The following is a 57,671-nucleotide window of genomic DNA, read 5'->3' as shown; positions in this document are numbered from 1 at the left end:
AATGGTCGTCATGCCACTTGTGTTGGTCTCTATGATTTCTGCTGTCGTTAAGTTAGAAAAAGGAGGCTCACTGGGTAAAATTTCTGGCTTAACCATCTCAATCCTGTTAGCGACGACTGCGATTTCGGCTCTGATAGGTATTATTGTCACTCAAGCGTTCGGGCTTACCGCACAGGGATTAATTGAGGGCACAAGGGAAACAGCCCGAATTGCCATTTTGGAGAATAAAGCAGGTGCTGTTAGCGACCTCACCATACCCCAAATGCTAATCAGCTTTATTCCTACTAACCCGTTTGCAGACCTCACAGGAGCACGCTCAACATCCATTATCGCTGTGGTCATTTTTGGTGTACTCACTGGAATCGCCGCACGTAAAGTCATGATCGAAAAGCAAGAATTGGAAGGCCCAATAAGCTTATTTGTCGATGCTACCCAATCTATCATCATGCGCCTTGTAAAAATGATTATGGCCCTGACACCCTATGGCATCGCAGCGCTTATGGCAAAAGTTGTCGCGACTTCGAGTGCCAATGATATTCTCAATCTACTAGGCTTTATTGTCGCTTCTTACGTCGCTATTGCTCTGATGTTCGTCGTGCATGGGGTGCTAATGTCGTTTGTTGGTGTGAGCCCAAAGAGTTATTTTCAAAAAATTTGGCCTGTTCTAACTTTTGCGTTCACCTCTCGAAGTTCAGCGGCAACCATCCCTCTCAATGTGGAGGCACAGATCAATAAACTAAACGTGCCGCCTGCCATTGCCAACCTATCAGCCTCATTTGGAGCCACTATTGGCCAAAATGGTTGTGCTGGTATCTACCCAGCAATGCTTGCTGTGATGGTCGCACCTACCGTGGGTATTGACCCAACAGATATACACTTTATTTTATCTCTTATTGCGATCATAGTAGTCAGTTCATTTGGTATTGCGGGCGTGGGAGGCGGTGCTACCTTTGCCGCATTAATTGTCCTTCCGGCCATGGGGCTCCCTGTTACTATCGCAGCTTTACTCATATCGATTGAACCTTTAATTGATATGGCACGCACCGCTTTAAATGTCTCTGGCGCTATGACCGCGGGCACAATTACTAGTCGATTGATCGGCAAAAATTTTAGCGATAAAGAGCTCGAGACTCGACAAGCCTAACATCCAATACTTAGCCTCAAGTGTTCGCTTGAGGCTCTTCTAAACTCATTTTAATCAATAATACATACCTGTTTCATCTTAATATAATGCTGTTCACATAAATATGACCTATTCTCGATATATAAACCCTAACTGTGCGCCAAACGATACCGTGTATGATGCGTCGAACAATTTATATAACAGCATTAGTTGTACTGTCTTTTGTTTCGAGAGCAGCCCTTCCTCTGTCTGATCCATGGGCAGACCTTAAATTTATGACCGAAGAATACCCTCCACTGAATTTTGTCGATACCGATGGGACTTTGACTGGGCTTTCTGTTGAAGTGCTGCTCGGGATAGCCAGACATGCTAAATCAGGTCTTAGCCGAGAGGATATTGCGGTATTGCCTTGGGCAAGAGCCTATAAGGACACACTTAACCGAAAAGGCAGCGTGTTGTTTGCCACGTCGAGAAAGCCAGAGCGAGAGTCTTTGTTTTTGTGGGTAGGGCCAATATCACAAGGTACGCCATCCTTCCTAATTGCGAGAAAGACCAGCAAAGTGAACATTATCTCAAGCCAAGATTTGGCTCAATATCGTATCGGAGTTATACGAGGAGACAGCTTAGAAAAACGCGTCGAGAAACTGGGGGTACCGGACGAAAACATCATACGCTCACATGACGCAGCGCTACTCGCACAGCAACTTGTCAAAGGCCGTATCGACCTTTGGGCGACCAACTGGAAAGGCGCTGAAGCACAGTTAAAAGTACTGAATGTATCCACTAGACTTGTTGAGCGGGTGTATCAATTTCAGTTCAATGACAACTACTTCGCGGTCAACAAAAGTACGCCTATCGAGGTTGTCAACCAAATGCAAGCCGCGCTGGATACGTTTAAAAAAACGCCTGAATATCGTTCTCTGGTGAAAAAGTTTAAGTAAACAGCATCAATAGCTAGATCTCAACCAATGCCGATGTCCTTTCCGCCTCCAAAGTCTGCCGTTTCATTGCATCTCCTAATCACTATCACCAGTAATATAGTTGTTAACAGATACCAGTCACGTCAGAAAACTGCGGTCTTCACTAACCATCTGATATACAATACTCATGGTGAAATATCTCAAATAGAGCAATCAACGAATGAATAACAAAGAACAACCAACATTTTTCTTCTTCGATTATGAGACTTGGGGGACAAGCCCAGCGCTTGATAGACCATGTCAGTTTGCAGGCGTGCGCACTGATATGGACTTTAATATTGTTGGTGAACCTCTGGTTATTTATTGTAAGCCCCCTTCTGATTATCTTCCTTCACCAGAAGCCGCCTTAATCACTGGAATTACCCCACAAACTGCATTAAAACAGGGACTACCAGAACCCGAGTTTATCGCTCAGATACACCAACAGTTATCGGTACCTCATACGACTAGCTTGGGCTACAACAATATCCGATTTGATGACGAAGTCACTCGCTATACCTGTTATCGTAATTTTATCGATCCATATGCTTGGAGCTGGCAAAACGGGAACTCGCGTTGGGACTTGCTTGATGTTATGCGTGCATGCCACGCACTTCGACCTGAAGGTATCCATTGGCCTGAAAATGAGGAAGGTTTTACCAGTTTTAAACTCGAACATCTCTCAGTTGCTAATGGTATTGAACATGAAAATGCGCATGATGCTATGGCTGATGTTATCGCGACCATTGAGATGGCAAAAAAAATCAAATCCGCTCAACCTAAGCTGTTTGATTACTTCTTGAACATGCGTCATAAGCGGAAACTTAATGAACTTATTGATATCATCAACATGACGCCACTTATGCACGTATCAGGCATGTTAGGTAGAGAGTGCCAGTACACCAGTTGGGTTGTACCACTAGCTTGGCATCCAACCAATCAAAATGCCGTAATTGTGATAGATTTAGCCAAAGATCCCCAACCACTTCTCGATCTGAATGTTGAACAGCTCAATCAACGGTTATACACAAGGCACACTGAACTAGGGCCACACGAGCTTCCAGTCCCCATTAAGCTTATTCATTTAAATAAATGCCCAATTTTGGCCCCTGCAAAAACACTCACCGCTGAAAATGCAGCAACTATTGGTATCAATCGTGAGCTTTGCTTACAACATCTAGATATCATCAAAAAACATCCAGAGATCCGTGAAAAACTTGTCTCACTTTATGCATTGGAACGAGAATATGGTGATAATAAGGACGTTGATTCACAGCTGTACGACGGTTTTTTTTCACCGGCAGACCGAACTTCAATGAACATTATTAGAGAAACAGCCCCTGAATGTTTAGGTTCATTAGATATTTCCTATAATGATCAACGTATTAAGCCACTTTTGTTTCGATACCGAGCTAGAAACTTCCCTTCAACATTAAGCGAAACTGAACAACACCAATGGGCTGCACATTGTCAAGACTACTTTGGTTGTCGTATCGAAGACTATATGCTCAATTTGGAAAACTTAGTTCATGAATATGAGAGTGACGAAAGTAAAATTACTATTTTAAAATCCGTGTACCAATACGTCGAGAAGTTGGTCTCTTAGACAAATCACTACCTGTGTCCTAACTAAACAAAGCTTGCTTAACAACTCAAAATAATAATTCGGTCATAGCAGGTTAATCATTACACTAGGCAAGAGCGTCTGGTGTATTTGTGTTTATAGTTAAGTTGTAATTGTTGATCAGGACGTATCATGACAAAAACGCTACTCAAGTATGCCATCTCCATGGGGCTAATCTTTGCATGCTTAATTGTAGGCAGTGAGATTCAATCTTTACTGGGTACTTCTATACCAAGCAGTATTATCGGCATGCTAATCTTATTTGGCCTCCTCGCCACAGGAATCATACCTTCTGAGTGGGTGCGTCCAAGTGCAACAATTTTCATCCGCTACATGGTATTGCTATTTGTTCCCGTGAGTGTCGGTCTAATGGAACATTTCGATATGCTCTATGCCAACGCTTTACCTGTGCTAGCAAGTGTTATCGGAGGCAGTTTTGTTGTCCTAGTTACACTGGCGTTGATGCTCGATCGGCTACTTCGAGAAGGAAACAAATAATGTGGTTAATTTTTACTGTGGTGGTTTTTTTCTCCGCTCGATGGCTTTGTCAAAAAGTAAGAAACCCTTTAATGAATCCGCTTCTTGTCAGTCTAATTGTCATCATTCCTTGTCTAATTTATCTTGAGATACCTTTTGATGCCTATTATGAAGATAACCAGTGGATAAACTATCTACTTCAACCAGCTGTAGTTGCACTTGCTTATCCTTTGTATGAACAACTGCCACAAATACGTTCAAACTGGCGTATTATCATGTTGTCATGTAGCGTCGGAAGCGCCATGTCAATGTTTACAACAACGCTTATTGCTTCATATTTGCACGCTGATCTAACCCTAGTAGCCAGTTTACTCGGAAAATCTGTGACGACGCCGATTGCTATGGAAATATCAAGCCATCTCGGTGGCGAGCCATCAATTGCAGCCATTTTAGTTATGCTTGCAGGGTTATTTGGCGCAATAGGTGCCTACCCTATATACAATCTACTAAAAATTTCCCATCCAATTGCGAGAGGTTTGACCATGGGCACGGTTTCCCACGCTCTTGGTACTGCGACATGCGCAGAAAAAAATGGCCAAGATGCCGCATTTAGCTCTCTTGCACTGGTTCTATGTGGTGTCATCACGTCTATTATTTCTCCAATGTTCTTTGCTTTTGCGCTTTGGGTAGCCACATAGCGAGACACCAAACAAATAAGTTTTAATAATTAGGTAGAGTTCACTCTTTATAGATATGCAATCGATAACATGTGTGAAGTCACCCATACCATGAAATATACATTTTTGTTACACCAATAATAGTGATTTAGATCACTGTATTTTTTCCAATGTCACATAAAATAAACTGCCGCATCTGACTCCGTTAAGATGATACGTAACATTTCGGCTTGTAGATGCTCAATAATGTTAAAACAAGGATTCATTATGAGAAACCGCCTCGAGCATGCACTCGCTGAAGCTCCTACCAATATTGCAGGCTTTCTATCTCCTCTCGTACTTGCCGATGACTTTGGTGCCACATTATCAAAAGACCAATATTCCAAGCTATTACAAATATCTGGCCTGAACGATAGTGAACTTAAAGTTGCCCTACTTCCATTTGCAGCAGCCTATGCTCATGCGAGTATTTCAAATTTTTATGTTGGTGCTATAGCCGAAGGACTATCAGGAAAGCTTTATTTTGGAGCAAACATGGAAATTGCTGGCACCCAGCTTGGTCAGACTGTACATGCCGAGCAATCTGCAATAAGTCATGCATGGATGAAAGGTGAGCAAGGCATTGTTGACATCACCATCAATTTCAGTCCTTGTGGTCATTGCCGCCAGTTTATGAATGAATTGGCAACGGCAGAACAACTCTTAGTCCAGCTCCCCAGCATAGGCAAACGATCACTTCAAAGTTACCTTCCTGACTCTTTTGGTCCTTCGGATCTTGGCATCAAATCGGGTCTAATGGCACCTATTGATCACGGTAATGTCTCCGAAGAAAAAGATGAGATGATCACCCTAGCACTCAGTGCTCTGAATAAAAGTTATGCGCCCTATACCAAAAACTACAGTGGTGTCTGCATTAAGATGAAAAGCGGTAAAATCTATCAGGGCTCTTATGCTGAAAACGCTGCATTTAATCCCAGCTTGCCACCACTACAAGTGGCACTGAGTCAGATTCTTCTCGCTGGGCATTCTTTTGAGCAAATAGAATCCGCAACATTGGTAGAAATGCTTGAAGGTAGCTGTAGTCACTTAGAAACGACCCAATCAACATTAGAAGCGATTAACCCCGACATTCCTCTCACCTATTTAGCTATTTGATATGTTTGTCCATCTCATAGGTGCCTTTAGGGCACCTTTCGAGTTAAATATCAAAAAATGGCGTAGGATCAATTTCCAAGTCACATGGCGCTATGGCCTTATCAATCGTGTAGCGCTTGTCCTTTAGGTCAACAAACTTTACATCCATGAACCGTTTATATTTACGCGAGTAAAAGCACTTAACTTCCGGTTTAAGCGGCTCATTCACATTTGACGTCCAAACGATACCGATTCTACCATCATTCAACTCAACAATCGCGCCAACTGGATATACACCTACACAATTAATAAATTTATAGACTAAGTCTTTATCAAGATGAAAAGGTGTCAGTGTAAGAAGAACTTTAAATGCATCAGCAGAGCTCATCCCTTCCTTGTAACAACGATCTGCAGTCAGCGCATCATATATATCAACAATACAACTCATGCGACCATGTAGAGGAATCTCATCTCCTTTTAGGCCATTAGGGTACCCATTGCCATCAAGTTTCTCATGATGCATCAGGCACACATCTCGGCTAACTTGACTGATACCAGACACCTCGGAAATGATTTGTTCTGCGTAAACTTGGTGTAACTTCATATGCTCAAACTCTTCAGGCGTAAGTTTACCTTGCTTTTGTAACACCTTGTTATCCACTTTAATTTTGCCAACATCATGAATGATACCCCCTATTGCCATTTGCTTTAGCATCTCACTCGACAAACCAATGAATTTGCCAAATGTGACGAGCAACGTTGCCACATTGACCGAATGTTCGAGCAAATATTCATCTTTGTTTCGCAAAGCAGAGACACAGTGAAGAGCATCTGTATCATCCAAAGCTTCAGTAATAAGATCTTCAGCCCACCGCTCTAAATCGGGAATAATAAGAGAGGTATTGTCAAAGGTTTCATTTAGCAATTTATTTGCCAATTCGCGAGCATCACGAATTATCTTCACGGCTGTCGATTGACGAACTTTTCGATTGGGTAGCTGACGTTTTGCTGCTGTCGATAGTTGAGTGATCGTATCCGATGCATTATCGACAACCGGCTTAAACACGCTGCCTTTAGTCGAAAGGCTCTGATCTACCCAAGCAAATTTAATTCCATTGCTTTGCAACTGCTTAATCGCTTTGCTAGAAGACACCCTACCAGCATGTGCAAGATGAACCCGTTCACTGTCTTCAATGGCCGTCACAAACATCCCAACAGTGAGCGTAGTTATAGGAATCTTAATCGAGTTATCAGGATCAAATTTCATCTAATCACGTCGCCAATCAACAATAATGACATAAATGTAATTTAAATTATAAACTCAATTTATTTAGCTCACTGGAAAGTTATCCTCGTTGCTTTGAAGCAGATGTCAAAAGAGAGATTCGCACTCGTTTTTGAGTGTCTAAATAGTGCATGTTTACCAGAGATAAAAGCTCAGCAAATGCCTCTTCTGCTGAGCTAAACGTGATGCTATCAAGATATCTTCCAAAGTACATCATTCATTACTACTGCACAAGCAGGTGGCAGTACCAAAGTCTGCAAAGCGACTGGTAAACTGCGTTCCATTTGGTTTGGGGTCATCGTAGTTTACTTTGATAACCTTCGGTAACCCAGAAGAAGCATCGATTAAATTTATTGATTGATCTGAGTTAATGGTCAGTAACACATCATTTGTAAAACGATTTGGCTCTTCCCAGTACCAAACTTGCGTATTAGGTGCGTAGTCATCACTGCATTGATCACTAAGTCTCAATTGGTCACCTGCAGTATCTAAACATAGGTCCAAATTTGCTACACTGCGATAACGCTTTTCTTGATCGTAGACGAAAGCTTGGGATTTACTCCCCTCTACACACTTTTTGAATGACAGTTGGTAGTTGGATTCAGCTGTCAAACACATTGCGTCATTTTGGCTCAAATAGACCGATTTTATTGTTACAGCGTCACTACCCAAAAACCACGGGCTATCCCAATCAACCAAAATAGAAAACTCATCGGTATAAGCTCGTTTCTCGTAATTTCGGTCTTCTCGCCAATTAGGATTCGGACCAGATGAAAAGAGCTTGTTGGAGATGATGTATCTTCTGCCTAAGAACATTCGATTTTGTCCAAATAGGGCCAAGGTATTTACTTGTGAACGAATACTTATTGTTGAAAAGCCACTCACCTGAGGCTTTGCTGCTATTTTGGCAACAAAATCGGGTCTAAGACCCTGCAACGAGAGTGGATTTCTATCTCTTAGCTTGCTAAAGTCCCACGGAAAGTCTTTTGAGTTAGCCCAGTCCCAACACCAGCCGTCTGCTGTACCCAAACTGCAAAAACCTTCTTCTGGCTCTAAATGAGATCCATAAGTGTTATTGAGATAGTTAAGCTGATACCCATCTCTGTATGCATGAGTTTTTAATCCAAATTGCTTACTACTATTTATGCTGTACTTATTGGTTAACTGATATTCAATATCTTGAATGGGAAGTTTTGGAGCAAGCCCCAGGCCTAGCTTAATGGAAGAGGTGGTCTCTTTCTCAATCCTAGTGTCTGTTTGGTCCTGCATCCTAGGCTCGAGATCGTTTAGGTAAATATCACCATTATCAAGACGATCACTCTCATTAACTTTTATATCTATGCTAGTTGAGTCTATATACTCCCGATAAACATAGCTAGTGTGGATATTATATTTCCAAGATGCATAAATGTCTTCTTCGTCACCCATATTTACGCCTGCGCCTTCATCTAAGGTAATTTCTACGAACTTATCTTTATCACCAAACTTATAAAAATAAGGTGACTTTCGATAATATCTAACCTTAAACTTTAGGTTTGTATTTCCCTTTTCTTGTCTACCGATAGGAAACCTTCTATGGAAAGCAAACTCAATGACTTGAGAATTACTAACATTGGCAGTGGATCTTTGGATCTTTGACGTCTTCTGAGGTATTGCATAAATAATGCTCGAGATATAATCTAACTCTTTTTCTTCCATTATATATATTTGACGAGCTTTGATATCTTTAGGACTTGTGATAAGTGTGTAAGGAGAACTAAATCCAATGCCTAAAATAGTGCTGGTAAATGCTTGTCTTTCATGAATGGAAATGCTTGCCAAGTCCAAGAAATAATAATTACATTTGTCAGGATATTGTTTTTCATAACCAAACAATGTGCACCTATCAATATCAAGGAGAGTATGATTGAGATCTGCATTTGCTTGGTTGGTAAATAATAATACAGAAAAAAGACCAATAAGCCGATTAAGATAATTTTTTGTCATAATTTACTCTTATACAACTGACTATACAGTATCGAATATAATGACAAAAACAAATCTAGCAACAATTATTTAACATTGCAGATCACATCCAAACAAAGTGATTTTATTACAACATTATAATTAGATATGATTGTACTTAGCTAGAATAAATAACAACATTAATTATATATGAATTAATAATTTTGAATTATACTGCATAACAATTCATTAATTCTTGATAAAGAAATGCCATTCTATTCATTATTGGCTATCCTTAACTTTATACATCATCAATCCCAAAATGGGTCACTATATTCAGTGACCCACATAAATTAAGTTGTAATCGTTAACTTTCTAGCAAATAGACTTCTTCTGCAAACTTAGAGAGGCCATATTTTATAACTCGAGGATGAGATTGATCAGCCTCATCACGATGTAGCTTCGATATTTTATATTCAGGGAACAGCCTATTGACTTCGTTTTCTGTTACCGAAAACGGAGGACCAGCCATCTCTTCTTGGTGATATTCTGTAGTGATAAGCAAAATGCGCCCTCCAGAATTTAGTAACTCTTTGATTCGTCGTGCATAATCACACCTCATGGGCTCAGGCAATGCCACCAAAGCCGCCCGATCATAAACTAAATCGACAGACTCCAAAGGTGCGGTAAAAATATCCCCAGTATAAATGGATATCTCATCAAACTGGTGCAAGTCATGTTGACCCGTTACCGAAGTCACCATAGGAGTGTAAAAGTGCTCGGCAAAAAAAGAGCGAACGGCAATCTCACTTAATTCAACGCCTTGTACATGTTCATGCTTTGATGCAAGCCAAATCAGGTCCTCAGTTTTCCCACATAAGGGAACAAAGACCTTATCTTCGCGATCGGGATTGGTCTCAGACCAAAACTCTATCAGTAATGGATTGACATCATCAAGGTGAAAACCAATTTTATTTGCCGCCCAGCGACTATGCCAAAACTCGGGATCTTTCATCTTGTTACTCTTTTTCATTTTGGAGATCTCTAGCGTATCTGAATCGCTGATTGAGTGGTATCTCTTTAGCTGCAAAATTCGTTCAGATTAGGTTCAGGTTAGAAGCTTATAATTGTCGCTAGTGAATAAGAAACATGTGTGTAAGTAAATCATATTTAATGAGATTTACTTCAAATAATGGCATTGATCTTTTTGTATAGGTTGTTTTTGTTTCAATCCCACCACATGTAAAGAGATGAGATAAGTACTTCTTGGTGACTGAGCTTTTACCCCACCCTTTAAATCCCAAGAAGCGATAAATCTAAGGAGAGTAAATGAGCTTATTTTTGCGAACCACTGCACTTATGCTTTTGCTGCTCGGCCGCGCGCCCGCTTTCGCTGCGATACAAACGTCACCCAATGGCGAAGGAAACTGCCCTACAGACCAAAATCAAGTTTGCTCTAAAGCGTTCAAACATAATCTCAGTGGTTTATATAGTGTTCAAACAACCTCAGCCAATCCCATCCAACCCTATTCTGATTTCGATGTGCTTTATAGCAAAGCCCACCAAGCTCAAGCAGAGCTTGAATTGATCTGCAAAAGTACGGCTATGCTGACATCAACTCAAGCGTATTTTTCAGGTATAAAATCTTCTCAACGCGCAAGTGAAAAAATAGCTCATGAGCTTGATGGTCAAGTGGAGCGGATAACAGACCTTGCCAGAGCGACACTGGTAGCAAACGATATCGAAGGCTTAATGTCTATTTATGAAGTACTTAATCGCGAAACAACCATAGTCAAAGTAAAAAACCGCTTTAAAAAACCAACGGCTTCAGGCTATCGCGATCTCAATCTGCTTGTGCAGCTACCTAAAACCAATTTAGTGGCAGAGGTACAGCTACATCTTAAAGCCATTGCTGATGTAAAAAATGGTCCCGAGCATGACTTATATGAACGAATCCAAACTATTGAACGTCAAGCAGCAGCGCAACGTCGCAGCCTAAGCGAGTTTGAATTGGCTCAAGTTCGTTCTATGCGTATGGAATCAAAAGCACTCTATCAAGACGCATGGCAGCCATACATCACGACACATCTAAGTGCAGCCTAACTTCATCGTTCTCCAGCCCCAGAGGCTGGAGATAAGGAAAAAGATATGACACCACCACAACTCGCATTTTTGAATCAATACCTAGACTCTTTACCTTTGGAGCAACGTCAGGACATCACAAACCCAATTGCTGAACATTTTTGCAGCGATGAATTTAATGCGAATCGATGTGCCAAGCTTATAAACCAAGGCATAAAACAAGCCTCTTGCAGTCTCAAAGAGGCTTATGACATCGAAAACGAACCTCTGCCCGAAGTGGGCCGGTTAAGTGTCGTCCTAAATTGGAATCAAGAGCCAGTATGTATTATCAGGCTCAACAAGGTGTGCATTTGTCCATTCAATAAAGTGACCGAAGAATTTGCCCGTTTGGAAGGAGAAGGCGACTTAAGTTACCAATGGTGGCGCGATGCGCATATAAAATTTTTCACCAACTATGCCAATGAAGTCGGTGCGACATTTAATTTGGATTCAGAACTCGTGTTAGAGCACTTTGAAAAAGTCTATCCTTTATAAGATGTTTACTTTTCCACATCTCCAAAATTTTGCTCATATTTGGAGATTTTGGAACCTTACTGGTTAATGACAAGAAACCCAAGAAGGAAAACACTGGAAACCTAAACTAACCTTATATCAGTATTATAAGAATTAGAATAGGCACTATGAATGGCATAAAAACACTTTGCTTTTTTATTTTTGCATTACCTACATTTTTGGTGTGTGCCGCGAAGCTTAACGATTATGGGCCGGCACAAAGTTACACCCAATCACCCTTTCATACCAACAGTTTATCACCGCAACTTCGTTCTGGTTTCTCAATGGATGAAAACCAGTTAGAAGCGTTTGGAACAGGAACCATTTCTAGTATCTGGGCGGTTACCCCAGATTATGAGCTTGATTACTATCAAAACCAAATAGCCGTGGGGAGTCGATGGCAATTGCACCAAGACTGGCAACTCGAATTAAACTATCGGTGGAACTATGCTGGTAACAACCATTTAGACCAACTCACTATCTCATTTCATGACTGGTTCAATATCGACCAGAATGGACGAGAGGATGTAGCCAAAAACCGATTTATTATTGATATCCCAGAATATGGTATTGATCTCGAAAATTTCCGTGGTGAAAGTCTTAGCCATGCACTAACCAGTTATTTACAGTATCAAGTCGTCACCAAAGAGCATCATGGTTTATCGATTGGGTTATCCGTGTATTACAATAATACGAACAGCGGTATTTTCGCCTCTTCTGAATTTGAGCAAGGTATTCAAATCAACTACGGATATCGCCGGAATAAGCATTCACTGGATGCAATTGTGGCATTAACTTTCCGAAATACGCCAACGGTGTTTAAAGATATGCCCTATCGTTCGAGCACTTGGACGGTTGGAAGCAGTTACCGCTATCAGCTTTTTGAAAGACATCACTTGATAGGACAACTTGCTGTGCACGAGGGGGTATCAAGTGGTGAGGATGAGTTTTCTAAACCTTCGACTGAATTTACCTTTGGCTATCGTTACCTGCTTGACAGCTCAGCAATAGAGCTGACAATAATCGAAAATATGTTTAATGCAGATAACAGTACCGATATAGCATTTGGTATTGGCTATCGATACCGTTTTGGCTCACAAAGCGAGAGAGATTCTCAACAACCCTAGACCGACAAAATTTGAGTTAATGCTGAGCGTATTTCTGCATCATTTGCATCCTTGTGTAATGAGAAAGAGATGTATTGATCCCCTCTAAAACTCATGGCTCTATCTACCTCGGCCAAACAGTGAACGGTATCAGCATCCAAGATAAAGGACAACTCGATTTCTTTTTTATTAAGTAGGCTATTATTTATAAACTCAATCTCTTGATAACACCCAGACTTTGATGAAAAGCTACCACCGTTCAAGTAACCTTTTTCAACGTCCGCTTTAGTCATAGTAAAGCCAGAACTTTCAATGGCTGAAATAAGCTTTGCAACGACAGGTAGAGGCTTTATTTCAACGAAATCTCGATCTTTAGGGTCAATAGCAAAGTCAATATCAAGACTTGTTTCTAGCCATACATGACATTGATTTTTCCGTGCTTTTAGAGCTGTAATTGGCGTTTCTGGGTCGAGTTTGAATTGAAACGGCACTTGTTTTATTGCACCAGCCTCAATCGTAAAAGGCTGTACAGCTTCCAATGTACCTAGAACAAATGGCTGGTAACGAGTACCGCTGTCCCCTTCTATTTTCACTTCTGTACAAAGCTTCAAGTTAATTGCATCAACTTGTTGGGCAACATCACCCCCTTGAATGTTTACACTACCTTGCAGTGTGTCCCCTTGTATATACGAAACGCTATCGAGTACCGTATCCACTTGTGCAGCCCCAATACCTAATGATGCTTTCAACTGACCAAACATAGTTTTACCTTCTTATAATCTTGATATTGCTTGATTATCCTGCTTCAAAACTCATCCGCAAGTGATTTATTTAACTAAAACATCAGCAAGCTGGCAATAATCCAGTGTTGCAATTTAGTCAAAAATAAATCAACATTTGTATAGTCAAATAATCATTCAATAAGCAACCATGAGCCAATCCCCTTTATATCTGCAAATAAAGCGTTATATTATTGATAATATCGAGTCTGCTAAGTGGCCTATCGGACATCGTATTCCAACAGAATTAGAACTGACCGAACAGTTCAAAGTAAGCCGTATGACGGTCAATAAAGCGGTGAGAGATCTTGTTGCTGAAGGAAAACTTTCCAGAAAACCGAGGCTTGGTACTTTCGTCTGTATCGCCGACGACAAAGCAGAATCCCCGTTACTCGATATTCAGAATATTGCTGAAGAGGTGAGACTTCGTGGCAAAACTTACTCGAGTAAAGTGATCAAACAAATCGCCTTACGAGCAGATGATTCAATCGCAACTAAACTTGGAATAATGTTGGGAAGCCCAATTTTTTATAGCGAAATCATTCATTTGGAAGACAACTTCCCGATTCAATATGAACTACGTTGGGTCAATAGTCTTTACATACCGGGCTATCTCGATCAAGATTTTAGCCAAATCACCCCCAACCAATATCTTTCTGATAATTGCCCGTTAAGTGCAATAGAACACACTGTCGAAGCGGTTGCCGCAGATGATACCGTTCGCAGCGCCTTAAAAATGGGACTTAATGAGCCTTGTTTGTTACTCAATCGTAGAACTTGGAGTGAGGATAAACTCGTAAGCTCCGCACTTTTATATCATCCAGGTACACGCTATAAATTGAGCTCTAAAATCTTACTTACATAACAAAATAAAACTCTTCTGATCACAATTTATCAACAATGTTCTTGATCAAATTCTCGGTCTGAATGAATATTTGTATATACATTTGTGATTATGGACAACAGCATGATAGATGGTAACGGTAATTCAACTTCTTACAGTCAAAAACAAGAGTTGCTACTGACCAACGCCAGAATCGTTACCATGGTTTCCGGCAGTCAAGGATACTTAGTTTCCCAGCCGACAGATTTGTATGTTAAAGCAGGAAAACTTCACGCTTTGCCAAATCAACTTCCCGCAGATACACCGATTTACGACTGTAAGTACAAACTCGTTACGCCCGGATTTATTGATTGCCACACACATCTCGTCTATGCAGGCAATCGAGCCAATGAGTTTGAGATGCGTCTAAATGGTATGCCCTACTCGGAAATTGCTAGACAAGGGGGCGGTATTCTCGCTACCGTTAAGGCAACAAGAGCGGCCACCCAAAATGAATTGGTGGAATACGCACTACCTCGCCTTGATGGACTGATTCGCTCTGGCGTCACCACGGTTGAAATCAAGTCAGGCTATGGACTGACCTTAAAAGACGAAATTAAAATGTTGCGCGCGGCTAAAGCGTTGCAAGACAGAAGAAAAGTTAACGTTGTTACGACATTGCTTGCCGCACATGCAGTCCCTCCTGAATATCAAGGCAAATCAGATGACTACATTCGACTGATATGCGAGGAAATAATTCCGATGGTTGCTGAAGAAAGGCTTGCGTCTAGTGTTGATGTCTTTTGTGAGTCGATTGGCTTTAACTTGCAGCAAACAGAAAAAGTTTTCATCACCGCCAAACAATACGGCCTAAATGTTAAGGGCCATACTGAGCAGCTATCAAATTTAGGCGGGACAGCCCTAACCGCTAAGTACAAAGGACTTTCAGCGGATCATATTGAATATTTAGATGGGGAAGGCGTTAGCGCCTTAGCAAACTCTGATACTGTGGCGACCTTACTACCTGGTGCCTTTTACTTTCTAAAAGAAACTCAGCTCCCTCCAATCAAACTGCTGCGTCAACGTAAGATACCCATGGCAATCGCAACGGATGTGAACCCAGGCACCTCACCTTTCTCAGATTTGACTATGATGATGAATATGAGCTGCACACTTTTTGGACTGACACCTGAAGAAGCACTACGTGGCGTTACCTGTCATGCAGCAAAAGCGCTTGGACTGGCAAAAGTTAAAGGCCAAATCCAACATGGCTTTGACGCAGATCTCGCTATTTGGGACGTAGAACATCCGGCAGACTTTAGCTATCAGCAGGGCATCGCGAGACTAACAGCTCGAGTAGTAAATGGAGAAGTTGAACATGTCTAAACTACCGACAACGAATCAAGATTTTCATTGGCAAGGGCGTCACGACCAAGAAGATGGTGCCTTGGGTAAACGTGTTCATCACATCATTAAACAACTTCAAGTCAAAGATCTTGAACCGTATCATAATGCAGTCAGTATATTGGGCTTTGCTTGTGACGCTGGTGTTGCACGTAATAAAGGACGAATAGGTGCGAGGAAAGCGCCTGATTTAATTCGGCGTGCATTGGCGAATATGGCGTGGCATAAGGAAAGTGTCGTCATTGATCTGGGCAACATAGTCTGTGAAGACGATTTGCTTGAACAACATCAATCTCACTGCGCTGACGTTATTGCAGCAGCTCTGCATTCCACTCCAGTCATCACTTTGGGTGGTGGCCATGAAGTAGCCTGGGCATCTTTTCTAGGGCTAGCACGCTATTTTGAATATCTCAACCCCGCTAAAGCACCCAAAATTGGCATTATTAACTTCGATGCGCACTTCGATTTACGCGCATTTGAAAGCAGCAATGCGGATGTCAAACCGAGCTCTGGAACGCCTTTTAATCAAATACATGATTATTGCCTCAAACACGATTGGCCATTTCACTATGCCTGCTTGGGGGTCAGTCGTGCAAGCAACACCCAAGCGTTATTTGAACGCGCTAAAGACCTCAACGTGTGGTTTGTCGAAGATAAAGACTTAGCGCATCTAAATCATATCTATCATCTCACACAACTACAGCATTTTATTGATAAATGCGACTACATCTATCTTACCATAGATCTCGACGTATTCCCCGCCTCAACAGCACCTGGCGTTAGTGCTCCAGCAGCAAGAGGGGTCAGCATGGATACGATAGCGTTATTTTTGGACAGGATTTTACATTACAAACAAAAGTTGGTCATTGCAGATATTGCCGAATACAACCCAACTTACGACGTCGACAGCCAAACTGCACGACTTGCTGCCAGACTCTGTTGGGACATAGCGAACGCTTTCTCAGAAAAATAACCTACAACGATACCGCGGCATCACTAACGCAGAAGCATTGCTTTTGCGTCAACCGCATTCACCTTGATAACGTGAAAACAAGGAGTTAACTCATGACGGAACGTCAAGCAGAAAATATTCGCCTCGATACTAGCCGTACGATCCACGCCCCTCAAGGGACAAAATTAAGAGCGAAGTCATGGCTAACAGAGGCGCCACTTCGTATGTTAATGAACAACTTAGATCCTGATGTTGCTGAACATCCTCATGCACTGGTTGTATACGGCGGAATTGGACGTGCCGCTCGAAATTGGGAATGTTTCGACAAAATCGTAGAAGTTCTTGAAAGACTGGAAGACGATCAGACATTACTTGTTCAATCAGGCAAGCCTGTCGGGGTTTTTCCAACCCACAAGAATGCGCCAAGAGTATTAATTGCCAACTCAAATATCGTCCCTCACTGGGCCAACTGGGAGCATTTTAACGAATTGGATAAACAAGGTCTTATGATGTACGGGCAAATGACCGCAGGGAGCTGGATCTATATCGGCTCACAAGGCATTGTCCAAGGTACTTACGAAACCTTTGTCTCGGTTGCGAAAAAAAATTTTGCTGGTGAGACCAAAAACCGCTGGGTTCTAACAGGTGGCCTTGGAGGGATGGGAGGCGCACAGCCTTTGGCAGCAACTATGGCTGGATTCTCGATGATTGCAGTTGAATGCGATGAATCGCGTATAGATTATCGCTTACGTACTGGCTACGTCGATAAAAAAGCCACAAGCCTAGATGAAGCCCTCGCAATGATTTATGAATCAGATGAGCCTATTTCTGTAGGTCTGCACGCTAATGCTGCTGACGTATTCCCAGAGCTTGTAGAACGAAACATAACCCCTGACGTCGTCACCGATCAAACATCTGCCCACGACCCACTCAATGGATATTTGCCCATTGGTTGGTCGATGAAGCATGCTGAAGAAATGCGGCAACAAGATCCCGCGGCTGTGGTGAAAGCGGCAAAAGAGTCCATGGCCATCCAAGTTAGAGCAATGCTCGAACTTCAGACACGTGGCGCCGCGACTCTTGATTATGGTAACAATATTCGTCAAATGGCTCTTGAAGAAGGCGTTGAGAATGCCTTTGACTTTCCGGGTTTTGTTCCCGCCTACATTCGCCCTTTATTCTGCCAAGGTATTGGGCCATTTCGCTGGGCTGCCCTATCAGGAGATCCCGAAGACATCTATAAAACCGATCAAAAAGTCAAAGAGCTGATTCCAGATAATCCCCACCTTCACAACTGGTTAGATATGGCCCGTGAACGTATCCAGTTCCAAGGTTTACCCGCCCGCATTTGTTGGGTTGGTCTTAAAGATCGTGAGCGCTTGGGTCAAGCCTTCAATGAAATGGTAAAAAATGGCGAACTCAAGGCTCCGATCGTCATTGGAAGAGATCATTTAGACTCCGGCTCCGTTGCCAGCCCGAATAGAGAAACTGAGGGAATGCTGGATGGCTCTGATGCAGTATCAGACTGGCCATTGCTCAACGCGCTGCTCAATACTGCTGGTGGCGCAACATGGGTATCCCTACATCATGGTGGAGGTGTTGGTATGGGCTTTTCGCAACACTCTGGAATGGTCATCTGCTGCGATGGTACCGATGACGCGTCACAACGTATAGCTCGGGTTCTGCATAACGATCCCGCCACAGGTGTGATGCGTCACGCCGATGCTGGTTATGACATTGCCAAACAATGCGCTGCAGAGCAAGGCTTAGACCTTCCGATGCTCAATGAAGAACTCAGCAAAATTAAGTAATCAAGGTTGATGCAAGGAAAAATAAAGATGTTCACTTTAACGCTAAAACCAGGAAATGTTAGTTTAAAACAACTGCGTGAGGTAAGTCGCTCCGCCGTCGAACTTTCACTTGATCCAGAGGCAATTCCTGCGATTAACGAAAGCACAAAAATTGTTCAGCAAGTCATTGCAGAAAATCGCACCGTCTATGGTATTAATACAGGATTTGGGCTACTTGCAAATACTCGCATTGCACCAGAAGATCTTGAAACACTTCAAAAAAGCATTGTTCTCTCGCACGCTGCTGGTATCGGTGAATTGATGTCGGATGAAACCGTAAGACTTATGATGTTACTTAAAGTAAACAGTCTCGCGAGAGGGTTTTCAGGGATACGCCTATCTGTCATACAGGCCTTGATAGATCTCATCAATGCTGAGGTTTATCCGTGTGTACCTAAAAAAGGGTCAGTCGGTGCTTCTGGAGACTTAGCACCTTTAGCCCATATGAGCACCGTACTATTGGGAGAAGGACAAGCGCGGCACAAAGGCAAAATAATCTCAGGTTTGGAGGCAATGAAAGTAGCCGGTCTTACGCCCATCACTCTGGCTCCCAAGGAAGGTCTGGCATTATTAAACGGCACCCAAGCTTCAACGGCTTTTGCTCTAGAGGGACTGTTTGCGGCTGAAGATTTATTTGCATCTGCAATCACATGCGGTGCTATGTCAGTTGAAGCTGCGCTAGGAAGTCGCCGTCCGTTTGACCCACGTATTCATCGAGTACGAGGACACCGTGGACAAATGGATGCGGCACTTGCATACCGTGAACTGCTCGATGCAAAAAGCGAAATTGGTGACTCTCATACTGGCTGTGAAAAAGTACAAGACCCCTATTCACTTCGTTGTCAACCACAGGTTATGGGCGCTTGCTTGCAACAGATCCGAAATGCAGCAGATATTCTAGAGGTTGAAGCAAATTCAGTCTCTGATAATCCATTGGTTTTTGCCGATGATGGCGACATCATATCGGGTGGAAATTTTCATGCTGAGCCAGTTGCCATGGCAGCAGACAATCTCGCTCTTGCCATTGCCGAAATTGGCAGCTTGTCTGAACGACGCATGGCCTTGCTCATTGATAGCGCGCTCAGTAAGTTACCTCCTTTCCTTGTCGACAACGGAGGTGTCAACTCAGGTTTTATGATCGCGCAGGTCACTTCAGCTGCATTAGCCAGTGAAAACAAAACGTTAGCTCATCCTGCGTCTGTTGACAGCTTGCCCACGTCAGCAAACCAAGAAGATCATGTTTCTATGGCAACCTTTGCAGGTCGACGCCTAGGTGATATGGCAGAAAACACACGAGGCATATTAGCCGTTGAATATCTTGCAGCAGCTCAAGGACTTGATTTCAGAGCACCGCATAAATCATCAGAGAAAGTTGAACAAGCGAAACACATCTTACGCGAAAAAGTGTCTTTTTATGATAAGGACCGCTACTTTGCGCCAGATATTGAGCAAGCAAACCACCTTCTGAAACTTGCTGTTCACAATCACTTACTGCCCGACAGTATTTTGCCTAGCGTATAATAATTCACCGATAAATGGCCATCGGCTGAGCAATTTGCTCAGCCGATTATTATTACAAACAGCGCAATGCTGAACGAGAACGAACCGCTACCTCTTCACCACTATAACTATCATAAACATGAATATCTGGATCTGCACTTACATATTTAGCCGGGTTTTTCACCTCTCTAAGCTTGATAAAGTTCTGGTTGGCTGAAACACGCTCAATAGCCTCTACTCGAAAATAAGTATTGGGCTTGGCCATCACTTCCGCTTCATAGTCTTTAAATGTGTAGGCATTGATAGCACGACCTGACGATTTGAGTTCGATTTTAAATTGAGCAGCCGAGCGACCTTCAATGGCTCCTGCAGAAGAAAAGTTAAACGCAACATTTGGTATGGTTGAGGTCGACAAAAATGCTCTTTCATAGAGAATATCTCCAATATTCAGTCTATCTAACAAGCTATTCTTAATTGACGAACCACGGTAAACCGTACCTTTGTAGTTTGGCAATTTATTGAGTGCGCTACGGATATTGGACACACTCGACTTGATGGAGTCATCAAACATAGGTCCCAAATAACGCTCAGGCTCTCCCTTTCTCATATACTCATTAATCACATCGTAATCAACTCGGCCATAACGCTTGATTGAACTGTATTCGGCAGGCAGCATTTTCCTTTCTGCTTTAGCGTTGTGAGCAATCGACCACTGCATTAAGTCTTGAGCTTGTTGCCGCACTTCTACCTCGGTTAACTTACGGCCTTTAAACTCGGTAAAATCTTCTGCAGCCACAGCGCTTTGCCATGAAAATGAGAATAACAAAGCAAATAGGAGTGTTTTTAAATTGGATGCTAGCCTATTTAGATATAAACGTGTAAATGTAGAAGGTATGTTGAAATCCTTAATTGTATCCATAACTTTATTCATCCTCTTCTAGCGCCAATATTCGGGGTTGGTTGAGCTAAGTTCACAACCGATATTGAGTTCATTTTGTTTCATTACGGAAAAGCGAATCGTGCTAAATAATTTGAACTGTTGACGAGTAAGGCTATCGAACCACTCATAAAAAGGAGTAAGCCAGTACAAGCCTTCGTCTGCCGAGACTTGCATTAAAGCATCTTTAAGTGGTGGATAAACAATCAAACAACTCCGGCCCGGCATATCAGTAAACTTGGTATTAACTTGCATTAACCTGTCAATTTTATTTCCTAGCTCTGAATTTGAGTCAAACAAAGCATCAATAGAAAAATGCAAACGAGTGTCATAACTCATCTCATCATAATCGCTGGTAGTGTAGTAATAACTTTGACTCTCATTATCCATATTCTGATGCGTATCCAACGTCATGTAACGTAGAAGGTGAGCCGGAAGTGGTTCAGAGAAGAGACCCGTTACGCCCAGTTCTTGGGGTGAATAGTGACCAGATGACGTATTCTGTGCGTGAACAATAGCAATATAGCGCTGGAAGTCACCAATCTGACTATTTAGCCATTCCTCATCGTGCAGTTTGGCTGTATTGGTCGCCTCAGCAATTTGTGCTTTGACTATTCCTTTCGCAAGAGGAAGTGCCGATGCTAAATTGGTGATATCGAGATTCGAGTTCCTAAGCGCAGAAGCAATCAACGGTGCGTGTTTATCTAGATCAAAACTATCAGGATAAATATAGCTATAAAATCCCTTGAGATGATTGGCTTGCCACTCACTTTCCAAAGCTGCTGGAATGAGGCTTTTAAGCTTGTTCATTCGCTTATTGTGCACATAGTAACCATCGTCTTTGTTTTTTGCATACCAGCTTGCTATCTGGTGTAAAGAGGAGTCTCTTGAAAGGTGTTCTTTGTTCAAATACTCTTCAGACCATCCTGCACACCCATTTCCTCCCCCACACTCAGGCTCTATTGCTGATGATGAGTCAAACAACCAGCGTAACACTTGCGCTTTATCTTGGTGAGCTTTCTGAACAATTCGTTGTTTCTGCGAAAAATTCAGGATTTGCCGTTCAAGCCAGTTTTCTTCGCGCTGTGCATTCCAACCGTTTTCAATCAAGTTATCTAATGTGCTTTCAAAGACACGTGTTATCTCATCTTTATCTGGCATCAACATTGTCGATATCACGGCATCTTTTGATGAATCATATCTCTCAATTTCAGCAGGAATCCATGTGTATTGAGTGCAGCCTCTAAAGTTAGGGTCTCCTCCCAAAATACCTATCTTGGTACACTTTTGATAACCTTCCTGAAGCACAAAGTATTTTTGCCGACGCTCAGTTGTGGTCACAGGACGGCCAAAAATACTGCGAGACATCTCATCCATAGCCAAATAGTCTGCTTGCTCAATAAAGTAGTTATGAGCCGCCTCAACGGAACCTGACTCAAACACACTCTCTATCGCCTTTCGACCTTCAGAGCGCATTTGTTCAATTAAGCCTGCTTTTAGCTGTTCTAAGTTAACAGCTGCGGTCTCAACAATACTAATTTTGGCATTAAGAACTTGCTGATATAGGCGATGCAAAGATTGTCGAACCAATCCTTCGACGCTTTCACTACGTAGGCGATTGAGCAGACCAAGCGCAGAATCTAACTGACTTTGCTGGCAATGCTGTAGATTGGCAAGAGCACGACTGGCTTGCTGCGCGGACGGTATCAATGGTAGCGGCGCATTCATACCGTCTTGCTCTGGATAAAGGGCAAGCAATGTCTCGACTTCAGTGTGACATGATGATGCAAAATCCGCGGCAAAAAGCTTTTTCCCCGCTCTTTCCAGTGAGATCTTACTATATATCGACTTGTGCGTTTCCTCTTCTAATCCATCAATCAATGTTTCAGCCAACTTAGCTTGAGCTAACACTGACTCTTGGTAATATTGTTGGTATTTCAACGCTAGGTCTGTTGCGAAGCCTTTTGCTATTCCCTCAAGCATCGCTTGCTGGCCTCGAGACAAATCCGCCCAATGTTGTTTGTCCTTTTTGTCTTGTTGCGTAACAATATCGTTATGTACCTTGAAACTATAGTGTTCTCCAGCTGCGACCCTGTTCCAACGTGAGACCAGTATTTGACGATCGATTTCTCGTTCTGGCAGCTTGAGTACACCAAACCAATCAATGAGACTCATAACGGTTGTAAAGCGGTCATAGCTGGTATTCGTTTCGTCTTTAAACGACTGTGCAACATCGTTAGCCCATAAGCCAACCATAACGGCGTCACCCACTGGTCCCAGAACCTCGAGTGCTCCTTTTGCCGCACCTATAGTTGAACGACCTATTGTCTTTAACAAACCAGTTGCCTCTTCGGCTTCAAGAGTGATAGCACTGGATGGACCAGTTTCAAGCAATGATGAGGTCCGTGGGAATATATCTTCTGCTTCTGATAACGAAGGTTTAACATCCGATTTATGTAATGGGCTGGACGTAAATAATTCTTCTGGTGTTAAGTCCTCACTGAACCTTTGATAGTTCGATTTACGTATTTGATGCAGCTCATCACCTTCAAGTACCCCATATTCCTCTCCTATGGTGCAGACCTGAAAGGCGGTTGCATAGGAAGACGCGAAAGCACACAACAGTGCCAGTTGTCTCAACTTCATTTGATTTTCCTAACTAGATTTGAATAGATTTCTTCGCTCGCGCTAACAAATCAATCAGCTTCCTTACTGAAACTTCCCATAACAGACGAACTTATTGCGTTTGTATTAATTTCAAAAAAACAACAGAGTGCTTGAGAAGTAAAAAGGATCACGATGGGATATTGAGACACAAAAATGCCTAGAAAATTTTAATATTACAATGTGATACCTATTCAAAAATTTGTTATTTTGGCTAAGCTAAAGATGGTTTAAATAGTTGTTATGATTTATTTGATCCTCAAAATTTAATATCAAAGAAATATGAGATTTTCTTCAATTAATATTTATAGTCTTAGTATGTAGGTTTTATAAAATTCAGCTTAACTGAACTAATTTGGTAAGTTTATGATTTTCATACAGACGTACCGCCTCAAACAATCATCCGCAAATGCCTGTTATAAATAGCTTTTTCAAATGACCAATATATCAGCGCCATCACAAATCCAATTGAATTTAGCGAAATAAACGTTGAGAAAGTCTATACTTCTGTCTATATAAATTTGTGACTCATATGAACAACATTTGATTTATTAACTATCGAATTGCCCTCACATTTCATAAACTATTTAAATCAATTAACTTATAACACATTAATCAAAGGTATAATAAGTCACAAGTAATAATTATGTTTGATATTCTGCACATTTTTGAGAAAGTTTTTTCATAAGATTGGCAAAGAGCAACTTTTGTGCGGGTTGCTCCCTGTATCCCCAGATAGTGGTGTCACCAATGCAACCTGTCACTGGATGGACCATTGAACTGAAAACCTCATATATAATTCAACTCAGTTTTGGCTAATTAGCGTAAGTTATGTTTTTAGAACCCTATTTTTCTAGCAATGGCAATCAGTTCGAGTTTACCCGCCAACAGGCAAGTCATTTTGCCAAGGTAGTCGCTGGTGACTTCAATCCAATTCATGATGAAGATAACAAGCGCTTCTGTGTACCGGGAGATCTTCTATTCGCTGTACTGCTGAAAAAACAAGGTGTCAGCCAGAAAATGCGTTTTGATTTTTCAGGAATGGTCAGTGATGGCATCGCTCTGCATATCGAAAAAAAATGCGACAGGCAGGCAAGCGTGGTTGATGCTAATGGTAAAGAGTACTTGCAAATGGATCGTGAGGGGGAGATAAATCAAGACCCCGCTTTTGTTGAGCATGTGGTCACCAACTATGTTCAGTTTTCAGGAATGAACTTTCCCCATATCATGGTTCCACTCATGCAAGAACAACAAATGATGATCAATTGCCAACGACCATTAGTTATCTATGAAAGCATGGAAGTGGAATTCTCGCGTTTAGACATCTGCAACCCAGAAGTTGAATTTAATAGCGCAACTTTTGATGTTGACGGTAAGCGAGGTGTAGTTACGCTAAACTTTGACTTTAAACAAGGCGTTGACATTGTTGGGAAAGGGATAAAGAGAATGGTCGCTAGCGGCCTAAAAGAATACAGTCAAGACGATATCGATGGGCTAGTATCTCGTTTCAACGAACGTAAAAAAACCTTTCTAGCACAGCTCAACCAAGCAGCTTAAACGAGCAAAAGAAAAGTTCCACAAACATGTGGGACTTATCTTTTATATCCAACGCCTAACACGCTGCTTATAATCCACATAGGTTGCTCCAAATAACTCCTCTAAAGCCTCTTCCTCCGGCAAAATTTGAAATCGATTAATGTAGAATATAAAAGTAGATGTAATCAGCATACTTAAAATATTTTGCTGCCAATAAGCAAAACCAAACAGCAAAACGAACATACTTAAGTACATTGGATTTCTAGTAAACGAAAATACACCTGTATCAACAACCTTTGACGCTTGCTTTACCTGAATAGGATGAATAGTTGTCTTCGCTTTTCTAAACTCATAAACACCCGCAAAACCAATAAGTGCCGATACTACAAGGCACGCTATCAATACGATGTGAGCAAACGGCAAATGAACAGACAAGGTTTTAAATTCATTGCTGGTAAATTTAACCGCTAAACACAAAATGATAAAAACAAGTGGTGGAGGAAGCTTTCGTTCAAGACTTTTCATATTCCATACCGACCTGACTGCCTTATATAAAAAAATAGCCCAGCACAGTGTGCTGGGCCAGATCATTCACACAATCTTTAGTAATGCTTGCAGTGGGTGCTGCATTTTGGTGCTATCAAACCGCTTAACCTGACTTCGACAAGAATAACCCGTAACAAGGCATCGATCTTTAGGCAACTGCTCTATCTGGGGTTTCCAACTTAAACCATAGATATCTCGAGACATGTCAAGTTTATCGACCTCATGGCCAAATGTACCCGCCATACCGCAGCAGCCAACCGGTACGGTATTGAGAGTTGCCCCAAAATGAGTGAATATCCTGCCCCATTCTTTTTCAGCATTGGGCATTTTTGTCTTTTCAGTACAATGAGAAAACAAATACCAAGGTTCCGCTGGTTTCGAAGCAGTAGCTTCAAACTCTTCGAGTCTCGGTTCTAGCCACTCGTGAACATTGAGAACTTTGAAATCCCCTCGTTTTTCTCCCAAGACTTCGTTGTATTCATCTCTGTAACAAAGGACAAGTGCAGGGTCAACACCAACCATGGGTAGGTTGCAGTTAGCGACTTGACGCAAAAAGTCCGCTGTAGTTTCGGCTGTATGCGCAAATCGCTTCAAAAAACCCTTAACGTGTTGAGCTTTGCCATTAGGCTTAAATGGCAGTAAAACGGGCGTTTTTCCAAGTTTAATAAGCAGTTTTGCAAAGTCTTCTACGACATCCGCATCGTAATAGCTGGTGAACGGATCTTGCACAATAACCACATGATTAGCCTTATCATCAGCAGATAGGCGTGTCAGTTCGTCCAAATTAAATCTTTTATAGATGCTCATTCTTGCGTCAAGCGTCGGTACTGACATCAAAGGAAGATCAGTATAGCCAACCACAGAAGTGGTCAATTTCTGCACCCAATTCTGACTCAAAACCCCGTTAACAAAATGTGGTGTTTTCGCCATGAGTGGCAGCAATGATTCGATATTCGCAACAAGATAATCTTTCACTGGACGTTGATAGCGAGAATAATAAATATTTAAAAAACGAGAACGAAAGCTTGGTACATCAACTTTAATAGGACACTGAGTCGCACAGGCTTTGCATGCCAAACAGCCATTCATTGCTTCCAATACTTCATGAGAAAAGTCATAGTCTTTATGTCTAGAGAGCGTATTACGTACTCGTCCAATCATTGACTTTACTGATACTGTACCTGACAGTATTTGTTTCTCCATATCAAGAATATCTACGCCCTGTTCGGTGAGCTGCCTTAACCACTCCCTGACTAAACCCGCCCGACCTTTTGGTGAGTGGCGTCTATCTGCTGTAACCTTCATTGAAGGGCACATTGGTGATGCTTTGTCGTAGTTAAAACATAAACCGTTGCCGTTACACTCCATCGCTTGCTTGAAGCTGTCTCGGACTTCCACATCGATTTGGCGATCGTAATACCCTCGTTTAACTGCTGCGACCTTAACCAGCTCCGCTTGGCTATCAAGTGGTGTACAGATTTTTCCCGGATTCATTTTATTATGAGGATCAAAAGCAGCTTTAACACGCCTCAATTCGGTAAATAATTCATCGCCAAAAAACTCAGGACCATATTCAGAGCGAAACCCCTTACCGTGCTCTCCCCACATCAAACCACCGTATTTGGACACCAGTTTCACCACTTGATCCGAGATTTCATGCATGAGGGTTTCTTGTTTAGGATCGCATAAATCAAGAGCAGGACGCACATGTAATACGCCGGCATCAACATGACCGAACATACCGTAGGAGAGAGAATGAGCATCGAGTAGTTGTCGAAATTCAGCAATAAAATCGGCTAGGTTTTCTGGAGGAACGCAGGTGTCTTCGGCAAAAGCAACAGGCTTAGCACGCCCTTTGGTTGCCCCAAGCAAGCCGACCGCTTTTTTACGCATGTTATAGATACGACCAATGCTCGCGAGATCACGACACACCTGATAGCCGATTACACCTGCCTGCTCTGACGCAATCATTTCATCAAGTCTTTGTGTCAACGCGTTGAGTTGCTGATCGATTTCCTTAGCATCATGCCCAGCATATTCGACCATGTTAATGCCTTGCATCTCTTTGCCAGGGACATCCGTCAGCAAATCACTCACCGTATGCCACACAATATCTTGCTTAGCCAAATTCAACACTTTTGAGTCGATAGTTTCCACGGATAATGCGTTAGCTTGAACCATCAAAGGTGCATTACGCAGTGCCGAATCAAAACTGTTGTATTTAACATTAACTAAAATTCTGACCTTAGGAATGGGAGTAAGGTTGAGTTTAGCCTCAGTAATAAAAGCCAGTGAACCTTCTGCACCACAGAGTACTCGAGTAATATCGAACGAATCTTTTTCCTCATTGATGGCATTGCTGAGATCATAACCCGTTAAAAATCGATTCAGTGGTGGGAACTTCGCTTTGATTTTCTGACGTTTTTCACGGCAAATCTGCTCTGTTATCTTTAACGCACGACTGGCGTAATCTTCTTGCTTTGGCTCGCCTTGAGATAGATCCGATTCGAGCAGTGAGCCATCGATAAGCACAGCTTGGACAGACAAAACATGATCGGATGTTTTTCCGTATTTTAGTGAGCCTTGTCCGGAGGCATCTGTGTTTATCATACCTCCTATCGTCGCACGGTTACTGGTGGAGAGATCTGGTGAAAAGAAGTAGCCATAAGGCCTAATGACATCATTTAACTGATCTTTGATCACACCAGTTTGTACTCTTACCCACCCTTGCTCTTGATTGATTTCGAGCACTTTATTCATGTGACGAGACAAATCAACCATAATGCCACGATTGAGAGATTGGCCATTAGTACCGGTTCCACCTCCACGCGGAGAAAAGGTAATGCGCTCATATTTTTCCTGAGTACTTAGCTTACCTATTAAAACAACGTCTTGTGTCGATTTAGGGTGAACCACAGACTGTGGTAACTGTTGATAAACGCTATTGTCAGTCGCCACAGCCAACCGACTAGAATACTGACTTTCAATATCTCCTTCAAAGCCTGCATTTTTGAGTGCTTCGAGAAAATTGAGAACAACCGGATCGACATCAGATTGAGAATGTAATCTTGGTAACATTTGCTTCCTGCCCCTGCCTTACTGTTCCTAACAGTAAAGGGTCCCAATAAATGGATAATATTTTATGATTTTCGTCACTTTACAACATTTGAAACGGCGAATAAAACAGAAATACGATTTCAACATGGCACTAATCTAATTTCTTATCCACACTTAGTCATTATGAGTTAGTTAGTACGTATTTTTTACAAGAGAGCCATCAATGAAAAAAAATCAAATCATCACCACAGAAGACATTCTTTTAAAACTCTGTCAATCCGTATCAAGCATACTCAGTGAGGCAACCGACTCTGACATCCATTATTCTGCAATGGTGCAAAAAATCACCAAAACAGGGCTCAAACCAGACTTTGGTTGTTTCGTCCTGTTTGATGGCGGTTTCTCTGGATTGGTGGTCATCAACTTCACTTCAAAAGCGGCACTAGAAATTTATACCAACTATATGCGTCACATGGGCATGCCTGAAGAGGAACTTGCAACATTACACACCTCAGATGAGGTTGCAGACGTGTTGGGTGAGCTCATGAACCAAATTGTCGGCGGCTTTACCAACCAAATCAGAAAAGACCTCCAGACCCATATTACGCAAAACCAACCTAAAATGCTGACCTTAAATAAACAGGTCATCTTGTCAGTAGACACCAATCTGGATCGCCCTCAAGCACGCAGAGTGACGTTTTCTACCGAGAAAGGCAACATTTTCTATTTAGAGCTCGCCATGGATAAAACTGAGTTTATTCAACTCGAAGAGTTTGAGTCTCACGAAGAAGAAAGCCCAGATTCCATTCTCGAACAGGCCTTAATGAATGTGAAAGAAGAGAAAGAAAAGAAAGATAAATCAAACTCACAAGCCTCAGATTTAATGGATGACCTAGGCATTTAATCCTTAAACCCATCAATATTCAGCCGCTCAATCCGAGCGGCTAACTCGTTTTTCTATAGTCATATTCTCATTTCAAGAGTTTCGTTTTAGTGTCAGAAGAGTTAAAATAATCGACTTATTTGCAAAATGGTAAGAATCTCTGGTTGTCGATGGATAAACAAAAAGCCCTAAAAAAGATTGCGAAATGTCTTGAACTTGGTAACTCTGCTAATGTAAATGAAGCCGCGAATGCGATAAAAATGGCGCATCGTCTCATGCTCAAATACGGCTTAGATAAAGATGATATTGAATTCATCAAAATGGGCAAAACTCAATCGACACATCTTCTTCCCTCCAGTATTAGCTCTACCTTGCTGCGTATTATTCGTGGTATCAACACAAAATTTGGTGTTGAAGCTGTGCTCACCAATCACAAAGGGCTAAAAAGAGCCGAGTTTATTGGCGAAGCAGACCGGGCTATATTTGCAGCTTTTGCCTTTGATATTGTTTATCGCGAACTAAACGAACAGTCAGGCAAATTTCGTAACAGCTTCGCCGGTACTGGCACATCCAATGCTGAAGTCACTCGCCGTGTTAACTCGTTCGTCTCCGGTTGGGTCGAAGGTGCACTTGAAAAATTGCCAATGATCAACCCAGATGAAGAATCGTGCAAAAAAATTGACGATTATATCGACAAAGAATTTAAGAACATAGATAGAGAAACGTTCAAAAAGCAGCTTAAGGAAGCAATGAAAAACTTGACCGCTGATTATGAAGTCGGCCTCAAGAAAGGTCGTTCTGTATCTGTTAGCCGCCCTATTAACGGGACACAGGCTCCCAAAAAGCTCAGTAAAAAATCTCCGTAGTTTACGAAAGGTGGTCAAATACCAACCACTTATGTCTGAAGCTAGCAAATATTCAGTAAATTGATGCATGATTAATTGACATAAATATCAACCAAGGCATTAATTGGTTTGGTACCGAAATTTGCACACTGGTACACCCCAAAAATGACCATACATGGAGATGTTTTGTGAATAAATTAGCTTTAGCAGTGGTGGTAACTGCCTTGCTCTCTGGTTGCCAAGCAACCCAACGCGAAAATGCAACAACCGGTGAAAGCGAGACAAACTCAGCGACTAAAGGGGCACTAATGGGTGCACTTGCGGGTGCTGCTGTAGGCCTAGCCACTGGTGATGACGCAACCGAACGTCGCCAACATGCGTTAATTGGCGCTGCTGGTGGGGCTGCCATTGGTGGTGGTGTAGGTTATTACTTCGATCAACAAGAAGCAGCATTGAGAAAAGAGCTATTAAACTCTGGTGTCCAAGTTGAGCGCGTGGGTGAAAATCAGCTTATGCTCCGTATGGAAAATGGCATTGGCTTTCAATCAAACGATTACAACCTTGATTCAAGCATCCACAAAACCCTCCAAGGTGTGGCCAAAATCTTGGTTGAATACCCTGATACTAGCTTAGTTATCGAAGGTCATACTGATAGTACTGGTAGTGATACGACAAACCAAGTGCTCTCTGAGCGAAGAGCTGAATCCGTACGCTCTTATCTCATCTCGCAAGGCGTTGCCTCTGGTAGAGCCATTGCTCGCGGTAACGGCGAACGTTTTCCTATTTGCTCTAACGACACTACTGAAGGGCGAGCTTGTAACCGTCGAGTGGAAATCAAAATCCTGCCACTCAAATAAAAGGCATCGATCTGACTTATTACTGTCTTTTTCTCATTATTAGAGAAATACATTACACTATAGGTCAGGTCGGTCAGCTTAATTCGCAAGGAATGCCTTGAAATTTGTCAGCTTTTCATTGCTATTGTTCTGCACTTTTTGTGGAGCACAATCTATTGACGCTTTAACAACCAAAGCGCAGAACAATGACGTTCAGGCTCAAATTCAGCTTGCTGAAAGATATCTAACCACTTCCTCTGCAACTTCTCGCGTTGACGCTCTGTATTGGTTTGAACAAGCAGCCAACAATGGCAGCTCTCAGGCTGCTGCGCGACTAGCCACTCTTTACCTTGAGGAAGGTGCTTCAAAACGAGACATTCAAGAGGCCATATATTGGTTAACTCGACTCGCCCTAGAAGGCAGTACAGAGGCACAAATTAATTTAGGTAAAGTCTATGAGAGTTTACCTGAGTTACCCAAGAGTCTAGATTTAGCCGAAGTATGGTATCGCACGGCATTGGCGGGCAACAAGCAGGCAGAGGAGGCTTATGCTGTTGTACTCGAAAAAAAATTTAATGCTCAAAGAGCCAAGCAAATATCCTCAATAGAGCAATTAGAAATTCAGTTTAATGATCTTAGTCTTAAGCTCGATCCCATCGCTAAACAAGTCTTTGGTTCATCGGTAAATAACGACAGCCTAATCTATACGCTTCTAGGTTTCTCTCTCCTCCTTATTATGGTTATCATTTGGTATAAGATGAAGTTACGTAACCTTTCTCTTCAAGTAGGAAAATTTGGTACAGACACAGATACCGAGAAACGTGATCTACAGGCTCAGTTAGCAGAAAAAAGCCACCAGCTTACTCAGCAGAAAAAGCAGTTAGAGACCCTATATCGACAATTCAAAAAAATTCAATCTTCACAGCAACACACTACGACTAAATCGGCCCCCGTCACTCCAGCAAAAGATCAAAAGCTTTCCCTCGCCTGCGCTTTATTTGGCTTTCAGATCAATGCTATTCCGAACGAAAAGAACATCAAAATTCGCTACAAACAACTATGCAAAATTTATCATCCTGATCTGAAAGGTAGTGATGAAGAGATGAAGCGCCTCAATGGTGCACTTAAAATTATTCTTCACCATGTCAATGCCCCACTGCAAAGATAATTTGATGCTCTCATCCTACAAAATCTCAACTTCATAACCTGCTCACTGACGTAATCGATTTCTATCCCAATTCAAATAACAAATAGTTAACTTTTATTTATTGGGTATGTAATAATCCGCGCCGAAAATGACACCGCTGAATAGCTCTAGGAGAGTAGGATGTTTACTATCGAAGGTGTATGCGACTGGTGCAAGAAACTAAGCCTATTAACTAAACATGAATATATAGACGGGCTTTGCCATCACTCATGTGAAAAGTGCAATGACATTGCAAGAGCGGATGTTCGCCAATTTAATTTTGCCGAACTTCAACAACAAGAAAAAAACCGCCAGATACCAAACTAGACATACCCACTATTCGTTCAAAATCATGGTGCGTACATACCAAATAAAAGTATGTACGCTCTCTCACTTAGTATGCCAATAGGTTCAATCTGCTTTCACTAAATCTTAAACGAGACAAGGACATATCCCTTTCTCGACTCTGAGTTAAGTCCACAGATTTAATATAGGGTACGCTGTTATTCTCTTCAGATCTCTCCCACATCTGTATATAAGCTTCTGCAGAATTCATAATCCCTTCGTACACCCGTGTAGAGCTTCGCTCTCGTATATCTTGAATATGATCAGCAAGCATACCGTAATGTGCCATCCCTTCTTGATTAAAATCAAACACGCGATTGCCTGATACTTGCTTGCTAAACACTAAACCAAACTCTGAGACAAAAGGATATTTAAGAGGATGACTAGATACATCAGGTCTTGGGCCCGGCTGGGTACCTAAGCCATTCATATCTGTGCCTACCCCGACTCCTGCAAGGTATGGCGTTTTGTCTAACTCATCAAGATACCTAGATACCTTTATTTGCATTTGGTAAGCATCTCCATTGTATGGACCCACAAAGCCTCCAGCGTGAATCAAGCGCTTAGTATTATTATGTAGCCCACCATTTCTTGATGTATTCATCCAGCTATGGGATGAAATCACGCCGCTGTATTGCCGTTGCTCGACAATATCCATCACGGTCGTTGCCGTATCTACGCTCATATGATCCATCTCAATCAACATCTTTTTGTCAATCATTCTATTGACTAGATACTCTCCCAATGGACTTAAGCCGTGCTGATTACAATGCAGAATGCTTTCATCATATTGAGGGTTTAAGTGAGCGGCATCGAGGATTTCCTTTATAAAGGGAAGTTGCCCAATCAAAGGAAAACCGGGGTAAAAACGCTTATCCGTACCTGTCTGTGCGTCACACTCTTTAGTCTCGAAAAAGTATCCTGTAGAAAGCAGCTGGCCGATATTAATAAACTCATGTTCAACCCGAGAGCCTGCAATTTGGTTGTCAAATTTATGAGTTGGGAAAACCACTCTCACACCAAAGTCATAAAGCTCATTGAGTCCCATCTCTATCGTTGCTCGATTGCAGACATCCTTTTTACCACAATTTAGGGTTTCAGACGCCTCAACCCCCATTAGCACCGCCATTTTTCCTTCTGCAATCACTTGCCGAGCTTCGCTAGGTGACGTGACCAAGCGGAAAAAACCTTTACCTATACCCCCCGATTGAGCATCTATGTAGTCTTGCATTTGTTGAAGTCTTTCGATCTGTAGCCGTATGCTGTCCATAGTGTTACAGCTATTCGGATCTATCCAGCTACCAGGGTTGACCGTTGATTGAACATGACAAAGGACTTCATTTTCCACCAAATGACTGACCATCAACCGAAGCCCAGACAAATACGCCCGTTCAATCCATTTGTAGTAGTACCCCATATGGCTCATTTCTTTATGATTTGGCCAAAAAGGAAAGTCAGGCCAGCCTCGAGTATCGTACCTGTATGCAATATCGTTGAAAGCCAGTAGATTACCAATTATATCAAGTGAACCATTGGGGCCATGAGACTCTTCACTATCTTTTAGCGCGACTTCTACACCCCACGGGTGAAACGGCTTACCATGCATCATTTTTCCGCCCATAAACTCATAAGATGTGATATGAGTATGAGGATCCACGTACCCTCGAATAGGCTGATTCACGTCGCCGGTTAACACAGTACGATCCCCTGCAACATTTACCTCTACTTCTGGAAAAACTTTACATCCAGTTTGCTCAACCAGTAGAAATTCGCTCTCACTATTTTTGTCCTTTGGATTGAGCAAATTAAAAAAATACAGCCCACCATCGTTCCAGTTATGCCTTAGCCCCATTTTTAGTGCTTTGTTATAGAGCCGAAAACGATACTCACCGCTATAGACTGATGACGAAACTACCCACTCCGCGAACGTCCCTACATATCGCCCTGCACTTACCTGTGCAGGTAAATGACTGGCAAGAAAACGTCCATCTCTGTCGGTCAGAAAATAGGTTGAAAATGATGTCGGCTTCATGTAAAACCGCTCAGCTTGGTCTACAGTCACTGGTTCAAACTGATAAATCAGACCCTCATTAACAGGCCCTCCTTTATCGTATTTGGTTAGAAATGTTCCATTTTGGGTAGATTGGATGGAATAGCACCCTTGTGCTAGTTGATTTACTACTTCGTTGGTATGTTCGGCATAAGTATTCGCAGAAACAGCAACAGCGCAAAATACCAAGCCAGAGCAGAGAGTCTTTTTCATGATGCTCTTTTCCTTGTTATTTGCAATAAGCCTTACTACTGACGTTGAGGTTGATACTCAAAATAAAAAATGTGACTTAAATCGTATCAACATTAACAAAATAGTCAGAAAAAGACACAAGTTCCAGAAGCGGGTCAATTTAATGGGGTTATTGGGGTTAATATGTCATATCGCATAATATCCACTATCAGCGTCGAAAGTGGATAGCCCCTCGCGTTATACTAAGGGGCTTAAGTACTTTAACAATGGATAAGACAAACTCTATTGACGCTGTATTCAGCACGAACTAATCAACGGTATTCATCAAATTTTTTCTTTCAGAGAGTAAATTTTGGATCACACCACCTGTAATTGCAGATACCAAAGCAAGTAACTTACCATCGATGTAGTAAGACAGAATAGCGATCACTAAAACAAAGACCAATACATACAAAACGTTCAATCTTTTAATTGAATTCATTTTTTTGTTCAGCAGCAATAACTGTTCTTTCTCAAGTTCGATTTCACTCGAGGTTTCAAACTCATTAATGTCAGCTAGCTGACTGAGGAACTTGGTTTCACTTTTGATAAGGTTTGTCTTTATCGCTTCAATATCAATGATTTGATTTCTGATTTCTGAACTCAAGCGACTCAAACGGTGCGACATAGTGTCATAGAACACTTCATTAATTGTCGTCACCGCCAGCAGCTTAATGTCTTCATCTTTTTGAACAAAAATGGCGTTGTAAAGGTCTGGTGACACCTCTTCGATAACATTATCTAGATTAAGCTCATTCATTATCAAGTTCCCTTAAATGCTGTTTCGCTCATTAATCAAACTATTTATGACACCACCAGATATTGCTGAAACTAATGCTAAAACCGATTTATCTAGGTAGAAAGCACCGACAATAACAATAACTAAACAAAGTATGATGTAAAAATAGTTCGTAGAAATCACACTCTGCCTAATGAGCATCGCCATGTATTTCTTCTGCAAACGGATAGAGATCTTGTTCTTAATCTTGCGGCGAATCTGATTCTTCTTGTAATCCCTTATATCTTCTTCACAACTTGCCAAAAGAACGCCGTCAGGATCGTCAAGAATCCGCTGTTCAAACACTTTAATCACTTTGCGCTCGCTGCGGGAATCTATACATAAGTTTTTTCGAATAACTCGAATTAACTCATTGTAAAAAGGAGATTTATCATCAAATATGACCTGATTCGTAATAGGTGCATATTTACGGATGAATTCAACCGCCTGTGGATTTGTAATTGAGTTCATAACTGCCCCTCCCTGATTCAGTTTAGTTACAAACAAAATTATTACCAAAAAACAAAATAAATGAGACACATGTCACATATGAGATATGACCAGAAAAAAATTTTAACATTAAAATAAAAGCATATAAATCAATAACTTATAGCTATATCTATTCCGGTTTCATCTTAAAAATAATTTATTTTCCTCGTCGCTAATTTACTAACAAGTAGGCACATATCCAACCTTTACCAGCCTATTTCACTCACTACTTGCACCTATTGTGGCCAAATAAAGCCCGTTGACTCAAAGCCTCAGGGCTTGGTTATATCAGTCAATTAAGCAGTCATAGATGCTGTGTACTGGATACGGAATCTTGGTGACTCGGTAAACGTTTTGGTAGGAGGATCGCCGCCGCGACAAATGCTATACCAATAATAATGGCGATCCATGGAGTCTCAGTTGGATTCGCTAGTGCAGCTTTGCCACCGAGTATTGCTTGGAACAAGCCAAAGGCAGCTAAATACTCATAGAGGGCTGAAAACACTCCAGCACCAAGTAGACCACCGACAACAAAGAACAGCGCATCTTTTCGCCCAGCACCTAAATTGGTTACTCCTGTTCCAGGGCACATTCCGGACAAAGCCCAACCAATCCCTAGCAAGACACCACCTAGGATAACACCCAAATACATCCCTTTGACACTGAGATGCGATGGATCAAAAACACCAAGAGCGATACCAGAAAAATATACTGTTGAAGACAAGCCAATGGCCAAAATGATTGTCTTGGCAAGGCTAAGATCACGTAATGTCAGCATATCAACAATTTTATCTGCGTGAGTGGCTCCAACTCGGTACAAAGTATAACCAAACAAGGAACCTAATATAACCGCGAGTACTAGATTCATGACGCATCTCCTTTTCTACTGTAAACAATAATCGCAGTAGGTACTGCCGCAGCAAATGCAGCTAAAGCAAAAAGATAGCCACTCACTGAAGTTTGCATCATTCCACTCATCATATGGCCAGAGGTACATCCTCCTGCCATTCTTGCACCAAATAGCGCTAGAAATCCTCCAACAAAGCAGATCCAATATCGTGCCGCAGCATTATCACCAAATCTATTCACATGCACTTCGGGTAGGTCTGGCATCCTGTGCTTACGTGAAGCAATAAAACCACCCAAGATCATACTAAGGACAAAAATGAAGCCGTAATTCATGGGCTCCGCTGCTGATTTTGCGTATTTGCCACCAGATTTTGCTAAGTAAGCATTACTGCTGTTGTAGCCACTTTTACTGGTTGCATCCTGATATATCAAGCCGTCATCAAAAACGTCCATTACCACGGCGTCCAAAATGACAAACTGCGTTGATACACCTATTGGTTTCACAAGCACTATGGCGAGAAGAAATACCGACGCCAATGCTACACCACCCATCTTCCAATCAAGAGTCATGTTGTTCTCCTTCAAACCACATTCATCTTAATTATATTAAAATAAACTAAATTAGCAAATACTAATTTACCTTGGGTGACCACGTTAAGTTGATTCAAATTGCATTGTGTCAGACATTTCTAGCATAACTACCAAAAAAACTCAGCAATTGCGGCTATGTTCGCTTATCGAAATGTGGCAGAGCATTCGGTCCTTTCGGGTATTTTAATCTCGTGAGATTCTATATCCTCACCAACGTCAATCATGACTGCTCCAATTCTATTGGTTTTTGCAAGTACTTTACTGTGATGATCAAATCCATAGGATGTAGATGGGCTCATCGTTTGAGTTGTACCTTTTACCTTGGTCTTAATAAATGAATGACCATGACCACATATAATATGTTTAATATTGGTATTATTTAATACAGATTGAGCCACTTCATTTTGGTTCTCTAATCCTATTTTATTAAACCAATCCGTGCCATTTTCAAAAATTGGCTGATGTATTACTATAACAGTTTCTTTTTTGGCATTTTTAATTTTTTGTATGTCATGATCACTTACCCGACCCGCCCCTAACATCATTTCCTTTTTCGGTTTTTTACTAGAGTCAATAAAGATGAAATTAAATTTATCTATTGATAAATACTCATCTATTTTAATTGATGTATCAATGAAAGCAGACTTCATCATTTCTATATCATCGTGATTCCCCGCTATTGCATATATATTGGATGAAGCAATATTATTAGATATTAATTCGGAAAAAACCTGATATTACTCTATTGATGGACTTTCACAAATGTCTCCAGTTATAAATAGATAATCAAACTTTATTTTATTAATAAAGCTTAATATATATTCTAGATCTTCTATACTATTAATTTTGCTTTTGTTGAAATGACAATCACTTATTTGAACTATACTTTTCATTATTAATAATCTCAATTAAAAAAGCCGTTGGTAAAACCAATATTAACTGGCATACTATTTTCTTTATTGTAGCAGTGATTATCTGTATATTTAATTTTTCTATAATCTTCTTCATATGTGACCCAAGTCAATATTTTATCTAAATAAATCATTTAACATCCAAATGAAAAATTTAACATCGAGATAATAAACAATTTATTTATTATCTCAAGGTATTGATCATATTTTAACGTAAAGAATACTAGTGCCGAGAGTGGCGTAAGATCCCTCGCTTTCGAATTGCCTTCTGTCGCTGGAACAATGCTGGACGGGAACTATATTATCTTAGTGAGCTGAATGAAAATATCAGCTAGTTTTACGCTATTATTTTCAGACAAGGAATTTTATTATGCGTAATGTAATTTTTTACACCTTATATTTGGTGGCCGTCTTTACGCTCATCAGCGCTACATACTACTTTCTAGATATCACTCAACCTTATCTTGTTGGGACTGCTTATGAATAGCTACCTAACTGATTGCCAAGACTTACTAAATAAATTTTAATCCTTTTGCTACTTCCCAACGAAAGTATGGTCTTTGGTCTTCCATGCGTTCTATCTCTGCACCAAGCTTTTTATAGAAGTCATGTGCTCTTGTGTTGTGGGGACTGGCTGTCCAGGCAATGTGAGACACCAAATCAGAATCAGCCAGGTCTCTAATCGCTACCATAAGTTGATTCCCATAACCTTTCGATCGTTCCTCTACTAATACCAATAAGTCATCTAGCCAAATAGATGCATACCCGCTAAAAGAGGAATATCGATAGTGAAACAATGCGAACCCTAATACTTTTTCTTCACACTCAATCAATAAAGCATAGGCATAAGGAGTGTCTGAGAACAACGCACGCTCAAGTTTTTCTTCTGTGGTGGACACTTCACCAAAGTACCCTTTCATACTTCGATCAAATTCAGCTTTGAGCTTGATAAGCTCAACAAGCGTCTTCACATCTTTCTTCATCGCTTTTCTAATCATTACAGCACCAAACCACACTATGTTGATAACCACCCAATCTACTTCATATCTGTATTCTTTACCCATTCCAATAGCTCCAAAATTGAAGACGGGTCAAATTTTTGCATTATTTAAGTAACCACATGAAATTAATAATTATTTGTCTTGTTCCTAGTCATAATGTTCCTCGTATTTAATCTGGAACATCGCTTGTTAAGAGGTGAGAAGCACGAGTGATTTATTGTCTCACATATGGCATTTATTCAATTGAACTGGAAACAATATTTATGATTAAAAACATTACTATCGCACTAGGAGCTGGATTTGTTGGCAGTGTCGCTAATGTCGCAGCAATTTACCTTATCAATCCATTACAAGGTCTGGCTTCGCCAGATCACCTTTTTGTCTACAAACAAGTATTTTGGGGGGGATTATGGGCATTGCTTTATTGTATTCCTTGGTTTCAAAAAATGTGGCCGATCAGAGGTATCGTAGTTGGCCTTGCGGCGAGTCTATGTACATTTTTTGTTTTTCAAGCCATACCCGTTACTCCAGTCAATCTTATCAAAGCCTTTGTGGTTAATGCGATTGCTTGGGGGATGCTTTCTTCCTACCTCTATCAAAATGCTTCAGTTGGTACAGCTGAGCGTAAGGCTTTAAAGACCACATAATGAACAACCCATGGTGCGGCAACAGTGCAATATGGGTTGCTTTTGGATACAAGAGCAATAAAAGCTAGTCCACTTAGCTCAGAACGGCGTCCGGTTGGTTTTCTGGCGCCGCATCAATAAAAGCGGGAAGCTCCCTCAATGAAGCCGTAAGTTCTCGTATTACAGGAAAGCGGCTTAGATCAACATTAAAGCGTTCGGCGTTATAAACTTGCGGTACGAGACAAACATCAACCAAGCTGACTTCATTACCCACACAATATATGCCTTTTGTTCGAGCCAGCTTTTGTTCTAATGCCTCAAAACCTAGAGTAATCCAATGCCTGTACCAATTTGATTTGTCTGACTCTTCAACAGAGAGCTCACCCGTCAAATATTGCAAAACTCTTAGGTTATTAAGCGGATGAATATCTACTGCAATATCCTGAGCTAAGGCTTTAACGAGGTAACGTCTCTGCCTATCGAGCGGTGTCAATAGTACGGTTGGATAGGCCTCATCAAGATAGTCCGCGATAGCCAACGATTGATTCAGCTGCATGTCACCATCAACCAAGACTGGTACAAGCTGACTTGGATTCAGAGACTTGAAATCACTTGCATGCTGCTCACCACCATTTTTGACCAAGTGTACGGATTTTTGTTGATACTCAAGTCCTTTGAGATTTAATGCAATCCTTACTCGATACGCTGCCGATGAACGCCAATAACCATAAAGAGTGATATTGGACATCAGTATTTCACCACTTTTTGCTCTATCGAGCCAAAAATTGAATCACCTGCTTTGTCCCTCATTTCAATCTTTATGGTGTCGCCAAACTGCATAAATTGCGTAGCCGGTTTGCCATCTCGAATGGTTTCAATCATTCGTACTTCTGCAATGCATGAGTATCCCACCCCACCTTCTTTTATTGAAGTGCCATACTCTGTACCTTGTTTGTTGGATACCGTACCAGACCCAATGATTGCCCCAGCGGATAAAGGCCTAGTCATAGCAGCGTGCGCTACTAACTGAGGAAATTCAAACGTCATATCGACACCCGCATTCGGGCAACCAAAAGCTTCTCCGTTGTAGTAAGAGAGTAAAGGTAAGCAAACTTTGCCACCATCCCACGCATCACCTAGCTCATCAGGTGTAACGGCAACAGGCGAGAATACCGAAGAAGGTTTCGATTGAAAAAAACCAAATCCTTTAGCAAGCTCGTTAGGAATTAAGCCTCGCAGCGACACATCATTCACTAACATAACAAGGCGAATCGAATTAGCCGCTTGCTTAAGGCTTGCACCCATAGGTACATCGTCAGTGATCACAGCAACTTCACCTTCAAAATCGATTCCCCACTCTTCACTTCCAACAGGAATGTCATCGCGTGGGCCAATAAATGCATCAGAGCCTCCTTGGTACATCAAGGCATCTGTCCAAAAACTAGGTGGCATTTCAGCACCACGAGCCTTACGCACTAATTCGACGTGATTTACATAAGCACTGCCATCGGCCCATTGATAGGCTCGTGGCAAAGGCGATTCACATGCATCTTGCTCAAACGGCATAGCATCAAGCACGCGTCCTTCATTTAAGGCAAGATAAACTTCATTAAGCTGGGACTCTACCTTATCCCAATGATCAAGAGCAAATTGGAGCGTTGGTGCAATATCTTTGACTGCCGAACACACGCTAAGGTCTCGACTTACAACCACAAGCTGACCGTCACGGGCTCCATTTTTTAGGGTGGCTAACTTCATTATGATTCCCTTAATTATTTCTCTGGATGTGATTTCCAGCTGTAAACGTATTCCTGATTTTCAACCAATTGTGCTTCATCACTAAAACTAAGCGCATGGCGAGTGTCAATCATTACCGCAACTTCATCAGTAAATTTCTTTTTGTACTCTCGTCCTGCCTTAAATGCTTTCGGATGTGGGCCATGCGTGAAACCCGCTGGGTGAAAAGTCACCATCCCAGCTTCGATATTATCTCGACTGAAAAAATCACCGGCGTGATAGAAAAGCACTTCGTCATAATCATCATTGTTATGATAAAACGGTACCTTAAGCGCCCCAGGATCGCTTTCAATTGGCCTCGGCACAAAAGTACAAACAACAAAACCTGCACCAACAAATGTTGTATGAGCAGAAGGTGGCAAATGATATCGATGTGACATTAAGGGCCTGATATCACGCCAGTTAAGCTTCACGACGGCCAAATCACCGTGCCAACCAACAGCATCAAGGGGGTTGAAAGGATAAGTAATCACACTCACCTGACCATGCCTTTTGACTTGGACTTGAGTTTGCTGCTCTGAATACTGATCTTTGAACCTCTGGTTGATTGAGGGTACCTCCAAGACCGCCGGATCGAAAACCGCATGATTTCCTACCATACCTTTATCGGGCAGCGAGTAGGCTGAATCGGTATTTTCAATCATTAAAATGAACATAGGTTCTAGAGGTTCGATACGCCAATTCGTTGAGCGTGGAATAACAACATAATCCCCTTCACTCACTTCTAGGTGACCATAGTCACTGTACAAATTCGCTTGACCTTGATGTATAAACAATAGTTCGTCGCCATCGGCATTACGCACCAAAAAATCCATTTTTTCATCAAGGCGCCAAGTACGAATCTTACAATCGTTATTAAATAGGAGATCAGGTACTGCCCACGGAGAAATCTGCGCTGCTTTTTCAACTAAGTTGAAATTGAAAGCTCTAGGCCGCAGATCGCCCTCCCATTCAATCCAACCCGTAGGGGCGTGTTGATGATGAAAATGTGAGGCAGGGCCGAAGAAACCACTTCGGCCTGTTTCACGCTCGAAAATTGCCTCTTCCGGAAAGTCTGCGTGCGCCTGCTTGGAGCACACTCCCTCCCGGTGAGGGAATGTCATCCACTTATGCATCGCTCAATACTCCTCGGCGAATTTGATCTTCTTCAATCGACTCAAATAAGGCCTTAAAGTTACCTTCACCAAATCCTTCATTTCCTTTGCGCTGAATGATTTCAAAGAAAACAGGGCCAATCACTGTTTGAGTAAAAATTTGCAGCAAGATACCATCTTTTAAGGGCGCTCCGTCAATGAGGATTTGCAGTTCCTTTAACCTATCAACATCTTCCGTGTGACCTTCAACTCGAGAGTTTACTTTCTCATAATATGTGTCAGGCGTTGGCATAAACTCCATGCCTCGGTCACGTAACGTTTGCACAGTCTGGTAGATATCATTTGTCGACATTGCGATATGCTGAATACCTTCACCATTGTATTCGCGAATGAACTCTTCAATTTGTGATTTGTCGTCAGAAGATTCATTGATCGGAATACGAATTTTACCGCAAGGTGCTGTCATTGCGCGGCTGACCAAACCTGTCAGTTTACCTTCAATATCAAAGTAGCGAATTTCACGGAAGTTACCGATGCGCTCATAAAAACCTGCCCAAGTGTCCATATTGCCTTGTTTGACATTGTGTGTGAGGTGGTCAATTTCAAACATGCCTACATCTGCTTTTTTCAATCTCTCATCGGCATCATCATAGAAATTGAAATCAACGTCATAAATACTCTTCTTACCGTAGCGATCAACAAAATACAGTAAACTTTGACCGATGCCATAAACGGCTGGAATGCTCAGTTCCATTGGACCAATTTCCGTCTTATACTCTTCTGCCCCATTTTCAAGCGCGTGGTTGAGTGCAACTGCAGCATCTTTGACACGAAATGCCATACCACAGACTGACGGGCCATGAACTTTGGCAAACTCTTCAGCTTGACTGTGAGGCTGAGCGTTAATGATGAAACTGATGTCACCCTGACGATATAACCATGCTTCTTTTGAGCGATGCTTAGCAATTTCTGCAAACCCCAAAGAAACAAACAAGGCTTTCAGTTGACCAATCCCCTCTTCTGTCGCGGCTGTGTATTCGACAAATTCAAATCCATCGGTTCCGAGTGGGTTATATTCTTGAGTCATTGCTTTTTCCTCTGTGATTCATTGATGTCCCTTCCTAATAACTTGTACTAACTTTGACGTTAAGGGAATAAACTGTAATCAAATGACCAAGTCTGGAAAAAACGTGATTTTTGTAAACAAAACGTAACATGGCGTGGTTTTGTCAAAAAACTTCATGAAGAAGAGGAAAATGCAGACCAATTATGTAACATTTTCTTTACAACCAACTCTTCTGTACTTGTTCTATAATTGGCTATTCAATAATGCGATTTGCTCAGTCAGCTTGTTGCCCCAATCATTAACAAGAATGTCAATTTCATTGGTGGTTGCTGTGCCGGAGTTTATGATTCGTATCGCTATATCTATATACTCAGTGTCATTTGGGTAGTAGTATCGTGCAACATCAGCACATCGACTTAATTCCGTATGCCAACTGTTATCTTGGTGTGCATAGAGTGTATAAGCACTACGCAAAATCTTTTTGGCTAGCATTTTCCCAATGCTATTTTGACTGTCGTGTTCCAGCTTTGATCGCTGCTCTGTCATAAAGATATCAAGATCATTATTCAGTGCTAGAGCAATATTTATGCTTGGTTTTTGGCGCGCAAACTGTTGAGATAAGTCTCTTCCCCATACGCAGCAACAACAATGCTTTAGCCAAAAGTGCCACCGATAGACTTCATCTGGACTGAGAACTTGCTCCAAGTAACCTGGATCGAAATCTATCTTAGATAGCTTTGGCGCTTGAGCTTCCAACTGCGTCTTAATCGAGAATAATTCATCGACAATTTTTGGCTCCAACGGATACCTGAATACTAGTGAAATGTCTAAATCAGACACATACTCTTGCGCGTTTCCTCTCGCGACGCTGCCATATAAGTATACGCTGTGTAACTGGTTGCCAAATGTGGCTTCAAGAGTTTGAATGGTATTTTCTAGATATGGCTTAAACTCCGGCTGAAGGTAGTCCAATGAACAAGGATTAATGATAAAACCTTTGCTATCCAAACCGTTAATCCACTCATCAGACATACTATTCCTCCATTTTAGTGACAAACTAATTATAAATATTGCTCCATAACAAAGTTGGTCAGAAACTGTCCTCGCATTTCAACTTGTTGTTCACGTACAACTTTAAACCCCATACGCTCATAAAAAGGACGGGCTGTAATGCTAACTTCAGAATAAAGTCTTGAAATACCCCGACGCTGAGCTTGTTGTTTGACATGCTCCATCAGTGCACGCCCAACACCTTGCCCTTGACACTCATGATGGCAAAAGAAATGGTCAATCAACCCAGAGTCTTGCAGATCCGCATAGCCTGCAACCTGCCCATTAATTTCTGCAATATAGGGTTTGATTCGCGACATTGTTTCATGCCATTTTTTCATGTCCCAATCATCAGGAGCCCATGCCTCAACTTGCTGCTGAGAGTAATGTGCTCGATTAATATTACGAACAGTGAGGAAAAAAACCTCCCACAGCGCCTGTGTATCTTCAGGGTTATATTGGCGAATTGGTATCATTACTTACTCTTGTTGAATCTAACGAACATTGGGTCATGATGAATTATTAATTCATATAATTCAATAGATTATCATATATCTATGGGCTTTATTAAAGCGAGTAGCATTCAACGGCGCTTTGTGTAGATGTTATCAATTGACAGGCTCGCGGCATATGCTCTCGCTAAACCATTGTGCAATAGCATGCGCCCGAGCTAGGTCCTCATCTTCATCGACGGGAAGGTAACCAAAACCACGAAATACCAAGTTCATATAATCGGCGGTCAGCTTAAAGGGTTCAATAAAGCATTCCGGTAACTCTTGCTCATAACCAGTCGCCAGTACTGAAATCTCTTTTCCTTCTAGCTTTCGGCCAAGTGACTGTTCTATTGTCAATAAATCTGACAAGCGATCGAAAAAAACTTTAAGCTGAGCAGACATAGCATACCAATATACAGGGGAAGCAAATACGATGTGATCGTAACGGTTTAACATACGGATCAATGGGATAAAGTCGTCGTTACGATTTTCATGGAAGCTGTCATAATAGGAAAGCTTATAATCCAGTAAGTCAAATACCTTAGCTTGGGTTTGATCAACAAACTGACTGATCAAATCTCTCGTACTGCCATCCGTTTTCGACGTACCTAAAACTACTGCTATCTTCATTGGAAACCCCTCCAATAATGTCAGCTAGCCCAAACGTTTACAAAAATGCCCACAATCGCAACATCAATACCCGTGTTAATAAAAACACCGCAAAACCAAGAAGTATAAATACTAAAAAGCCGACTCTTTACCTTTGGTAAAATGTTCAATATTTAGACTACTACATTTTGGGCAATGATCCTGTGAACTGACGCTTTTTTCAGCACATTATGCATTCTAAAAGTCAGTATTTAGCATTCCTGCCGCTTCAAGGCTCGTTTAGACAATCTGAACGTGATAAAACAGGAGTATCAGGCGTAAACAGTATTGCCCAATCAATATTGGGCAATAGCGGCCTGACGTGATCGACTTAGCCAAAACGGGATTATATTTAGGCGAGTCGGTTTGGATGGAAGTGTTGCTTTACAGTCGAGGAACGAACATCTTGCGCTTGAGATTCGGGAATTCGGCGATGATGATGCTCACGTGAGTAAGAAACTCCTGCCCCATGATAACCAGTTACATCAGGCTGCTCAAAACCTTCGCTTTTCAGCTTATTACTCAGAGTTTGAGCAAAGGGCTCAGCAATCACTTCTTTGGACCCAAACAGCCCTAAAAATCCTGTTCTTTGAGTGACGGGCTGCGCTGCTCGTTGAAGATCTTTATCGTGAAAAGATTTAGGGGATGTGGTATCAGCGCTATAGCAAGCTGTAACACGAATATCGCTGAACGATTTTGATAGTCCCCCTTCGCTTAGCTGTTTAGCAAGATCGCCAGCAGTTACCATACCTTTAGCACACGCTTGATCAGCCGCAAGAATATTCATCCCAGCCCCACCATGGCCAATAATATACAGCTTATCTTTATTAGCTTGCAATTTAGATAATTGCCCTTGACCTTCATTACTCTGTATATCGAGTCGCTTAAGTACATCAATTTGCTGCTTTATTTGGAGATTGGCATTGACCAATTTGTCAAATTCTGTTGGCCCCATTTGTTGCCTTATTTGCTCACGCGTTGCACCCGTTTGTTGCATGATATTATTTATTTCACCATCAAATTTGGCCAATTTTGATAGGTGATGAATTCTTTCGTTCCTATACTGTTCGAGCAGCACTTTTTCCCCATTGTTACGACTGATTACTGGGTAAAGATCTTTGCCCTGATTCGCTCTCGACAAATTTTTCCCCAAACTTTGAATAATGATATCTTCCGCAGCAAATGGAGCATAGATAAACCCTTGCTTAGCCTGAGAGGGTGACATGCTGAGGTTACTCGTTGTTACTCCTGTTACTTCACCATGCTGTATTGCTGATGAGTGGCTGGTAGAAACTGTTGAAGAAGCTGCAACACCATGATTAGATTGAATTCCAGTCATAACTTAGTCTCCCAATTGAAGCGCTTGTTGAAGTACGGCTAATTTGTTTGCAAATCCTCGAAAAACGATCTCTAAGCCATTTTCCTCCACTAATAGTTGTGAATTGACCAAAGCTTTTAGCTCGTACCCATTTTCACCAAGACCCAAAGTGACTTGACCACCTTCGATACCTTCAATTGGCGAGATCATTAAAGCAAGAACAGAGGCGGCATGATCCATCAGCTTGTGATCGGTCAATCCTGGTAATTGACTCCAAAACCATAGGCCGCTATTCATCCGCGATAACATAACGTCTGGTAATCCTTGAATCTGAATAGCCAATGTATTTTCGGCGTGTAGATCTCGAAGTGTTGATGGTGATAGTCCTATGCTCACCAAAAAATTACTAATCAATCTTTCCAGTTCTTGCTGTAGAACCGGCGGTGAGCTCAAAGCGTGAATTGCAGGGGTCATAGGATTATCTCCATGGTGAAAAATGTCGTATTTCAGGCTACAGAGTCCCCCCAAAATTCAATATCTAAACTCACATTATTCTTATTGGAACTGGTCTGACCTAAACCACTTACAACTTATCATTACTGTACATTCTTGCTGATAGCGATTTAAAGACACTATCCCTAGCTATGTAAACCTTACTACCAGATCAATCTCTGAAGGTTTGGCTTAAAAAGAACATAGCAACCATTCAATATGTCAAGTGAAAAACGCCAATCAATATAGAGTGATAAAAAATAACAAAAATTGATCAGCTAAAGCATCTTTATTTGCTCGTCATGTATCTATAAAATAGCGTGCATTATCGATTAAATTTGGAAGCACCATGGCAAAGCTATCGCTGCAAGAACAAATGTTGAAAGCCGGTTTAGTGAATGAAAAAAAACTAAAAAAGGCGAAGAAAGGTTCCAAAAAGTCACGCGTTCAAGCCCGTGAAGTTAAAGCCGCTGTTGAAGAGCAAAAGCGCCAGCAGCAAGAACGTGATAAGGCACTCAGTACCGAACAAAATGAGCAGCGCCTCAACAAAGAAATCCAATCACAAATAAAGCAGCTCATTGAAATGAATAAGCTTGACCTTAGTGGCGGTGACATTAAGTACAATTTTACCGATGGTACCTTGGTGAAGTCTCTGTATGTCGATAGCCTAATGCGTGAGCAACTTATCAAAGGGATATTGGCTATTGCACGCTTTGGTGAAGGTTATGCGGTCATTCCTAGTGTGGTGGCAAACAAAATTTCACAGCGCGATAGCGACTCCATTATCGAATTAAAAGAGCCAGAATCTGATATCCCGGCAGAAGATGATCCATATGCTGATTTTGTGGTACCAGATGATCTGATGTGGTGATCGATTGTGCCACTCATACATGAGTGGCTGATTCCCCCATCTCACCTCGTAAGCCGATAAGATTTCCAAAGGGATCTGACATCAGGTACGAGTAAGCGGTGCCACTGGATTATGCAAAAGACTCTATTGCCCATAGGTGAGGTAATGGTATCCACCAAACTCGTCCATATGCTGTGATTGACTGACAAAGCCTTGAGATTGATAGAACTTTAATGCTGATTTATTTGGCCGCATACACTTAAGGCTTAGCCTAGTGTAGCGAGGTTTTACGAAATCGAGTAACTTGACACCAATGCCTTTTCTCAAATATTCAGGAGAAACATACAGATGATGGATAAAACCCTCGGGTTCCCAAATCGAAATAAAACCCACTGGTTTACCTTTGTGCAAGGCTACCCATATCTGCTCACCTTCCACATCCTTATCAAAGTCAATAAGACAAAACTGCTTGGTATCTAACCACTCAAAGGTCACTTGCCTTGAAGACAGATAAATCTGTCGTAACACTGGCAGAAAGCCTTCATGATAAAGGCTAATTTTTAGATCATCTAACAATCCCTTTCTCCAACACCAACTATATTGTGATTTTTAAAATAAACTAGGACGTTTCACTCCAAACTGCGAATTCATTGCCACTGGGTTCAAGGAAATGAAACCGACATCCTCCTGGGAACTCAAATATCGGACGAACAATCATTCCTCCGTTATTCTGAACCTTATCTAGGGTCGCTTTAATATCGGCGCTATAAAATACCAATAGCGCTCCGCCAGATTCAGTTTGGCTACAGGCATCTGACTGATAGAAACCACCATCCAGACCTTGATTTGAGAACGCTGTATATTCTGGGCCGTAGTCGATAAAATCCCAACCAAAGACAACTGAGAAAAAATGTTTCGTTGAGTTCAGGTCTTTAGCTCCGAACTCAACATAATTCAATTTTTCATGTTGATTCATTTTGCAATCCTTTGTAGTTTCCAATGCTAAAAGCAACATCGCCAGAATCTGTTTGTTGAGTCTTAGGCTTACTCTTCAATACCATACGGTAAGACTCTGTTATATAGTGTTTTAACTCATCATCTCGATACCAACTCGTATCAATTTGTTGAATCCACTTAGCACCGCGATTCGCCGCATATGGCGCAGTAGTGTAACCTTTGTGCTCTTTCAAAAACTCATAATTTGCATCTGACGTCCTAAAGCTAAAAGCAGGTTTCCCACTGCGACCTCGCCCCGCAACAGCAAATATCTTCCCATCTATTTTCCATACATAGCTGTTACCACCTTGAACGGCATGAGTGGTATCCGGTAAGGAGCGACAAAACGCATTAAACTGCTCGTAATCCAAAGTAAAATCCTCTTAACTTAATGACTCGTTCTAACAGCAAGGCTTGGCAAAAACATTAGACAGAAAGAAGAATTACGCGCTGTAAACACTTAAACTATACACTAACAGGCAATTGATTAAATAGAAACTCTGCCCTTATTGCTACTAAAGTTTTAGGCACTTCAATCAGTGGATAACCAAAACTGGTATATGGCTTTACCATTTGATAATACGTCATTGCCGCTAGGCAAACGTCCTGCTTTCGTTCCGTATCATTTTCATACACTTCTTCCCATGGAGAAAAATGACAACCTTGCAGTAATACATACGTTCATTACATCGATTTATCAAAGTGCTAGATAGGAAGATTTACTCAAGTTGACGCTGTCAGTAACAATGTAAAATACTAAGGTCATAAAACGATATGCATGAACCCGGTTCGCTTCGCTGATTAATAAATTCTTGAGCGAGCGAGAGATCTCGGCATTCAGACATAAAAGTTAGATATCGAAGGCATATAAATCACAAATAGCACACCATGTGATAAAACTTGTCATCTTCCTTTTCAACAATAAAATTTAATCGCTGATATAGCTGGTAAGCTGGGCTAGTTTTGAAGACTTTAAGCCTGAGTGTTTTTTCGCCGTCGAGACTAGCCAAACGCTTAACTTCAATTAGTGCTAAAGCACCGAGACCTTTGTTTTGATAGTTCTCAACGATTTGCAAGTCCCTCAAATAATAGCCATCATCATCGCTGTCCACACGAATAGCACCAATAAGCCTACCATCAGACAAAATATCGATGTTCTTAAGTGAAGCAATTTTTTGCTTTATTGTATCGGCTTGCCAAGTTACTCCATGATGTTGATAGTATGGGCGCATATTGATGTATGTGATTTCCGCAGATCTTAGCAAGTCTGAGGTGTTTTCGAATGTAATCACCATTTCTCCTGACAGTTAACAAGCATTATATAAGAATTTTAGAGTGGCTGCGTTTCACATGAAAATGGTACAACCTATTGAGGCCTCATCCGATATTCAAGACGCCGCTTTCACAAAATGTGCAGGATATTCTTGGCGGATATGGCGCTGTTCTTCAACCATATTTTTAAACGTCGGACCTTGTTTCAACTTGAGAACCACTTCTCCATTATCAAAACGTAATACAGCGCCTTTAACCTCAATTTGTTCTTTGCAGTGCAGTTCAAGAGTCCCCGACATCAAAAGGCCTTTGTACCAGTCAGTAAACATGTGCATCACCACACGCAGCCCACCTTCCGAAAGTTCAGTGACATAGAAAGTCTGATCGTACAAGCGGACACAGGGCCTAGCGTTTCTTGGGTATTTCAAGCGATAAAATTCTCGTTTTTGCTCTAGATCATTCATAAACTGCCTCCTACCACATCAAACTACCTTAGCTTGGCCCCATCTCCCGACATTAAGGTTTCACAAAGTCATATACATTATATCGATGATTCCGGTGAAAACTTTAATCACCACTCACTTTTAAGCTCTGGAACTAAACGAGGATAACAGGTAACTGAACGTATCCAGAACGCTTAAAATCACGAGTTTTGATAGGCTTTGATTAGCACTGAGGTATCCATTCGCCCAAGGCCTAACTTCTGAAGAGACGCATACATATTATCGACCTCTTCTGTCATTGGTAGAGTGACATTTTTGCTTTGTGCTTCTTGCAAACAGATACCGAGATCTTTTCTCATCCAGTCAATTGCAAAACCAAAGTCAAACTTATCTTGTGACATTGTCACGGCGCGATTTTCCATCTGCCATGAACCAGCAGCACCATGCTGTAAAACATTCACCACCTTTTCTATATCTAAATCAGCAGATTGGGCAAGCTGAAGTGCTTCACTTAAACCTTGTAAAATACCAGCGATGCATATTTGATTCACCATTTTGCAGCGCTGACCCTGTCCGTTATCACCCAGCAAAACGGCTTGTTTTGCATAAGCATCAAAAACAGGCGACAAAGTATCAAAGGCTTTTTGACTTCCACCACACATGATCGTCAATGCACCATTTTCTGCACCAGCTTGACCACCAGATACAGGAGCATCAACAAAGTAAACACCTTTCGCCTCACAAGCTTTCGCTAGTTGCTCAGCCAGTTCCGCTGAGGTTGTTGTGTGATCAACAAGAACAGCCCCTGGTTTAAGAGCAGCAAGCACTCCCTCCTCTCCAAGCACAACACTTCGAACATCATCATCATTCCCTACACATACCGCGACAATATCGCAGTCTTGTGCTGCCATATAAGGCGTAGAGAAGCATTTACCTTGATACTGTGTTACCCATTTCTCTGCTTTTGCTTGAGTACGGTTGTAAACTCTTGTATCAAAACCCGCATTCGCAAGGTGTCCGGCCATAGGGAATCCCATCACACCCAAACCAATAAATGCCACCTTCTCTATCGTCATAATTACGTATCCTAGTTTATAAACAAACTCAACTAATTGAGTATGATATCACATCAGGTTTTGATGTCACTGACAGGCCTAAAAGAAGACAACTATTTGGAGCCTTTTACCTAACTAACACGGGTTTCTGTCATAGAATCACAGCGCAATTTTTTACAGCAAAGTGCTTTTGAGTTATAAGCATAGGCAAGCCCTAATTCTCCAACTAAGGAGTGGTATTGAAACTCAATTTTAACACCCAAGATGCAAGCCAGATATTCGTTGGAGCTTTTGCGCTCGCTGTTCCCGTGTCGTTTTCTGAAGAGGCATGGAAATTGGGCGAAACACTCCCTACTATCAACCTTTGGATGTTATTTGGCCTATCGGTTGTGTTTTTAACCCTTTACACATACGAAAGTGTATTTCAACGTAACATTAACAAGCGACGAAGTGTATTTTTATTTAGAGTCGTCACCGCCTATCTTATGGCTGCTTTTGTCGTCGCTCTTGTTCTGTGCTGTCTCGATAAGTTTCCTATCTCAGACGATCCCATAACCGCATTTAAGCGGGTAGTAGTGATCACAATGCCAGCATCAATGGGCGCTATCGTTGTGGATAGCTTTGATAAAGAGTAATTGAAACAATTTATGAGGATGGAGGGGGCTGATGCAGTACTTTAACCACCCCCCTTTTGCAACATTAAACTATTGGGATAACTAATAATATTGCCTGTTTCATGACGCAGCAATACGTGGAACATCGTAATATCAACAATAATGCCACTAATGTCCTCATCTTTCTCACATACCCTAATTCTATCGCCAATGCGATATGGGAAAACAAAAAAGATAAGTACACTTGCTGAAACATTACTCAGTATTGACCACTGAGCAAAAAGAGCAACACCCAATACGGCAAAGATTGAAGACAAAAAGAGTGAAATGTCTCCATACCCTATCCCGAGCAATAGAACAAACAACGCAGAAAATAAACCAAAGGTTGATATATTGAAAGCTTTGACAATAAATTTAGTTCGCGCCAATGTGACTCGCTTCTTATCTGCTACTCTGACAAGAGATCGCTGTCCAATACGGCGAAGAACAATATAAATAACTAACAATAACAACGCCAAAGCTATTTGCTCTAACACCGGATGGGCTTGGATCCACGCTATCATTAAATAAACCTCAATATCCTCAATAGTAAAATTTCCACAAGCACTATCGCTACTATGCTAACGCATAAAAATGTGAACGCTAAGGGCTCACTTTCGCCAGGAATACCTGCTACATTAACCCCAAGCAATCCAGTAAAAAAACTAGCAGGTAGGAAAATACCAGCAATAACTGAAAACAGATACGTATTTCTATTCATCGCCTGAGTTTGTACTTGATCTATATGCATTAAGTTGTGCCCAATCTGCTCCAGATAAAAGTCGATCGACTCATTTAGGCGCATCACCATATCCAGGCCATTTTTAAAATGATGCTTTTTTAAGCTAAGTTCAGGTAGATCAGCTTGCAACAGATCATCTAACGCATAACGCTGAGGTTTAAGGTAGCGGCGAACACGCAGCAAACGAGATTGCAATGCATTTAATGCTTCCAAATCTTGAACCTTAGGGGAGTCATAAGCATTAAGTTGTTCTTCTATTGGTGTTAAGAAAGTATCAATAGCACCGTTGATACCTGCGATAATAGAAACGAGTAAATCCGGTATGTTACTTGGACCTCGCTGATTTTGCAGAGCAGAAAGAATGTTGGAAACCGCTTTTGAAGGCAGCTTTCGTGTAGAGATTAACGCTCCGCGATACCAGAGAAGCCGGATACTTAACATATCATCAGGCTCAGAGCCTTCATTCAAATTAATCCCCCGTAAGATAAACAGAAAACAATCATCACTATAGGCTTCAAAACGAGGGCGAGTATCATCAGCAAGTAAAGAGGAGATCAGCGGTTCTGGCAATGATTGGGTATTCAACCACGCATCAAGACCTTTTGCGTCGCGCTGAAAGTGATACCAGTGTTCTGATTTCAACCCAGCTGAAATGTCATCGACGGGTTGGGCGGTTTTTGCACTCAAATCCCAAGCCGCTATTAAAAAATCACTCATATTCTAGTTCCTCTAGCGCGTTAGTTTGGCCGAGCAATGCTCCAAGTTAGAGGTTTAATTGACTAAGATTCAACTGTCAACCAATACACACCGATGTACATACTTATCATCGAAAATTTAGCAATACATATAACCAGCGCATCATGCCTTTTCTTTATCGGAACACAAACTTCATAAATCCCACCCCAAAAATAATTAGATGACTAACAATAATACTCATAAAGAATTTAGTAAATTTTCCATATAATCAGATGAAAACTTGAAAAATAGTGACTGATAAACAATAATTAATATTTAGAGGTCAAATCTTTTTAAGCGTAACAACATTGACCTGAGAAAAAATACATCACTATAGGAAAGATAAATGTCTCATAGAGTAGAAAAGGTCGGTGGTTCATCAATGATCGCCTTCGACTCAGTCTTAAAGAACATTATCTTACGACCTAAAGAAAAGAGTCTTTACAACAGAATTGTTGTTGTAACGGCATATCAGGGGATAACCGATGCTCTTTTGGAGTCGACAAATTCAAGAGAGCTTGGGGTTTATCAGAGAATCTTATGTGGGGATAACTCTTGGGAGGCTGCGTTAGCAAGTATCACTCAGCGACTGTTACTACTCAACGACAACTTATTTGCCGACCCAATACTTCGTATCCAAGCCGATGATTTTATTCAAGATCGAGTATCTCAAACACGCCAATGGATTCATGAACACCTATCGAACATGCATCTCGACACTATAGTTCATGAGGATAGCTCTGCATTGATAAGAGAGAGGCTAGCCTCCATTGGAGAAGCTCACAGCGCATTTAATACTGTGCTAAAAGCGAAACGTTACGGGGTGAAAGCACGATTTCTTGATTTACTAGGAGCCCCTGAAAAACCAAGAGGCCCGCTCGACAAACAAATAAAAACCAGTCTCGAAGAACTAAATTTGGACAATGAATTACCCGTGGTGGCCGGATGTGCATCAAACAGCACGATTGACTCTTTTCAAACGGATCGGAGATATGGTGATCTCACTCTGAGTAAAATTGCTGTGCTTACCAAAGCGAAGCAAGCCATTATCTATAAACCCCATCATCTAAGCACAGGAGATCCTGATCTCGTTGGTGTTGACCACTCTTCACCACTCGGACAATCAAATTACCAAGTAGCCCAAGAAATTGTGAGCTTGACCAATGACGTGGTTCACCCAAGCGCTATTAAAGAACTTTCTAATCAAGATATAAACTTAAATGTAAAATGTACCTTTGACCCAGAACACCCAGGTACAGTGATAAGTAACAACTACCAATCTGAGGACAATCACATCGATGTGATTACAGGTAAGCAAGATGTTTATGCGTTAAAAGTTGAAATTAATGATTGCTCGCAATATTTAGACAAACTATTTGCCCTACTGGCTACCTCAAACATTAATATGCTTTATAGTGATATGAAAGGTCGAATCCTTAGTTCCTATTTTAACTGTCTGCCGGCTGAATCAGGACTTGTATTAGGAAAAGTCAAAAAGTTGCTGCCCGATGTTGAAGTATCCATACAAAAAGTTGCGCTTATTTCCGTCATAGGCACGAATATCATGGCCAATCGAAGTTTACATCTCGGATGTTCCGCTTTAGAAAAACAAGGGATAGTTCCTGATGCTATTCACATATGTGGCAATGATAGCAGTATTAAATTTGTTGTGGCTTGCTCTCAGTATCGCGCATCAACTTGTGCCCTACACCATGCATTCTTTCAATAGGAATGAAGTGGTAAACAACTACGAACTTCTGATTTTTCCCTACAACCTAATAAACAAAAAGGCCCTATTTCAACACATATAAAAACAGGACCCAGTGAAAGGTATAGAGGCTACTTATTATATCTTCAGTAGCCCGAAAAGTGTTCTAATGAGGAGAGTCGCATGGATCATAACCAAACTCCGACTGCTGATATATATCTGAAAGAGCCTTTTCTTTCTTTGGCTTAGCTAAACGTTTTTTCGCTTTGTCATTGCCCGTTTTCTGCAACTCCAACGCTTTTTCGTGTGCTTTAGCCGAGCGAACAAACTCTGGATTATTGAGCGCGACTTGGCGCAGGCGATTAACACGTTCAAGGGTATCCCACAACATAATTCACCTCCAATAACTGGTTTTATATACAGTATAGATATCCTCACTAATAACTCAAGAAAAAATACTGGTTATTTAACCAATTACACTTTAGTTCATATATGCATTAAACATCCACATTATTTTTTCTTGTTCGCGAATATAATCACCCATTAGTGCCGCGGTCCCCTCATAGAAGTGGACCCCAATGGTTGGACACATAAACTAATTCCTTAAGTGGTTGATCCAGCTTATG

Annotated in this window: 56 protein-coding genes and 2 pseudogenes (1 of these 58 running past the window's edge); 24 read left to right on the top strand and 34 right to left on the bottom strand. The window is 41.5% G+C overall.

The features are described from left to right. From QQK21_RS01300 to cdd, 6 genes are all read left to right on the top strand, one after another. On the top strand, nucleotides 1-1,144 hold the 3' portion of the coding sequence (locus QQK21_RS01300; RefSeq protein ID WP_284190398.1) for an L-cystine transporter. It extends 230 nt beyond the left edge of the window; 1,144 of the gene's 1,374 nt are visible here — the last part of the coding sequence; its start codon lies beyond the left edge, outside the window; it ends in the stop codon at nucleotides 1,142-1,144. A 155-nt stretch (nucleotides 1,145-1,299) separates the two neighbouring features. Beyond that, a complete protein-coding gene (locus QQK21_RS01295) occupies nucleotides 1,300-2,064 on the top strand; it encodes a substrate-binding periplasmic protein (protein WP_284190397.1) in 765 nt (254 codons plus the stop codon). A gap of 199 nt (nucleotides 2,065-2,263) precedes the next feature. Continuing rightward, nucleotides 2,264-3,688, top strand: coding sequence for an exodeoxyribonuclease I (gene sbcB / locus QQK21_RS01290; RefSeq protein ID WP_284190396.1), 1,425 nt, complete (start codon nucleotides 2,264-2,266; stop codon nucleotides 3,686-3,688). 150 nt (nucleotides 3,689-3,838) lie between these two features. After that, a complete protein-coding gene (locus tag QQK21_RS01285; RefSeq protein ID WP_284190395.1) occupies nucleotides 3,839-4,204 on the top strand; it encodes a CidA/LrgA family protein in 366 nt (121 codons plus the stop codon). Continuing rightward, nucleotides 4,204-4,881: a CidB/LrgB family autolysis modulator gene (locus QQK21_RS01280; RefSeq protein ID WP_284190394.1), complete on the top strand. Its 678-nt coding sequence runs from the start codon at nucleotides 4,204-4,206 to the stop codon at nucleotides 4,879-4,881. The genes QQK21_RS01285 and QQK21_RS01280 overlap by 1 nt, the downstream gene beginning before the upstream one ends. A gap of 246 nt (nucleotides 4,882-5,127) precedes the next feature. Next, nucleotides 5,128-6,015 carry a cytidine deaminase gene (cdd, locus tag QQK21_RS01275; protein WP_284190393.1) on the top strand — a complete coding sequence of 296 codons (888 nt, stop codon included), beginning with the start codon at nucleotides 5,128-5,130 and terminating at the stop codon, nucleotides 6,013-6,015. A gap of 43 nt (nucleotides 6,016-6,058) precedes the next feature. Here the strand turns inward: cdd and QQK21_RS01270 are convergent, their stop codons facing one another. From QQK21_RS01270 to QQK21_RS01260, 3 genes are all read right to left on the bottom strand, one after another. Continuing rightward, nucleotides 6,059-7,261, bottom strand: coding sequence for a cyclic di-GMP phosphodiesterase (locus tag QQK21_RS01270; RefSeq protein WP_284190392.1), 1,203 nt, complete (start codon nucleotides 7,259-7,261; stop codon nucleotides 6,059-6,061). Between the two features lie 231 nt (nucleotides 7,262-7,492). Then, nucleotides 7,493-9,265 carry an RICIN domain-containing protein gene (locus QQK21_RS01265; protein ID WP_284190391.1) on the bottom strand — a complete coding sequence of 591 codons (1,773 nt, stop codon included), beginning with the start codon at nucleotides 9,263-9,265 and terminating at the stop codon, nucleotides 7,493-7,495. A gap of 325 nt (nucleotides 9,266-9,590) precedes the next feature. Then, nucleotides 9,591-10,238, bottom strand: coding sequence for a thiopurine S-methyltransferase (locus QQK21_RS01260; protein ID WP_284190390.1), 648 nt, complete (start codon nucleotides 10,236-10,238; stop codon nucleotides 9,591-9,593). Nucleotides 10,239-10,552: 314 nt separating this feature from the next. On the opposite strand from QQK21_RS01260, the gene QQK21_RS01255 reads away from it, so the two are divergent. From QQK21_RS01255 to QQK21_RS01245, 3 genes are all read left to right on the top strand, one after another. Beyond that, the gene (locus tag QQK21_RS01255; protein WP_284190389.1) at nucleotides 10,553-11,326 is read left to right on the top strand and encodes a nucleotidyltransferase family protein; all 774 of its coding nucleotides are present in this window, start codon (nucleotides 10,553-10,555) and stop codon (nucleotides 11,324-11,326) included. A gap of 45 nt (nucleotides 11,327-11,371) precedes the next feature. Then, nucleotides 11,372-11,839, top strand: coding sequence for an ASCH domain-containing protein (locus QQK21_RS01250; protein WP_284190388.1), 468 nt, complete (start codon nucleotides 11,372-11,374; stop codon nucleotides 11,837-11,839). A 146-nt stretch (nucleotides 11,840-11,985) separates the two neighbouring features. Continuing rightward, nucleotides 11,986-12,984 carry a DUF3187 family protein gene (locus QQK21_RS01245; RefSeq protein ID WP_284190387.1) on the top strand — a complete coding sequence of 333 codons (999 nt, stop codon included), beginning with the start codon at nucleotides 11,986-11,988 and terminating at the stop codon, nucleotides 12,982-12,984. Here QQK21_RS01245 and QQK21_RS01240 read toward each other — a convergent pair. Further along, nucleotides 12,981-13,724 carry a sporulation protein gene (locus QQK21_RS01240; RefSeq protein WP_284190386.1) on the bottom strand — a complete coding sequence of 248 codons (744 nt, stop codon included), beginning with the start codon at nucleotides 13,722-13,724 and terminating at the stop codon, nucleotides 12,981-12,983. The two genes, QQK21_RS01245 and QQK21_RS01240, sit on opposite strands and share 4 nt — an antisense overlap. Before the next feature lie 169 nt (nucleotides 13,725-13,893). On the opposite strand from QQK21_RS01240, the gene hutC reads away from it, so the two are divergent. From hutC to hutH, 5 genes are all read left to right on the top strand, one after another. Continuing rightward, nucleotides 13,894-14,607 (top strand): histidine utilization transcriptional repressor HutC, encoded by a 714-nt coding sequence (hutC, locus tag QQK21_RS01235; protein ID WP_284190385.1) that lies wholly within the window; start codon nucleotides 13,894-13,896, stop codon nucleotides 14,605-14,607. Between the two features lie 102 nt (nucleotides 14,608-14,709). Further along, nucleotides 14,710-15,951, top strand: a complete 1,242-nt coding sequence (hutI, locus tag QQK21_RS01230) for an imidazolonepropionase (protein ID WP_284190384.1) — start codon at nucleotides 14,710-14,712, stop codon at nucleotides 15,949-15,951. After that, nucleotides 15,944-16,942 (top strand): formimidoylglutamase, encoded by a 999-nt coding sequence (gene hutG / locus QQK21_RS01225; protein WP_284190383.1) that lies wholly within the window; start codon nucleotides 15,944-15,946, stop codon nucleotides 16,940-16,942. The genes hutI and hutG overlap by 8 nt, the downstream gene beginning before the upstream one ends. Before the next feature lie 92 nt (nucleotides 16,943-17,034). Continuing rightward, nucleotides 17,035-18,732 (top strand): urocanate hydratase, encoded by a 1,698-nt coding sequence (hutU, locus tag QQK21_RS01220; protein WP_284190382.1) that lies wholly within the window; start codon nucleotides 17,035-17,037, stop codon nucleotides 18,730-18,732. A 27-nt stretch (nucleotides 18,733-18,759) separates the two neighbouring features. After that, nucleotides 18,760-20,292, top strand: a complete 1,533-nt coding sequence (gene hutH / locus QQK21_RS01215) for a histidine ammonia-lyase (RefSeq protein ID WP_284190381.1) — start codon at nucleotides 18,760-18,762, stop codon at nucleotides 20,290-20,292. A 52-nt stretch (nucleotides 20,293-20,344) separates the two neighbouring features. On the opposite strand, the gene QQK21_RS01210 is transcribed toward hutH, so the two are convergent. Beyond that, nucleotides 20,345-21,190 carry an ADP-ribosyltransferase gene (locus QQK21_RS01210; protein WP_284190380.1) on the bottom strand — a complete coding sequence of 282 codons (846 nt, stop codon included), beginning with the start codon at nucleotides 21,188-21,190 and terminating at the stop codon, nucleotides 20,345-20,347. An 18-nt stretch (nucleotides 21,191-21,208) separates the two neighbouring features. After that, nucleotides 21,209-23,854, bottom strand: coding sequence for a hypothetical protein (locus tag QQK21_RS01205; RefSeq protein ID WP_284190379.1), 2,646 nt, complete (start codon nucleotides 23,852-23,854; stop codon nucleotides 21,209-21,211). A gap of 849 nt (nucleotides 23,855-24,703) precedes the next feature. Between QQK21_RS01205 and QQK21_RS01200 the strand changes: the two genes are divergently transcribed. Beyond that, nucleotides 24,704-25,429, top strand: coding sequence for a DUF3581 domain-containing protein (locus tag QQK21_RS01200; RefSeq protein WP_284190378.1), 726 nt, complete (start codon nucleotides 24,704-24,706; stop codon nucleotides 25,427-25,429). A gap of 42 nt (nucleotides 25,430-25,471) precedes the next feature. Here QQK21_RS01200 and QQK21_RS01195 read toward each other — a convergent pair whose 3' ends face one another. Together QQK21_RS01195 and ydiJ are read right to left on the bottom strand one after the other, a co-directional pair. After that, entirely contained in the window at nucleotides 25,472-25,933 is a 462-nt protein-coding gene (locus tag QQK21_RS01195) for a methyltransferase family protein (RefSeq protein ID WP_284190377.1), read from the bottom strand. A 66-nt stretch (nucleotides 25,934-25,999) separates the two neighbouring features. Continuing rightward, nucleotides 26,000-29,032: a D-2-hydroxyglutarate dehydrogenase YdiJ gene (ydiJ, locus tag QQK21_RS01190; protein ID WP_284190376.1), complete on the bottom strand. Its 3,033-nt coding sequence runs from the start codon at nucleotides 29,030-29,032 to the stop codon at nucleotides 26,000-26,002. Nucleotides 29,033-29,234: 202 nt separating this feature from the next. Between ydiJ and QQK21_RS01185 the strand changes: the two genes are divergently transcribed. The 5 genes from QQK21_RS01185 to QQK21_RS01165 all read left to right on the top strand — a co-directional run bounded on the left by QQK21_RS01185 (nucleotide 29,235) and on the right by QQK21_RS01165 (nucleotide 33,088). Next, nucleotides 29,235-29,915, top strand: coding sequence for a DUF3334 family protein (locus QQK21_RS01185; protein WP_284190375.1), 681 nt, complete (start codon nucleotides 29,235-29,237; stop codon nucleotides 29,913-29,915). Between the two features lie 149 nt (nucleotides 29,916-30,064). After that, on the top strand, nucleotides 30,065-30,760 hold the full coding sequence (locus QQK21_RS01180) for a DUF2786 domain-containing protein (protein WP_284190374.1): 696 nt from the start codon (nucleotides 30,065-30,067) through the stop codon (nucleotides 30,758-30,760). Between the two features lie 167 nt (nucleotides 30,761-30,927). After that, entirely contained in the window at nucleotides 30,928-31,596 is a 669-nt protein-coding gene (locus QQK21_RS01175; RefSeq protein ID WP_284190373.1) for a YiaD family glycine zipper/OmpA-like lipoprotein, read from the top strand. A 97-nt stretch (nucleotides 31,597-31,693) separates the two neighbouring features. Continuing rightward, complete coding sequence (locus QQK21_RS01170; protein ID WP_284190372.1) at nucleotides 31,694-32,743, top strand: J domain-containing protein; 1,050 nt, start codon at nucleotides 31,694-31,696, stop codon at nucleotides 32,741-32,743. 159 nt (nucleotides 32,744-32,902) lie between these two features. Then, nucleotides 32,903-33,088, top strand: a complete 186-nt coding sequence (locus QQK21_RS01165; protein ID WP_284190371.1) for a hypothetical protein — start codon at nucleotides 32,903-32,905, stop codon at nucleotides 33,086-33,088. A gap of 67 nt (nucleotides 33,089-33,155) precedes the next feature. On the opposite strand, the gene QQK21_RS01160 is transcribed toward QQK21_RS01165, so the two are convergent. The 7 genes from QQK21_RS01160 to QQK21_RS01130 all read right to left on the bottom strand — a co-directional run bounded on the left by QQK21_RS01160 (nucleotide 33,156) and on the right by QQK21_RS01130 (nucleotide 40,003). Beyond that, entirely contained in the window at nucleotides 33,156-35,369 is a 2,214-nt protein-coding gene (locus QQK21_RS01160) for an amidohydrolase family protein (protein ID WP_284190370.1), read from the bottom strand. 286 nt (nucleotides 35,370-35,655) lie between these two features. Beyond that, nucleotides 35,656-36,147: a hypothetical protein gene (locus tag QQK21_RS01155; protein WP_284190369.1), complete on the bottom strand. Its 492-nt coding sequence runs from the start codon at nucleotides 36,145-36,147 to the stop codon at nucleotides 35,656-35,658. Nucleotides 36,148-36,159: 12 nt separating this feature from the next. Next, a complete protein-coding gene (locus QQK21_RS01150) occupies nucleotides 36,160-36,636 on the bottom strand; it encodes a hypothetical protein (protein WP_284190368.1) in 477 nt (158 codons plus the stop codon). A gap of 322 nt (nucleotides 36,637-36,958) precedes the next feature. Then, the gene (locus QQK21_RS01145; protein WP_284190367.1) at nucleotides 36,959-37,522 is read right to left on the bottom strand and encodes a DUF6691 family protein; all 564 of its coding nucleotides are present in this window, start codon (nucleotides 37,520-37,522) and stop codon (nucleotides 36,959-36,961) included. After that, complete coding sequence (locus QQK21_RS01140) at nucleotides 37,519-38,073, bottom strand: YeeE/YedE thiosulfate transporter family protein (protein ID WP_284190366.1); 555 nt, start codon at nucleotides 38,071-38,073, stop codon at nucleotides 37,519-37,521. Before QQK21_RS01140 ends, QQK21_RS01145 begins: the two co-directional genes overlap by 4 nt. Before the next feature lie 164 nt (nucleotides 38,074-38,237). Further along, entirely contained in the window at nucleotides 38,238-38,810 is a 573-nt protein-coding gene (locus QQK21_RS01135) for a metallophosphoesterase family protein (RefSeq protein ID WP_348541450.1), read from the bottom strand. A gap of 707 nt (nucleotides 38,811-39,517) precedes the next feature. Continuing rightward, a complete protein-coding gene (locus QQK21_RS01130) occupies nucleotides 39,518-40,003 on the bottom strand; it encodes a GNAT family N-acetyltransferase (RefSeq protein ID WP_284190410.1) in 486 nt (161 codons plus the stop codon). A 266-nt stretch (nucleotides 40,004-40,269) separates the two neighbouring features. On the opposite strand from QQK21_RS01130, the gene QQK21_RS01125 reads away from it, so the two are divergent. Then, nucleotides 40,270-40,653, top strand: a complete 384-nt coding sequence (locus QQK21_RS01125; RefSeq protein WP_284190365.1) for a hypothetical protein — start codon at nucleotides 40,270-40,272, stop codon at nucleotides 40,651-40,653. 73 nt (nucleotides 40,654-40,726) lie between these two features. Here QQK21_RS01125 and maiA read toward each other — a convergent pair whose 3' ends face one another. The 9 genes from maiA to QQK21_RS01080 form a co-directional block, all read right to left on the bottom strand. After that, entirely contained in the window at nucleotides 40,727-41,380 is a 654-nt protein-coding gene (gene maiA, locus QQK21_RS01120) for a maleylacetoacetate isomerase (protein WP_284190364.1), read from the bottom strand. Further along, nucleotides 41,380-42,390 (bottom strand): fumarylacetoacetate hydrolase family protein, encoded by a 1,011-nt coding sequence (locus QQK21_RS01115; protein WP_284190363.1) that lies wholly within the window; start codon nucleotides 42,388-42,390, stop codon nucleotides 41,380-41,382. The genes maiA and QQK21_RS01115 overlap by 1 nt, the downstream gene beginning before the upstream one ends. A 14-nt stretch (nucleotides 42,391-42,404) precedes the next feature. Then, nucleotides 42,405-43,544 (bottom strand): homogentisate 1,2-dioxygenase, encoded by a 1,140-nt coding sequence (locus QQK21_RS01110; RefSeq protein WP_284190362.1) that lies wholly within the window; start codon nucleotides 43,542-43,544, stop codon nucleotides 42,405-42,407. Then, nucleotides 43,537-44,610 (bottom strand): 4-hydroxyphenylpyruvate dioxygenase, encoded by a 1,074-nt coding sequence (gene hppD / locus QQK21_RS01105; protein WP_284190361.1) that lies wholly within the window; start codon nucleotides 44,608-44,610, stop codon nucleotides 43,537-43,539. Before hppD ends, QQK21_RS01110 begins: the two co-directional genes overlap by 8 nt. 222 nt (nucleotides 44,611-44,832) lie before the next feature. Beyond that, nucleotides 44,833-45,621, bottom strand: coding sequence for a nucleotidyltransferase domain-containing protein (locus QQK21_RS01100; protein WP_284190360.1), 789 nt, complete (start codon nucleotides 45,619-45,621; stop codon nucleotides 44,833-44,835). A 29-nt stretch (nucleotides 45,622-45,650) separates the two neighbouring features. Further along, nucleotides 45,651-46,115 carry a GNAT family N-acetyltransferase gene (locus QQK21_RS01095; RefSeq protein ID WP_284190359.1) on the bottom strand — a complete coding sequence of 155 codons (465 nt, stop codon included), beginning with the start codon at nucleotides 46,113-46,115 and terminating at the stop codon, nucleotides 45,651-45,653. Between the two features lie 132 nt (nucleotides 46,116-46,247). Continuing rightward, on the bottom strand, nucleotides 46,248-46,763 hold the full coding sequence (locus tag QQK21_RS01090) for a flavodoxin family protein (protein WP_284190358.1): 516 nt from the start codon (nucleotides 46,761-46,763) through the stop codon (nucleotides 46,248-46,250). A gap of 370 nt (nucleotides 46,764-47,133) precedes the next feature. After that, nucleotides 47,134-48,120, bottom strand: a complete 987-nt coding sequence (locus tag QQK21_RS01085; RefSeq protein ID WP_284190357.1) for a hypothetical protein — start codon at nucleotides 48,118-48,120, stop codon at nucleotides 47,134-47,136. A gap of 3 nt (nucleotides 48,121-48,123) precedes the next feature. Further along, the gene (locus QQK21_RS01080; RefSeq protein WP_284190356.1) at nucleotides 48,124-48,573 is read right to left on the bottom strand and encodes an InvB/SpaK family type III secretion system chaperone; all 450 of its coding nucleotides are present in this window, start codon (nucleotides 48,571-48,573) and stop codon (nucleotides 48,124-48,126) included. 367 nt (nucleotides 48,574-48,940) lie between these two features. On the opposite strand from QQK21_RS01080, the gene QQK21_RS01075 reads away from it, so the two are divergent. Beyond that, entirely contained in the window at nucleotides 48,941-49,462 is a 522-nt protein-coding gene (locus tag QQK21_RS01075; protein ID WP_284190355.1) for a DUF2058 domain-containing protein, read from the top strand. A gap of 123 nt (nucleotides 49,463-49,585) precedes the next feature. On the opposite strand, the gene QQK21_RS01070 is transcribed toward QQK21_RS01075, so the two are convergent. From QQK21_RS01070 to QQK21_RS01045, 6 genes are all read right to left on the bottom strand, one after another. After that, on the bottom strand, nucleotides 49,586-50,017 hold the full coding sequence (locus QQK21_RS01070) for a GNAT family N-acetyltransferase (protein ID WP_284190354.1): 432 nt from the start codon (nucleotides 50,015-50,017) through the stop codon (nucleotides 49,586-49,588). Between the two features lie 43 nt (nucleotides 50,018-50,060). After that, entirely contained in the window at nucleotides 50,061-50,417 is a 357-nt protein-coding gene (locus QQK21_RS01065) for a VOC family protein (RefSeq protein WP_284190353.1), read from the bottom strand. After that, nucleotides 50,404-50,808, bottom strand: a complete 405-nt coding sequence (locus tag QQK21_RS01060) for an MmcQ/YjbR family DNA-binding protein (RefSeq protein ID WP_284190352.1) — start codon at nucleotides 50,806-50,808, stop codon at nucleotides 50,404-50,406. Before QQK21_RS01060 ends, QQK21_RS01065 begins: the two co-directional genes overlap by 14 nt. A 501-nt stretch (nucleotides 50,809-51,309) precedes the next feature. After that, on the bottom strand, nucleotides 51,310-51,732 hold the full coding sequence (locus tag QQK21_RS01055; protein WP_284190351.1) for a GNAT family N-acetyltransferase: 423 nt from the start codon (nucleotides 51,730-51,732) through the stop codon (nucleotides 51,310-51,312). Nucleotides 51,733-51,825: 93 nt separating this feature from the next. Further along, nucleotides 51,826-52,173, bottom strand: coding sequence for a PilZ domain-containing protein (locus QQK21_RS01050; RefSeq protein WP_284190350.1), 348 nt, complete (start codon nucleotides 52,171-52,173; stop codon nucleotides 51,826-51,828). 179 nt (nucleotides 52,174-52,352) lie between these two features. Beyond that, the gene (locus QQK21_RS01045) at nucleotides 52,353-53,228 is read right to left on the bottom strand and encodes an NAD(P)-dependent oxidoreductase (RefSeq protein WP_284190349.1); all 876 of its coding nucleotides are present in this window, start codon (nucleotides 53,226-53,228) and stop codon (nucleotides 52,353-52,355) included. A gap of 218 nt (nucleotides 53,229-53,446) precedes the next feature. Here QQK21_RS01045 and QQK21_RS01040 point away from each other — a divergent pair, with 218 nt between their 5' ends. Further along, a complete protein-coding gene (locus QQK21_RS01040) occupies nucleotides 53,447-53,842 on the top strand; it encodes a DUF2391 family protein (protein ID WP_284190348.1) in 396 nt (131 codons plus the stop codon). A 10-nt stretch (nucleotides 53,843-53,852) separates the two neighbouring features. Here the strand turns inward: QQK21_RS01040 and QQK21_RS01035 are convergent. Both QQK21_RS01035 and QQK21_RS01030 read right to left on the bottom strand, forming a co-directional pair. Continuing rightward, nucleotides 53,853-54,384 (bottom strand): annotated as a pseudogene (locus QQK21_RS01035) (mechanosensitive ion channel domain-containing protein). Continuing rightward, nucleotides 54,384-55,319 carry a CorA family divalent cation transporter gene (locus QQK21_RS01030; RefSeq protein ID WP_284190347.1) on the bottom strand — a complete coding sequence of 312 codons (936 nt, stop codon included), beginning with the start codon at nucleotides 55,317-55,319 and terminating at the stop codon, nucleotides 54,384-54,386. The pseudogene QQK21_RS01035 and the gene QQK21_RS01030 overlap by 1 nt, the downstream one beginning before the upstream one ends. Before the next feature lie 364 nt (nucleotides 55,320-55,683). Between QQK21_RS01030 and QQK21_RS01025 the strand changes: the two genes are divergently transcribed. Continuing rightward, complete coding sequence (locus QQK21_RS01025) at nucleotides 55,684-57,066, top strand: amino acid kinase family protein (protein ID WP_284190346.1); 1,383 nt, start codon at nucleotides 55,684-55,686, stop codon at nucleotides 57,064-57,066. Nucleotides 57,067-57,211: 145 nt separating this feature from the next. Here QQK21_RS01025 and QQK21_RS01020 read toward each other — a convergent pair whose 3' ends face one another. Both QQK21_RS01020 and QQK21_RS01015 read right to left on the bottom strand, forming a co-directional pair. Further along, nucleotides 57,212-57,436 (bottom strand): hypothetical protein, encoded by a 225-nt coding sequence (locus QQK21_RS01020; protein WP_284190345.1) that lies wholly within the window; start codon nucleotides 57,434-57,436, stop codon nucleotides 57,212-57,214. A 90-nt stretch (nucleotides 57,437-57,526) separates the two neighbouring features. Beyond that, nucleotides 57,527-57,607: pseudogene (locus QQK21_RS01015) on the bottom strand (DNA starvation/stationary phase protection protein); the annotation flags it as partial. Nucleotides 57,608-57,671: the final 64 nt, after the last annotated feature.

Origin of the sequence: Vibrio zhanjiangensis (assembly GCF_030161235.1) — a bacterium.
GTDB lineage: Bacteria > Pseudomonadota > Gammaproteobacteria > Enterobacterales > Vibrionaceae > Vibrio > Vibrio zhanjiangensis.
The sequence above is the reverse complement of the archived record's forward strand: the minus strand, read 5'-3'. Positions and strand labels throughout refer to the sequence as shown.

What these genes read in the sequence shown, in the direction of transcription:
- QQK21_RS01145 (WP_284190367.1), bottom strand. Translation starts at nt 37,522, where the DNA reads ATGAATCTAGTACTCGCGGTTATATTAGGTTCCTTGTTTGGTTATACT.
- QQK21_RS01045 (WP_284190349.1), bottom strand. Translation starts at nt 53,228, where the DNA reads ATGACGATAGAGAAGGTGGCATTTATTGGTTTGGGTGTGATGGGATTC.
- QQK21_RS01210 (WP_284190380.1), bottom strand. Translation starts at nt 21,190, where the DNA reads ATGGATACAATTAAGGATTTCAACATACCTTCTACATTTACACGTTTA.
- QQK21_RS01125 (WP_284190365.1), top strand. Translation starts at nt 40,270, where the DNA reads ATGATTAAAAACATTACTATCGCACTAGGAGCTGGATTTGTTGGCAGT.
- maiA (WP_284190364.1), bottom strand. Translation starts at nt 41,380, where the DNA reads ATGTCCAATATCACTCTTTATGGTTATTGGCGTTCATCGGCAGCGTAT.
- QQK21_RS01065 (WP_284190353.1), bottom strand. Translation starts at nt 50,417, where the DNA reads ATGAATCAACATGAAAAATTGAATTATGTTGAGTTCGGAGCTAAAGAC.
- QQK21_RS01075 (WP_284190355.1), top strand. Translation starts at nt 48,941, where the DNA reads ATGGCAAAGCTATCGCTGCAAGAACAAATGTTGAAAGCCGGTTTAGTG.
- QQK21_RS01140 (WP_284190366.1), bottom strand. Translation starts at nt 38,073, where the DNA reads ATGACTCTTGATTGGAAGATGGGTGGTGTAGCATTGGCGTCGGTATTT.
- QQK21_RS01245 (WP_284190387.1), top strand. Translation starts at nt 11,986, where the DNA reads ATGAATGGCATAAAAACACTTTGCTTTTTTATTTTTGCATTACCTACA.
- QQK21_RS01295 (WP_284190397.1), top strand. Translation starts at nt 1,300, where the DNA reads ATGATGCGTCGAACAATTTATATAACAGCATTAGTTGTACTGTCTTTT.
- QQK21_RS01165 (WP_284190371.1), top strand. Translation starts at nt 32,903, where the DNA reads ATGTTTACTATCGAAGGTGTATGCGACTGGTGCAAGAAACTAAGCCTA.
- QQK21_RS01100 (WP_284190360.1), bottom strand. Translation starts at nt 45,621, where the DNA reads ATGTCTGATGAGTGGATTAACGGTTTGGATAGCAAAGGTTTTATCATT.
- QQK21_RS01195 (WP_284190377.1), bottom strand. Translation starts at nt 25,933, where the DNA reads ATGAAAAGTCTTGAACGAAAGCTTCCTCCACCACTTGTTTTTATCATT.
- QQK21_RS01285 (WP_284190395.1), top strand. Translation starts at nt 3,839, where the DNA reads ATGACAAAAACGCTACTCAAGTATGCCATCTCCATGGGGCTAATCTTT.
- QQK21_RS01205 (WP_284190379.1), bottom strand. Translation starts at nt 23,854, where the DNA reads ATGAAGTTGAGACAACTGGCACTGTTGTGTGCTTTCGCGTCTTCCTAT.
- QQK21_RS01265 (WP_284190391.1), bottom strand. Translation starts at nt 9,265, where the DNA reads ATGACAAAAAATTATCTTAATCGGCTTATTGGTCTTTTTTCTGTATTA.
- QQK21_RS01030 (WP_284190347.1), bottom strand. Translation starts at nt 55,319, where the DNA reads ATGAGTGATTTTTTAATAGCGGCTTGGGATTTGAGTGCAAAAACCGCC.
- QQK21_RS01055 (WP_284190351.1), bottom strand. Translation starts at nt 51,732, where the DNA reads ATGGTGATTACATTCGAAAACACCTCAGACTTGCTAAGATCTGCGGAA.
- QQK21_RS01150 (WP_284190368.1), bottom strand. Translation starts at nt 36,636, where the DNA reads ATGAACTCAATTACAAATCCACAGGCGGTTGAATTCATCCGTAAATAT.
- hppD (WP_284190361.1), bottom strand. Translation starts at nt 44,610, where the DNA reads ATGACTCAAGAATATAACCCACTCGGAACCGATGGATTTGAATTTGTC.
- QQK21_RS01110 (WP_284190362.1), bottom strand. Translation starts at nt 43,544, where the DNA reads ATGCATAAGTGGATGACATTCCCTCACCGGGAGGGAGTGTGCTCCAAG.
- QQK21_RS01095 (WP_284190359.1), bottom strand. Translation starts at nt 46,115, where the DNA reads ATGATACCAATTCGCCAATATAACCCTGAAGATACACAGGCGCTGTGG.
- ydiJ (WP_284190376.1), bottom strand. Translation starts at nt 29,032, where the DNA reads ATGTTACCAAGATTACATTCTCAATCTGATGTCGATCCGGTTGTTCTC.
- QQK21_RS01050 (WP_284190350.1), bottom strand. Translation starts at nt 52,173, where the DNA reads ATGAATGATCTAGAGCAAAAACGAGAATTTTATCGCTTGAAATACCCA.
- hutI (WP_284190384.1), top strand. Translation starts at nt 14,710, where the DNA reads ATGATAGATGGTAACGGTAATTCAACTTCTTACAGTCAAAAACAAGAG.
- QQK21_RS01250 (WP_284190388.1), top strand. Translation starts at nt 11,372, where the DNA reads ATGACACCACCACAACTCGCATTTTTGAATCAATACCTAGACTCTTTA.
- QQK21_RS01090 (WP_284190358.1), bottom strand. Translation starts at nt 46,763, where the DNA reads ATGAAGATAGCAGTAGTTTTAGGTACGTCGAAAACGGATGGCAGTACG.
- QQK21_RS01260 (WP_284190390.1), bottom strand. Translation starts at nt 10,238, where the DNA reads ATGAAAGATCCCGAGTTTTGGCATAGTCGCTGGGCGGCAAATAAAATT.
- QQK21_RS01155 (WP_284190369.1), bottom strand. Translation starts at nt 36,147, where the DNA reads ATGAATGAGCTTAATCTAGATAATGTTATCGAAGAGGTGTCACCAGAC.
- QQK21_RS01255 (WP_284190389.1), top strand. Translation starts at nt 10,553, where the DNA reads ATGAGCTTATTTTTGCGAACCACTGCACTTATGCTTTTGCTGCTCGGC.
- hutG (WP_284190383.1), top strand. Translation starts at nt 15,944, where the DNA reads ATGTCTAAACTACCGACAACGAATCAAGATTTTCATTGGCAAGGGCGT.
- cdd (WP_284190393.1), top strand. Translation starts at nt 5,128, where the DNA reads ATGAGAAACCGCCTCGAGCATGCACTCGCTGAAGCTCCTACCAATATT.
- QQK21_RS01200 (WP_284190378.1), top strand. Translation starts at nt 24,704, where the DNA reads ATGTTTTTAGAACCCTATTTTTCTAGCAATGGCAATCAGTTCGAGTTT.
- QQK21_RS01240 (WP_284190386.1), bottom strand. Translation starts at nt 13,724, where the DNA reads ATGTTTGGTCAGTTGAAAGCATCATTAGGTATTGGGGCTGCACAAGTG.
- sbcB (WP_284190396.1), top strand. Translation starts at nt 2,264, where the DNA reads ATGAATAACAAAGAACAACCAACATTTTTCTTCTTCGATTATGAGACT.
- hutU (WP_284190382.1), top strand. Translation starts at nt 17,035, where the DNA reads ATGACGGAACGTCAAGCAGAAAATATTCGCCTCGATACTAGCCGTACG.
- hutH (WP_284190381.1), top strand. Translation starts at nt 18,760, where the DNA reads ATGTTCACTTTAACGCTAAAACCAGGAAATGTTAGTTTAAAACAACTG.
- QQK21_RS01080 (WP_284190356.1), bottom strand. Translation starts at nt 48,573, where the DNA reads ATGACCCCTGCAATTCACGCTTTGAGCTCACCGCCGGTTCTACAGCAA.
- QQK21_RS01025 (WP_284190346.1), top strand. Translation starts at nt 55,684, where the DNA reads ATGTCTCATAGAGTAGAAAAGGTCGGTGGTTCATCAATGATCGCCTTC.
- hutC (WP_284190385.1), top strand. Translation starts at nt 13,894, where the DNA reads ATGAGCCAATCCCCTTTATATCTGCAAATAAAGCGTTATATTATTGAT.
- QQK21_RS01270 (WP_284190392.1), bottom strand. Translation starts at nt 7,261, where the DNA reads ATGAAATTTGATCCTGATAACTCGATTAAGATTCCTATAACTACGCTC.
- QQK21_RS01160 (WP_284190370.1), bottom strand. Translation starts at nt 35,369, where the DNA reads ATGAAAAAGACTCTCTGCTCTGGCTTGGTATTTTGCGCTGTTGCTGTT.
- QQK21_RS01185 (WP_284190375.1), top strand. Translation starts at nt 29,235, where the DNA reads ATGAAAAAAAATCAAATCATCACCACAGAAGACATTCTTTTAAAACTC.
- QQK21_RS01115 (WP_284190363.1), bottom strand. Translation starts at nt 42,390, where the DNA reads ATGAAGTTAGCCACCCTAAAAAATGGAGCCCGTGACGGTCAGCTTGTG.
- QQK21_RS01085 (WP_284190357.1), bottom strand. Translation starts at nt 48,120, where the DNA reads ATGACTGGAATTCAATCTAATCATGGTGTTGCAGCTTCTTCAACAGTT.
- QQK21_RS01020 (WP_284190345.1), bottom strand. Translation starts at nt 57,436, where the DNA reads ATGTTGTGGGATACCCTTGAACGTGTTAATCGCCTGCGCCAAGTCGCG.
- QQK21_RS01180 (WP_284190374.1), top strand. Translation starts at nt 30,065, where the DNA reads ATGGATAAACAAAAAGCCCTAAAAAAGATTGCGAAATGTCTTGAACTT.
- QQK21_RS01280 (WP_284190394.1), top strand. Translation starts at nt 4,204, where the DNA reads ATGTGGTTAATTTTTACTGTGGTGGTTTTTTTCTCCGCTCGATGGCTT.
- QQK21_RS01130 (WP_284190410.1), bottom strand. Translation starts at nt 40,003, where the DNA reads ATGATTAGAAAAGCGATGAAGAAAGATGTGAAGACGCTTGTTGAGCTT.